The following is a 56,394-nucleotide window of genomic DNA, read 5'->3' as shown; positions in this document are numbered from 1 at the left end:
CCCTTTATGTGCGCTAAAATCGCTGCCAATCAACCCGCGACAAACGCGGCCCCTATTTGACGAGCAGTAGACCGATGGAAACAGACGTGCTTGGCACGGCGCAGCAGATGGATTTCTCGCTGCTTGCCCTTTTTGCCCATGCCTCCCTAACCGTAAAACTCGTGGTAATCGTGCTGATGCTGTCCAGCTTCTGGTCCTGGGCGATCATCATCCGCAAGTTCATTTCGTTCCGCGCGGCACGCCGCGAGGCCGAGACTTTCGATCAGGCCTTCTGGTCGGGCGAGCCGCTCGATGAGCTGTTCGAGCAGATCGGCACCCGTCCCGATGGCGCGAGCGAGAAGATCTTTGCCGCAGGTATGCTGGAATGGCGCCGCAGCCACCGGCAGGATGGCAACCTGATCGCGGGTGCGCAATCGCGTATCGAGCGCTCGATGGATGTCGCGATCACCAAGGAAAGCGAGAGGCTCAATCACGGGCTGCAATTCCTCGCGACTGTCGGGTCGACCGCGCCCTTCGTCGGTCTCTTCGGGACCGTCTGGGGGATCAAGGTGGCGTTCGAGGAGATCGCGATCTCGCAGAACACCTCGCTGGCCGTCGTGGCCCCGGGGATTTCAGAAGCACTTGTGGCCACCGCCATCGGTCTGCTGGCCGCAATCCCCGCCGTGATCTTCTACAACAAGCTCTCGGGCGATGCCGACCGCATCGTTGGCGGCTACGAGGCCTTCTCGGACGAGTTCTCCACCATCCTCTCGCGCCAGCTGGACGCCTGATCCATGGGCGGTGGCGTAGCAAAGAACTCCAACCGGAGAGGGCGTCGCGGACGCGGGAAGCATCAGGCCATGGCCGAGATCAACATCACGCCGATGGTCGATGTGATGATGGTGCTTCTGGTCATCTTCATGGTGGCTGCGCCGATGATGACCGTCGGTGTGCCGCTGGAGCTGCCCAAGACCTCTGCCAAGGCGGTGCCGACCGAGCAGGAAGAGCCGCTTACGGTGTCGCTGCAGCTGGATGGCACGGTGTCGCTGATGAATTCGAGCGTGCCAGAGGACGAGCTGGTGGGCCGTCTGGAGGCGATCGCCAAGGAGCGCGAGAGCAACAAGATCTATCTGCGCGCCGATGGTGGTATCAATTATTCCCGTGTGGTCGAAGTGATGGGCGCGCTCAATGGCGCGGGCTTCAACAACATCACTCTGGTGACCGAATCCGGTGGTCCGTCGCTGACGGGACCGGCGAAACAGTAAGCGCAAGGCACGCAACTACATGCGGACGGAACGGGCATATAAGATCGGCATCTGGGTGTCGGGGATTATCCATGTAGGGATCATCCTCTGGGCTGTGCTGGGCGATCTGCTGTTTACACGCGATCCGGTCGATCCGATCCAGATGACCTCTGTATCGGTGATCTCGGATGCCGATTTCCAGGCCATGCAGGCCGCCGCCCCCAAGGCGGGCGAGGTGCAGGAAACCGCGCCGGAGGCGATCGCGGCCCCCGAGGAGGATGTCTCTCCGGCCGAAGACACGCCCGCGCCCGAGGAGGCGCCCGATCCGGCACCGCAGGAGGCCTTGGCCGAGCCCGAGCCCACGCCCGAGGCGAAGCCCGATCTATCGGATGTGCAGGAGCCCGCCGAGCCTACCGAGGTCACGGAAGTTCCGCCCTCGATGATGCCCGAGGTCGAGGAGCCGCAGGACACCGCGACGCCCGAGTTCAGCCCGCGCCCCATTGCCAAGCCCGCGCGCCGCGTCGCGCCCGATCCGATGCCCACGCCCGAGCCGGAGGCACAGGTGGCCGAGGTGCCGAAAGAGGCCACTCAAGAGGCCGAGGCCCCCGAGCCCGAGACACCCAAGGAAGAGGCACAGCAGGCGCAGGCGCCCGAGGAATCGGGCACCGAGATCGAGACCGAAGCGTCGAAGCCGGTGGAAGAGGCCAAGACCTCGGCTCCGCCCTCGAGCCCCAAGCCGCGCACCAAGCCTACCCCGCCCAAGAAGGAAGAGCCCAAACCCGAGCCGGTGAAGACCGCAGCATCGGAAAAGGCATCGGATAAACCTGCTGATAAGCCGGCAGGGAAAACGCCCGAGAAGAAAGCGGATACGCCTGCCAAGAAGCCCGCCGAGAAGAAACCGGCAGCGGCCAAACCCGCGGCACCTGCGCCCAATACCGAGAAGGCCGTGCAGGATGCGCTGGCACAGGCTCTGGGGGGCGAGGGCACCGGGGGCACCGGCAATGCGCCGATGGGGCCGCCGATGACCAGCGGCGAGAAAGACGCGCTGATCGTGGATGTGAAGCAATGCTGGAACGTGGGCGCGCTGTCGTCCGAGGCGCTGCGCACCACGGTGACCGTCTCGGTGCAGATGCAGCCCGACGGCATGCCGATCGCCAGCTCGATCAAGCTGGTGGGCTCGCAGGGGGGAAGCGATGCTGCGGCAAAACAGGCCTATGAGGCCGCGCGCCGCGCCATCATCCGCTGTGGTTCGGACGGCTTCCCGCTGCCTGCGGAGAAATATGGCCAGTGGAAGACCATCGAGATGGACTTCAACCCCTCCAAGATGAGGATGCGCTGATGCCGGAAATCCCGTTTTCGGCAAATAATCGCGAGACCGCGTGCGGATGTGATGCGCCTGTCGCGCATTCCGCGCTACAACCGACAAAACCTGCCCGTCCGCATGGGACGGGCGCGGACCAGACAAGGAGTGTTTCGATGCTGCGTATGATGATGGCCGGACTGGCTGCCGCAGGTGTGATGTCGGCGGGGCTGGTTGCCACTCCGGCCATGGCGCAGGATGGCGGCCCGCTACATGTCGAGATCACCGATGGCGTGATCGAGCCGCTGCCCTATGCGATGCCCACCTTTATCGCCGAGACGCCGGATGCCGCGAAAGTGGCGCAGGATATTTCCAGCGTGATCAATTCCGATCTCTCGGGCACCGGCCTCTTCCGCCAGATCCCGCAGGATGCCTATATCCAGCGTTTCTCGAGCTTCGGCACGCCGGTCAGCTATCCCGACTGGACGGGAATCAAGGCGCAGGCGCTGGTGGTGGGCGCGGTCTCCATGCAGGGCGGCAAGGCCGTGGTGAAATTCCGTCTGTTCGATACCTATTCCGGCGCCGAGATGGGCGAGGGCCAGCAACTGGCCGCCACGCCGCAAAGCTGGCGCCGTCTGGCGCATAAGGTTGCCGATACGATCTATTCGCGCATCACGGGCGAGGGCGGCTATTTCGACAGCCGCGTGGCCTTCGTCTCCGAAACCGGCCCCAAAAATGCCCGTCAGAAACGTCTCGCGATCATGGATTATGATGGCGCGAACGTGAATTATCTCACCGATTCCAGCACCATCGTGCTGGCGCCGCGCTTCTCTTCGGACGGGTCCAAGCTGATCTACACCACCTTCGAGACCGGCTTCCCGCGCATCAAGATGATGAATGTCGGCAATGTCAGCTCGCAGCTCCTGCCCGAGACCCCCGGCACGATGACCTTCTCGCCGCGCTTCTCGCCCGATGGCAGCTCGATCCTCTATTCGATGGAACAGAACGGCAATACCGACCTCTTCCGCATGAGCACCGGTGGCGGCGCGCCCCAGCGCCTGACCAATAGCCCTGCGATCGAGACAGCCCCCTCCTACAGCCCTGACGGCTCGCAGATCGTGTTCGAATCCGACCGTTCGGGCACCCAGCAGCTCTATGTGATGAGCGCGAATGGCGGCGAGCCCACGCGGATCTCCTTCGGCGAGGGACGCTATTCGACGCCGGTCTGGTCGCCGCGCGGTGATATGATCGCCTTCACCAAACAGCATGCGGGCCGTTTCCACATCGGCGTGATGCGCACCGACGGTTCCGAGGAGCGCCTGCTGACGGCCTCGTTCCTCGACGAGGGTCCGACCTGGTCGCCCAATGGCCGCGTGATCATGTTCACCCGCGAGAGCCCCGGTGCGAGTGGCAGCGCGAGCCTGTGGTCGGTGGATATCTCGGGCCGAAACCTCAAGAAAGTGCCGACCCCGAGTGCTGCCTCCGACGTGACGTGGTCACCGCTCCTGCAGTGACATTCCCAAGCGAGCCAAATACTGTTACCGTGCTCATGACGAGCTTCTGACATAATGGAAAAACCTATGAAAACCGCAATCAAAGCCGCCCTGCTGCTGAGCGCATTGGGCCTTGCCGCGTGTAACAATCCCGACCGCTTCGGCGACGGGTCGGGCGTCACCGATCCGGGCGGCGCTTACGGCAGCGGCTATGGCGACGGCTCGGTAAGCCAGGGCAATATCTCGGACCCGAACTCGCCCGCCTATTTCCAGAAGACCATCGGCGATATGGTCCATTTCGTGGTTGACCAGTCCACCCTGACGCCCGAAGCGACCCAGATCCTGACGCAGCAGGCACAATGGCTGACCTCGCATCCGAACTATACCGCTGTGATCGAAGGCCATGCCGACGAGCAGGGCACGCGCGAATACAACCTCGCCCTCGGTGCCCGTCGTGCAAGCTCGGTGCAATCCTTCCTGATCAGCCAAGGCGTGAGCGGCAACCGTCTGCGCACCGTCTCCTATGGTAAAGAGCGCCCGATCGCGGTCTGCTCGGCTCCCGAATGCTACGCCCAGAACCGTCGCGCCGTGACGGTGATCGCGCAAGGCGCAGGTTCCTGATGATGCGCGCGCTGAAGGGGGTAGTCTGCGGTCTGGCACTGATGGCGGGTCTGCCCGCCTTCGCGCAGGACCAGCAGTCTCTGGCCGATATCCGTTCGGAACTGGCGCAGCTCTCGACGCAGGTGCAAAGCCTGCGTCAGGAGTTGGTCTCGTCCGGTTCGCAGGGTCTGCAGGCGGCGGGCGGTGCCTCGGCGCTGCAACGTATGGATACAATGGAAGCGTCGCTCTCGCGCCTGACCTCACAGACCGAGGAACTCCAGAACAAGATCAACCGCGTTGTCAGCGATGGCACCAACCGGATCGGCGATCTGGAATTCCGTGTTTGCGAGATGGAGCAGGGCTGCGATATCGGATCTCTTGGCACGACCAAGCCGCTGGGCGGCGAGGCCGCAACCGCAGCACCGGCACCGGCGCCGGCGGCATCGAACGGATCGGGGCAATCGAGCGCCGATCTCGCGATGAACGAACAGTCGGACTTCGATCGGGCCAAGGGGGTGCTCGATCAGGGTGACTTTCCTCGCGCCGCGAAAGAGCTTGCGGCCTTTGCCCAATCCTATACGGGCGGCCCGCTGAGCGACGACGCGCTCTATTATCAGGGTGAGGCGCTGCAGAAATCCGGCGATATGGCAGGGGCGGCGCGCGCGTGGCTCAATGCCTTCTCGACCTATCCCGATGGCGACAAGGCACCGGAAAGCCTGACCAAACTGGGTTGGGCGCTGGGGCAACTCGGCCAGCGTAACGAGGCCTGCACGGCCTTGGGACAGGTGGGCACCCGCTATCCGCAGGCAACGGCCGTCTCGGAGGCACAATCCGAAATGTCGAAGCTCGGCTGTATGTGAGGCGCCCTTGTCGGACCATGAGAATACCCAGACTGCCGCGCCGTGTCGCGGCAGTTTGTCTTTGAGCTCCCCGATGCTCGAGCGATTCATTGGCCGTCTGGTCGGGCAGCGCGTGGCGCTGGCCGTGTCGGGCGGCGGGGATTCCATGGCGATGCTGTATCTGCTGGCGGGACGGCTGGATCTTTCGGTCGTGACCGTCGATCACGGGCTTCGCCCCGAAGCGGCTGACGAGGCGCGCATGGTGGGGCAGGTGGCACAAAGCCTTGGCCTTACCCATCATACGCTGCACTGGAACGCGCCTGCGGGCGGCAACCTGATGGATCAGGCGCGCCGTGCGCGGATCGGGTTGATGGGCGAATGGGCACGGGCGCAGGGCATTGGCCATATCGCGATGGCCCATACAGCCGATGACGAGCTGGAAACTTTCATCATGCGCCTTGCGCGGGCCTCGGGGCTGCAGGGCCTGTCGGGAATGCGGCATGCGTGGTGCGAGGCGGGGGTCATGTGGCACCGTCCCATGCTGGATCTCGGGCGGGGGGCGTTACGCGATTATCTGCGCAACCGAGGGGGACACTGGGCCGATGATCCGTCCAATGACAATCCCAAATACGAGCGCGTGCGCATCAGGAAGGCCGCCCCGCAACTCGCCGCACTGGGCCTGACGCCCGAGGTGATCTCTGCGAGTGTGGCCCATCTGGCCCGCGCCGAAGAGGCGCTTTCGCAGGCGCTGGTGGGGATGGTTGCGCGTCATGTGATGGTGGATCGTGGCGATGTGCTGGTGTCGCTCGAGGGGCTCGAGACCGAGCTTCAGGGAGAATTCCGGCGCAGGCTCTGGGCCGTGATTCTCGGCTGGATCAATGGCGGGGAGTATGCGCCGCGCGGCACCAAGCTGGAGGCCTTCTGCCACGATATTGGGCAAACCCGGACGCTGGCCGGTGTCCGCCGCAGCCATGACGGTGATTTTATCCGCTTTACCCGCGAGTTGGCGTCTGTTCAGGCATTGGTGGTGCAGGGGGGTGAGGTGTGGGACCGATGGCGTCTACGGGGCTCGCAGGACGGGATCGGCCTGCAGGGCCTGAGTATAGGCGCCCTTGGCGAGGCGGGGCTGGCCCTGTGCCCGGACTGGCGCGAGACAGGGCTGCCGCGCGCCTCGCTTATGGCCAGCCCCGCGGTCTGGGCAGGTGAAACGCTTGTTGCCGCCCCCTTGGCAGGGCTGCCGAATGGCTGGATCGCAGAAATTGCCGTCCCGTTTGCGCCCTCAATGCTATTCACCCGTTGAACCCTGAGCCTAAATCCCTATTTTCATTCCAACGGTTCCCCGCTCTACACTTTGGGGGGCCAAAATGAATTGGAGGTTTTTCCTTGGGTAATGCGCGCAATCTTGCCTTTTGGGCCGTGCTGTTCGTGCTGATCCTCGCCCTGTTCAACCTGTTTGGGGATGGACAGAACGCGATGAATTCGCAGCAAGTCGATTATTCCGAGTTTATTCAGGCGGTCGACAAGGGCAATGTCAGCAATGTCCAGATCGATGGGGAGGATGTGCGCTACCAGCTGAAAGACGGCACTGCGACCTATTCCACCGTCAAGCCGCTGACCGACCCGATCGCCGAGCGGCTGATCTCGTCGGGCGTGCAGGTGAAAGTGGTCAAGCAGGCACAGTCCGGCTTCATGTCGCTCTTGGGCGTCTGGTTGCCCTTCCTCGTGCTCATCGGGATCTGGATCTTCTTCATGAACCGGATGCAGGGCGGCGGCAAAGGCGGCGCGATGGGCTTCGGCAAATCCAAAGCCAAGCTTCTGACCGAAAAGCAGGGCCGCGTGACCTTTGACGATGTCGCAGGCATCGACGAGGCCAAAGAAGAGCTGGAAGAGATCGTGGAATTCCTGCGCAATCCGCAGAAATTCAGCCGCCTTGGCGGTAAGATCCCGAAAGGCGCATTGCTGGTTGGCCCCCCGGGGACTGGTAAGACGCTTCTGGCGCGCGCGATTGCGGGCGAGGCGGGCGTGCCCTTCTTCACCATCTCGGGCTCCGACTTCGTGGAGATGTTCGTGGGTGTCGGTGCAAGCCGCGTCCGTGACATGTTCGAACAGGCCAAGAAAAACGCGCCCTGTATTGTCTTCATCGACGAGATCGACGCTGTGGGCCGTGCCCGTGGTGTGGGCATCGGCGGCGGCAATGACGAGCGCGAACAGACCCTCAACCAGCTACTGGTCGAGATGGATGGTTTCGAGGCCAATGAGGGCATCATCATCGTTGCCGCGACCAACCGCCGCGATGTGCTGGACCCCGCTTTGCTGCGTCCGGGCCGTTTCGACCGTCAGATCCATGTGCCGAACCCCGATATCAAGGGCCGCGAGAAGATCCTGACCGTCCATGCCCGCAAGGTTCCCGTTGGTCCCGATGTCGATCTGCGCACCATCGCGCGCGGCACGCCGGGCTTCTCGGGGGCGGACCTCATGAACCTCGTCAACGAGGCGGCGCTGATGGCGGCACGCGTTGGCCGCCGGTTCGTGACGATGGAGGATTTCGAGCAGGCCAAAGATAAGGTCATGCTCGGTGTCGAGCGCCGCTCGATGATCCTGACGCCCGAGCAGAAGGAAATGACTGCCTATCACGAAGCCGGTCACGCCATTGTCGGCCTTGCGCTGCCCAAATGCGATCCGGTCTACAAGGCCACGATCATTCCGCGCGGTCAGGCGCTGGGTATGGTGGTGAGCCTCCCCGAGATGGACAAGCTGAACTACCACAAGGACGAGGCCAAGCAGAAGATCGCCATGACCATGGCGGGCAAGGCGGCCGAGATCAAGAAATGGGGTCCCGACCATGTGTCGAACGGTCCGGCGGGCGATATCCAGCAGGCATCGGCCATTGCGCGCGCGATGGTGATGCGTTGGGGCATGTCCGATAAGGTCGGCAATATCGACTATGCCGAGGCGCATGAGGGCTATTCCGGCAATACCGCTGGCTTCTCGGTTTCGGCGGCGACCAAGCAGCTGATCGAGGAAGAGGTCCGTGAGCTGATCGAGGAGGGCTACCGCGAGGCGGTGCGCATTATCGACGAGCAGGAAGTCGAGTGGGAACGCCTTGCGCAGGGCCTGCTGGAATACGAGACCCTGACCGGCGCAGAGATCAAGAAAGTCATCAAGGGCGAGGCTCTGGGTGGCGGTGATGACGACACCCCCACCGGTGGTCTGCCGACGGTGACCTCGGTGCCCAAAGCCAAAACCGAGGAGGTGAAGCCCGAGGGCACGCCCGACGGGACAGAGCCGACCGCTTAAGCAAGCTACAATCCGGTAGATGGGCCGCCCTTCGGGGCGGCCTTTTCCATGCGACGCAACGACTGTGCTTGACCTTTGCGACAACTCTCCCAAGCATGTGTCCCAGAAGGCATTTCGCGATCGGACAGGGAAACTCATGCCGGCATTGAGACGGACCGGATATCAGGCAGAGATCGTCTGGTTGGGCATCGTGCCACAGGGCCAGATGCAATCGGTGGCGGTGGACCGGATGGAACTGGATTTCGAGGGGCCGCTCGGCGAGGCGCATCGTGGATATACGCGCGCCTCCTGCTCGCGGGTCACCGGGCAGTTTGCCAAGGGCACCGAGATCGCCAATACCCGCCAGTTGAGCATCCTGTCAGCGGAGGAGATGGCCGAGACCGCTTTCGTCATGCGCATCCCCGAGCTGAAGCCCGAATGGGTGGGGGCCTCCATCGTGCTGCGTGGCCTGCCGGATTTCACGCATATCCCGCCCTCCTCGCGGCTGCAGAGCGAGGAGGGGGTCTCGCTGGTTGTGGATCTCGAGAACCTGCCCTGTGTCCAGCCTGGGATAGAGATCGCCAAGACCTATCCCGACAAGGGAAAAGCCTATAAGCCCGCAGCCCTCGGGCGGCGCGGGGTCACCGCATGGGTCGAACGCCCAGGCGGATTGAGACTGGGCCAGCTTGTCGATCTGTGGGTGCCTACGCAACGGGTCTGGCGGCAGGGCGAGGGCGAGGGCTGAACCGGATGCCTGTAAATGGCCGGCTTAGGTCGCATCCAGAACAGGGCCTTCTCCAGATCGCGCATAGTTTCTTCCCGACACGTCCGGCAAGCCGGTTTCGGGGGCTTATGGCCTCAAACCCTTGTCTTGGGATTAGGGGTCTGCGATAGGAGGCTGACCTGTTCTTTTGTGTGGAGATGCCGATGCTCGATCCGAAAACTGTCGCTTCGATGCGGGAGCTACGCGTCGAGATCGACCGGCTGGACCGGCAGATTGTCGAGCAGCTGACCTACCGGCTGAGCCTGATCGACCGTGCGATCGATCTGAAACCCTCGGAAGGGCTGCCCGCGCGGATCGAGGAACGGGTCGAGGATGTGGTCGCCAAGGTCAAGGCGCATGCCGTGCAGACCGGCGGAGACGTGGAACTATTCGAGCAGCTCTATCGCATCATGATCGAGGCATCGATCCTGCGCGAGGAGCGGGTTCTTGGCACAGGAGACGTGAAATGAGTGCGACGATCATTGATGGTAAGGCTTTCGCGGCCACGGTGCGCGAGAAAGTCGCCGCACAGGTAGCCAAGCTGAAGGAAGATCACGGGATCACCCCCGGTCTGGCCGTGGTTCTGGTGGGCGAGGACCCGGCATCGGAAGTCTATGTGCGCAACAAGGGCAAGCAGACCGTCGAGGTCGGCATGAATTCCTACGAGCACAAGCTTGATGCCGCCACTTCGGAAGCCGAGCTTCTGGCCCTGATCGCCAAGCTCAATGCCGATCCGGCCGTGCATGGTATTCTGGTGCAGCTCCCTCTGCCCAAACATCTCAACGAGGATCTGGTGATCAACTCGATCGATCCGGCCAAGGATGTCGACGGCTTCCATATCTCCAATGTCGGCCTTCTGGCCACTGGGCAGAAATCCATGGTGCCCTGCACGCCGCTCGGCTGCCTGATGATGCTGCGCGACCATCACGGCTCGCTCTCGGGGCTGAATGCGGTGGTCGTCGGGCGTTCCAATATCGTGGGCAAGCCGATGGCCCAGCTGTTGCTGCGTGACAGCTGCACGGTGACGGTGGCGCATTCGCGCACCAAGGATATCGAATCTGTCTGCCGCTCTGCTGATATTCTGGTGGCGGCCGTTGGCCGTCCCGAGATGATCAAGGGGGATTGGGTGAAACCCGGTGCGACAGTGATCGATGTGGGTATCAACCGCATTCCCGCGCCCGAAAAGGGCGAGGGCAAGAACCGCTTGGTGGGCGATGTCGATTTCGCTTCCGCCGCTCAGGTGGCCGGTGCCATCACGCCGGTGCCCGGTGGTGTCGGTCCGATGACCATCGCCTGCCTGCTGGCCAATACCTTGACCGCCTGTGCGCGGGCCAATGGTCTGGCAGAGCCTGAAGGGTTGACTGCGTAATCCGCCCACACGCGGGGATTGAATGATAAGGGCAGGCGTCGGAAAAGTCTCCGGCGCCTGTCTCGTTTTTGCGACGCTTCCCGCTCATGGACGCATTTTCTTTCATTCTGCGATATGGTTGAGGAGGTAAGCTGGGTTAAAGCTTATTATATCCTCCATAACGGAGAGTAAGACTATTCGTATGAGGTAAGACGGGATGTGGCAGGCCTATCTCCGATCGCTGAGCGTGCCGACGCTGCTGCTGACATGGGTTGCAGCTTCGGCATTTGGTGTGCTTGGTGGGCCGTTCGGCACCTTTGAATGGCTGACGGTTGGCGAGAGGCTCGTCTACTGGCCGTCGCTCTGGGCGCTGGGAATCACGATCGGCTGTGCGTTGCGACTGCTCTACGAGGAGGTTCTGCAGATCCGTAACTTCTGGAGCTATGCGTTGCTGGAAGCCAGTAGTCTCGGGCTGTTGATGGCGTTCCCATATCACAGTTTGCTGCATTATCTCGCCGAGATCGATCACGCGCATCTGCCCTCGCTTCTGCAACTCGGCGCCTACAATTTCGTAATGACGTTCTTCTGCGTCAGTCTGCGGCGGCTTTTCTACCCTGAAAGCAAAGGGTCAGCGACAGGAGAGGACGAAGTCCGCCCTGTCTCCGACTGGCAGTCTGCCGCGCCGCAAGCGGATGCTGCATCCTATGCCTCGCCTGCCGATCCGGAACCCGCCTTCTCGCCAGACGCCACCTGCGAGCCAGAGCCTGATGCCCTGACCACGCCACGCCTGCTGCAGCGTCTGCCCAAGGCCCGGCAGGGCGATATCTGGCATCTGCAGAGCCGCGATCATTATGTCCATGTCACGACGTCGAAAGGCTCGCATCAGGTGCTGATCCGGCTGGCGGATGCGATGGCAGAGCTGGAAGGGGTGCAGGGGTTGCAGGTCCACCGCTCGCATTGGGTGGCCGAAGAGGCCGTAGCGGAAGGGCGCAAGCTGAATTCCAAGGCCGAGCTGACGCTTCGCAACGGGGCGGTGATCCCTGTCTCGCGCACCTATCTATCCGATGCAGAGGATGCGGGCTTTTTCGATCTGGATGAAGGGCCGCAGGGCTACCGGCTCAGTTAGTGCAGGATCTCCTCGTCGCGCACGAACATATTGGCCCATGCGCGGTCGATCAGCTCGGGCGTCATTTGCGGCGGGATACCCTCGAATTTGCAGATCTCGATCATCTGGTCGATCAGGAAGATCGGCTGGTAATTGGCATAGACGTTGTGGATGGTGGGGTATTTCACCTTCAGCAGATGCACCAATGCGGCCTCGCTGAGCGGGATCTGGCGTTTGTTGGCCACCAGTTTGAAGATCTTGAGAAAGTCGCGCTGGTTCGGGCCGTCGATCTTGATCTTGAAGAAGATCCGGCGCAGCGCGGCCTTGTCGAAGATCGCATTGGGGTGGAAGTTGGTCGAGAAGATCGCGAGCGTGTCGAAAGGCACCTCGAATTTCTCGCCCGATTGCAGCGCGAGGATGTCGCGGCTTTCTTCCAGCGGCACGATCCAGCGGTTCACCAGCTTCTGCGGCGGCTCGGCCTGACGGCCAAGGTCGTCCACGATGAACACCCCGCCCGAGGCTTTCAGCTGCAGGGGCGCGGTATAGGTGCGGGCCGTGGGGTTGAACTTGAGGTCCAGCATATCCAGCGTCAGTTCGCCCCCCGTGATCACGGTCGGACGCTCGCAGAGCACATAGCGGCGGTCGAAGCGGTGTCCGGCGCGGCGCAGGGCGGTGGGGTCCTCCGCGGGGAGCGGTGCCTCGCTATGGATGATCGGGTCGAAGACGGTGATGATCTGGCCCGAATATTCAATGGCGCGCGGCACATAGATCTGGTCGCCAAGCGCATCGCGGATGCCGTTGGAGATCGAGGATTTCCCGTTGCCCGGCGGGCCATACATCAGGATCGAACGGCCCGAGCCCACGGCGGGGCCAAGCTGGTCGATCAGGTCGGGTGGCAGGACCAGATGGCCCATCGCCGCGAGCAGCGCATCGCGGGTCAGCTGGATATTGCGGATCGACTGGCGCTTGACCTGCTCGCGATACATCGCCAGCGGCACGGGCAGCGCACCATAATATTCCGATTGCGCCAGCGCATCGAGCGCGCGCGCGCGCCCCGCATCCGAGAGCTGGAAGGCCATCTCGTTGCCGGAATTGGCATGGAGCGTGCCCATCGCCTCCACAAGGCGCTGGTCGCGGGCCATGTCGATCAGCTCCTGCAGCAGGGTGGTCGGCAGGCAGAGCAGTTCGGCCAGCGAGCTCAGCGTGGTCTGGTTGGTGCGGAACATCGTTTTCAACAGGATGTCGCGCATCATCACAAGGCTCAGGCCCGTCTCGGACAGGCTGCGTGGCATATGAGGGGCGGTAATTGTGCGGGCCATCATATTCATACGACACGACCTTCCTGAAACGGGATTTCCGATAGGGATTAACGGACTGTTAGCCCTGCTTATGATCGGAAAGTGCCGCCGCAATGTGGCCGAATTCGGGAAAAAGGCGGGCGCTGTCTGGCCTTATACTGCCAAGACGCAAGCAAGCGCCAGATAGGCCCAGAGCGCGAGGGCGAGACCGACACCGGCGGGTGTGCGCTTGGCCCCCCAGCTTTTCCAGTCGGGGGTGGCGCGGGTCAGGGCAGGGATGCGCTTGAGGATCTGGTGCAGTCCCAGCCCCGCGATCAGCCCGACCGACAGGCAGATCAGCGCCAGAGAGATCTGCCCTTCGGCCTGCGAGACGAAGAGCGCGGCCACGGAGACGAATTTGATATCGCCCGCGCCGAACCCCGCATAGGCGAAAAGCACGAAGCCTATGGCAAAGACCACCACAAAATTGAGCCAGCGCCATGCCCAGACATCCAGCGGCAAGGCCAATAGCCCCAGCACGACGAAAATTCCCGCCATCGTATAGACCGCTACATTGCGGATTTTCATGTCGCGCAGATCGGTAAGGGTGATCCAGATACAGATCGGCGTCAGCGCCAGCAGAAAGGCCAGCGCGGTGACGAAAGGCCCCGGAGCGAGCATGTCAGGATTTCACCTTATTGGCGTCGAGCGCTGCCAGCGCGCGGGCGGCTTCCTCGAAATATTGCGGATTGGTATCTACCGCCTCCTGCAAAAGCGAGCGCCCCGTGTTCACATCACCCTGCTTGATCGCCGAAAGGGCCGCCGTATAGAGCAGCTGCGCCCGCTCGGTCTGGGTCATGTCGATGACCGGCATATCGTATTTGCGCTGCGCGGCCCGCGCCAGAACGAGGTTATTCTTGGTGGTGAAGCTCGAGGGATTATACGTCAGCGCCTCGGCGAAGAGCTTCTCGGCCGCTTTCCCATCCCCGCGGGTGAGCTTGGAGAAGCCCCAGTTGTTGAGCACCCCTGCGGGGCGGGTCGTCAGGCTCACGGCAGTATCGTAGAAACTGTCGGCCTTTTTCCACTCTTTCTGGCTATCGGCCACCATCGCCTCGAGGCGGTATCGGTCATAGGTCTCGTAGGTGGGCGGGACGGTGGCGAGCGTCGCCTTGGCCGCCGCCCAGTCATTGCTGCGGATCTGCGCATCGGCCAGCCCCACACGGTCGGCATCACCGGCCCCCGGCATGGCCAGAACCTCCTGCCAGACCGTGATTGCGCGCTCGTGGCTCTTGGCGCGCACCAGCGATTTGGCAAGGCCGCGCTTAAGGTCGATCCGGTCGGGGCTTTCGGTGCTGGCGCGCTCGAAATATTTCACGGCCTCTTTCGGGTCGCTGACCGTAAGCATGATGTCCGAGAGATTGGTCTCGTCGATCGCATTGACGGCTTTCATGGCCTTGGCTTCCTGGGCACTGTCGCGCGCACCGCAGGCGGCAAGCGTCAGGGCGCTGCCCAGAAGGGCACAGATCAGGATGGTCTGGCGCATGGTCCGCGTCCTCTTGCTCGGCCTCAATGCTGGGTCAGCAGCAGGTATTCACCGCGCCCGCGTCGCACCAGCTTGAATGTCTGTTCTTTTGCCGGATCATAGACAGGTTTGTCGATCTTTGCGAGCGCGTGCATCAGGTTTTCACGGATTGCGTCAGATTCGCCATTATCGAGCCCGTAGGCGATACGGAAGGTGCGCGCGGCCTCGGCCACCTTGCCTTCCTCCATCAGGACCACGCCCAGATTATTCCATGCGGGCACGAATGTGCCGTCCTCCTCGGTGGCGCGGCGCAGGATCTGTTCGGCCTGACCGAGCCGTCCGAGCTTGAGATTGGCCGAGCCTATCGCCGAGAGCGTATCGACATTGACGCCCTGTTCGGCCATGGCGCGGTAATAGGCCTTGAGCGCCAGATCGTATTCGCCCGCGGCCATCAGCCGGTGGCCCACGATCAGCCCGTCCACGCCCTCGCCGTCGGCATAGCCCGGAGCAAAGGGGGAATCGGTTTTCGCGCCAAAGGGCATACAGCCCCCGAGCGCGGCAGATAGGCAGAGAAGGGCGAGGAAACGTCCTGTGGCGCGCATCGGTCCGGTCTGGTTTTACATGTTACCGAAGCTGACTACCATATCGTAGACCGAAGGCCCAACAAGGATGATGAGAAGTGGCGGCACTGTGAAGGCCATAGTGCCCAAAGTCATCTTGGTCGGGATCTTGTTGGCGGCTTCCTCGGCGCGCATGATGCGTTTGTCGCGCATATCGGCGGCATAGATACGCAGGGCCTCCGCGATCGAGGTGCCGAAGGTCTGCGACTGGATCATCACGGTGGCAAAGCTCTGAATGTCACTGACGCCGGAACGCTCGCCGAAATTGCGCATGACTGTGGCCTTGTCCTTGCCTGCCTTGATTTCGTAGGCGATCAGGGCGAATTCCTCGGAGATGGCGGGGCAGGATTGCGCCAGTTCGCGCGCCACGCGGATAATTCCCTGATTGAGCGACTGACCGGCCTCCACGCAGACCAGAAGCATGTCGAGCGCATCGGGAAAACCGTTCTGCAATTCTTCGGTGCGGGCGGCGACGCGGCTGTTGACCCATTGTTTGGGGCCAAAATAGCCCACAACGCCCGGGCCCATGATGATACCGATCATGACGGCCGGTTCGACCGGATCGGGGCTGGTGAGGGTCATGTAGACGATGATCAGCGCGCCGAGAGCCAGCCCGCCGATGGCCATTGCGGCCTGCGTCGCGTGGAAGGTCCGCACGGCATTGGGGCCGCGATAGCCCGCGCTTTGCAGCCATTTCTTGGCCGCCGACATTTCCTTCTCGTCCTGCGGCTCGAGGAAGCCTGCGAAACGGTCGAGCTTGGTCGTGCCGCTGTCGCGCAGCTTGCCCGGAGCCATTGCGGCCCCTGCCTGTTGCGGGCGGCGGCGCTGGCTGGCGATCTTGTCCAGCGGATCGGCGCGTTTTTTCAGCAAGAAGGGCAGGGTCGCCGCGATCAGCAGCGCCGCCGCGCCCAGAAGGGCGATCATCGGGCCCATCGGGCCGAGGGTCTGGAGCAGATATTGATTGAGCGGGCCCATGTGATCTCTCTAAGCGACAGAAGGAATTAGACTTTGATATTGGTCATGATCTTCATGAACAGGTAGTTCATCCCCAGCAGGACGAAGACCGAGATCGCCAGCGGCAGGAACAGGGGTGAGTCCTTGCATTTGTCGTAATATCCGGGTTGCAGGATCAACACGCCGGCCAGCATCACCAGCGGGAAGCCCGACAGGAACATGCCCGACCATTTTGGCTCGGCGGTGATGGCCTTCACACGGCGGAACAGCCGGAAGCGGGCACGGATCACCTTGGACAGCCCGTCGAGCACTTCGGCGAGGTTGCCGCCCGATTGTTGCTGGATCGACACCGCCACGGCAAGGAAGCGCAGATCCTGCATATCCAGACGCTGGGCCATATCGCGCAGCGCATCCGCAACGGGGCGGCCATAGGCAGCCTCGTCCGCGATCATGCCGAATTCGGTGCCCAGCGGATCGGGGATCTCCTTGGCCACAGCCTGGATGGCGGAGGAGAGCGGATGGCCCACGCGCAGGCTGCGCACCATCAGTTCGATCGCGTCGGAAAGCTGCTCTTCGGCCAGGGCCATACGCTTGTTGGCCTTCTGCGAGACCCAGAAATAGACCGCACCGAACCCCATCAAAACCGATAGCAGGAGACGCGTGGGCAGATCGATGGCAAGACCGACCGACAGACCGACGAAGACAATCACGCTCATCGCGCCCATCACCCCCATGAGGGCTTTGGGGCTGAAGGCGATATTGGCCTTCTGTGCCTTGGTGGCGAGGAGCGAGTAGAAGGGGATGTTCCGTCCCTTCTCGTGCTGGGTCACTTCCTTGCGGAGCTGTTCCAGCACCTCATCGCGCCGCCCGCCCTTCTCGAGCATGTCGATGCGGCGGTTCACGCGGCGCGAGAGCGAGATCGACTTTCCGAAGACCAGAAGATAGAGCCCCTCGACCAGCAGTAGCACGGCGACGAAGATGACCGCATAGATGGCAACGGTAGAAATCGCGCCCATGTTCAGCCCTCCACCGGCTCGTAGATCGAGGCGGGCAGATCATAGCCCCATTGGCGGAAGCGGTCGGCATAATGCGAGCGTACGCCAGTGGCGGTGAAGCGCCCGATGATCTTGCCTTCCGGCGTCAGCCCGAGGCGTTCATAGCGGAACAGTTCCTGCATCGAGATCACATCGCCCTCCATGCCGGTGATCTCGGAAATCGAGGTCATCCGGCGCGAGCCGTCCTGCAGACGCGAGGCCTGCACCACAAGGTTCACAGCCGAGGCGATCTGTGCACGCATCGCCTTGATCGGCATCTCGATGCCGGCCATGGCGATCATGTTCTCCAGACGCGACATCGCATCGCGCGCGGAGTTCGCGTGGATGGTGGTCATCGAGCCGTCATGGCCCGTATTCATCGCCTGCAGCATGTCGATGACCTCCTCGCCGCGGGTCTCGCCCACGATGATCCGGTCGGGGCGCATCCTGAGCGCGTTCTTCAGACAGTCGCGCGGCGTGACCGCACCGCGGCCTTCCACGTTGGGCGGGCGGCTTTCCATCCGGCCCACATGGGTCTGTTGTAGCTGGAGTTCGGCCGTATCCTCGATCGTCAGGATACGTTCCGAGTTGTCGATGAACGAAGACAGCGCGTTGAGGGTCGTGGTTTTCCCCGAGCCCGTGCCCCCCGAGACGATGACATTGAGGCGCGTGGAGACGGCGGCTTGCAGATAGGCGGCCATTTCCTCGGTGAAGGCGCCGAATTGCACCAGGTCGTCGATGCCGAGCTTGTCTTTCTTGAACTTCCGGATCGAGACGAGCGAGCCGTCTACCGCCACCGGCGGCACCATCGCGTTGAAGCGCGAGCCATCGGCCAGACGGGCATCGACATAGGGGTTCGATTCATCGACGCGGCGGCCCACGGCCGAGACGATCTTGTCGATGATACGCATCAGATGGCGCTCGTCCTTGAAGACGGTATCGGTGAGTTGCAGCTTGCCACCGCGTTCCACGAACACCTGTTGTGGGCCGTTGACCAGAATATCCGAGACCGTCTCGTCTTTCAGGAGCGGCTCCAGCGGGCCAAGCCCCATGACCTCGTCATAGAGCTCATTGATCAGGCCGGTGCGCTCGGTAGCCGTCAGCGCGATACCCGCATCCTGCACCACCTCCGAGCCAATGGAGGCGATCTCGCTGCGCAGATCGGATTCACGGGCGGTTTCCAGCGCCGCGAGGTTGAGATCCTCCAGCAGGCGGGTGTGGATTTCGGTTTTCAGCTCGCCCAGTTTCTGACGGCGGCGGCGGTCCTTGTCCTGCGGCTCGGCCTGTGCGGGGGCCGCGGGCGCGATCCGGCGCGTGATAAGGGGGGCTTTTTCCACCTTCGGCTCGGGGGCGACAATGTCGTCGAGGACGGGGGCAGGGGCGGGCGGCGTGGCCGGCTTCTTGTAACGCGAGAACATCTTGGTCCTTTCTGGTCCAGCCGGACTCAGCCCTGTGCCGCTTTGGCCGCATGATCGAGATCGTAGACGGTGCGCGCGAGTTTCTGGAACTCGCGGCGCAGCGGCGATTTGGCGGCCGCTTCGGCCATCGGCTGGCCGTGATCATTGGCCTGCGTCACCGCGCGTCCGCCATCGGGCAGCTGCAGCTCGATGGTGATATCGAGGCTCTCTGCCAGACGTTTCACGCGCGACTTGCCGGTAAGGTCGGTGAATTTCGGTGCACGGTTCAGGACATAGCGGAGCTTCTCGATCGGCAGTTCCTCGGCCTGCAACGCGCGGATCATCCGCAGCAGATTCTGGGCCGAGCGCATATCCAGCTCGAGCATCGCGAAATAGAGATCGGAGGCCGAAAGCACGGTCTCGGTCCATTGCACCACGGTCGAGGGCATGTCGATGACGACGAAATCGAACTGGCTCTGCGCGGTTTTGATCAGCCGCGAGATATCCTCGGTCGTGGGCAGGTCGAGCGGCAGCATATCGGCGGGGGCCGTGAAGACATGCAGCTTGTCCTGATAGACCTGCAGGGCCTGATGCAGCAGGTCGCTATCGAGTTGCGCGCTATGGCTGAGCGTATCGAAGATGATCTCGCGGCGCGGCAGGTCCAGATAGGTCGAGACGGTGCCATATTGCAGATCGAGGTCGATCAGGCAGACGCGGGGCGCTTCGGGGATCGCGCCTTTCTTCTTGCCGGTCGCGCCGGGATTGCAGGCGAGCTCCCATGCCAGGTTGACGGCAAAGGTGGAGGCACCGACGCCGCCCGCCATTCCGTGCACCGCCAGAATGGCGCCATTGCGGTCGGTGCTGCTCTTGCGCGCGGGGGCCGGGGCGGCAGGGGCCACCTCGTCTTCCTCGTTACCCAACCGCTGGATTGCCTCGTGCAGCGCCCCTTCGGGAAGCGGATAGGGCACGAAATCATCCGCGCCGAGCCGGAGCAACTGGTGCAGCGCGATCGGCGACAGCTCCTCCGCGATCAGGATGATCCGCAGCCCTTTGTCCTTGGCGGTCGTGATGATGCGGGTGATCCGGTCCAGATGGACCTCGTCATCGCCATCCAGCGCGATGGCGAGAAATTCGAGGTTTTCGGCATCGGGCTGGTTCAGGAACAAGAGGGTGTCATCGAAGCCGAGGTCCCCCCAGCTCTCGCCCAGTTCGGCCTCCATATCCTCGATCAGAAGGTTGAAATTGGACACATCACGCGACACGGTGCAGGCGACCAGCGGTGCCGGTTCCGGGCTCAGGATAGGTGCTGCACTCATCTGCGTGTCGTCCCTTCTGCTTCGGTCATATTCTTGACCTTAGGTTACCCCGCGCCGACTCGGCGGCCGGGGTCGCGCTTTCGTTCAAGATCATGCCGAATTCTGGCAAGAATGCGGCCATACTGTTTCAATTGTGGGGATATAGGCGACGATCAGGAAAACGGGCGAAGCTTGTTTCCAAGCCCCGCCCGCTGAAAGAGTTTTGTAACTATGCTTGTTAACTGCCGCTGTCGGCTGTTCCCACAGAGGTGGTCTGGCCGCCGGTCAATGTGGTCACGGATCTTGCACTCGTGACATAGTCCCTGAAGACGATTTCTGCGTATTTTCCGTTCAGCACCATAGGGTTGCTCGCGACAAAGCCGGAGACTTCGGTCACGGTGCGGCGGTTTTGCATATTGGGGCCGCTGGTCTGGACCACAGGCTGTGTCTCGCCATAGCTGACCATTGCCTCGAGCCGCGAACGCGAGATGCCCTGCGCGGTCAGGAAGTCCACCGCCGCGCGTGCCCGACGCAGGCCGAGCGCCTTGTTATAGGCATTCGAGCCGACCAGATCCGTATGGCCATAGACGCGGAAGCGGACTTCCGGGAACTGGCGGATGAAGCCCGCTTGACGAGCCAGGATCGCGCGGGCCTCAGGTGTCAGCACTGCCGAGTTGAAGGCGAAGTTGATCGTGGTCGGCACGCTGGCGCTGAATTTCCGGTTCAGGTTGATCGCGAAATCCTGCGGATTGGTCATCACCTGCAGATTATGGGCGGTTGCATTGCCATAGCCGTCGGTCTGTAGATCCGCACCGATTTCCTGTGTGCAGGCGGCCAGTGCCAGAGTCGCACCGCAAATCGCGAGTTTCATTGCAAAATGGTGCATCCGTTATTCCATCATATAGCCGTAAGAGCCTGAATAGTCCTGCTTGGCCACTTCGGCCGCGGCCCCCGACACGGGGCGGCCCGTGGTGCGACCGAAGAGGAACATATCCTTTTCCGACGGCAGTTTGACGCGGTCGGTCGGCAGTGCATAGGCCGTGCCTTTGGTGGGCGTGACCAGATGCGGCGTCACGATGATGACAAGCTCGGACTGTTTGCGCTCGTATTCGCTGGAGCGGAACAGCGCGCCCAGAACCGGCACGTCGCCCAGCCACGGCACCTGACTGTTCAGCCCGTTGAAGTCATCCTGCAGGATACCCGCGATCGAGAAGCTCTCGCCATCGCGCATCTCGACTGTCGTCGAAGTCTCGCGACGCTTGAACGCATTGACCGAGAAACCGCCCGATTCCATCGTGACACTGGTATCGATGGAGGAGACCGCGGCTTTCATTTCCAGATTGATAACGCCATTGTCGATAACGCGCGGGATGAAACTCAGCTCGACGCCGAAGGGCTTGTATTCGATGGCAATGCTATCATCATCAACCACTGGAATAGGGTATTCGCCGCCGGCAAGGAAATGGGCCTCTTGTCCCGAAAGGGCAGTGAGGTTGGGCTCGGCCAAGGTGCGCACGACGCCCTTGCTTTCAAGCGCTTCAAGCAGAACGCTCATCTCGAAATTGCCGCGGCTCAGGCTCAGACCGAACTGGCCGCCTTCGCCGCTGCTGGTCGAGTTGCTGAGCCCCGTCGTGGTACTGCCGCTATTGCTGGTGAGCCCCAAGCCGATGGAGGCGTTGAGGTTCTTGGCAACAGACCGCTGCATCTCGGCAAAGCGGACCTGCAGCATGACCTGCTGGGTGCCGCCGACGGACATCAGGTTCGAGACGCGGTCCGGTGCGTAGCGATTGGCCAGATCGAGGGCGCGGTCGAGTTTGCCGGTCGAGGAGACGGTCCCCGACAGCACGATGCCGTCATTGGCGGTGCGCACCTCGATATTCTCGCCGGGCAGGATCTGTTTCAGACGTTCCTTGAACTCGGCGATATCGGGGGTGACCTGCACCTCGACATTCGAGATCAGTTTGCCATCCGCGCCAAGGATCGTCATCGTGGTGCGGCCGGGCAGCTTGCCGAGCACATAGATGGTCCGGTCGGACAGGGTGGTGATATCGGCAATGCCCGGATTGGCGATCGACAATTCGGTAAAGGGCTGGTCGCTTTCTACAACCACCGCACGGTTCATCGGAACGGCAAGCGGCGCCGAGGATGCCCCCGACATCACGCGCAGGGTTTCGGCTTGGGCGGCAGAATATGCACCAAAGCTACAGGACAGCGCCAGAAGGCCTGCCGAGAATAAAGTCTTTAGGTTCATTGTGATCCTGCCTCTCCGACCACAGGGAATGTCTCACGGCTCTGGCGTCCGTTTGGCGATCATTAACTGCTTTTGAGGCGAGCATGACCCAAAGACAGGCATTTGGCAATAATTCGCTCGGGCTAAACGTGACGGCCTGTGCCGCAGGGGACACAGGCGGATGTTTCTCTATACTCAGTTCGTGCAAGGAATAGGCGTTTCGATGACTTCGGTGCCTTTGCGCGTCTTGATGGTGCAGACCTTGGGGGCAGGCGCGGCAGCGATTTCGGGCGTGCCCAGCAGCTGATCGCGATCCAGCTCGATCGTGCCCAGATCGCTCGTATCGAGGACATTGCCGACGAGCGAGAGCATGATCTTGCCCGTGCTTTGCGCCAAGGTCAGTGCGGCGACCTGTTCGGGGCTGATCTCGGCGGTCACGTTACGCGCGACAACCGTTTCCTCCGAGCGGTCCGCATCGGCATTCTGATCGATGGCGATCAGTTTCACATTGCTCTCGATCAGCTTTGCGACATCGCGGCCATTGACCTGACCATACCAGTAGACATCCACATGATCGCCCGGACGCAGGAAGCCCGAAACGCCGGAGCTGGCATTTACACCGATGGTGAAGGCTCGCATGCCGGGTTCGAGACGGGCGGTAATACCCGCATCCACGCCCGGTTCGGTGATCTTGGTGGCGATCAGCGGTTCGTTTGCCTCATAGGAGCGCAGCGCCGCGCGCGGGCGTGTCTCGCCCTCGATGAACGCGGCCTTCTTGGCGGCATCCTGTGCGCTCCCGTCGCCCTGCGGGCCGGAAATGGCGGTAAAGGCGCCTTCGGGGAGTTTACCCTTCTGCACCTTGATGACCTCGAGATCGGATTGGGTAAACCGCTCGCCATATTTGAGCGGATGCTTGACGACGACCATATCGGCCATCTGGGTCATGGATTGCCGCTCTTTCAGCAGGTAGTCACGCTGGGCCTGAAATTCGGCAATCTTGCCTTGGGTCATATACACAGCCATGCCGGCCAGTGCGACGCCCAGAATGAAGACGAGTCCAAAGATGAGGCGCATTGTGGTTCCCTTTCTGAGAGGACTTTGCGGCGTAAAACTCTATTTTAGGGTTAAAAATCGTCCTGAATCTCGACGGATTCGAGGTAGTCGGCGATTTTGGTCGAAGCGGTATAGGTGCTTTGGCCCACGACCTTCGCCACAGCGAGTGCAACGACTGCAACCACGGCCGTCAAGACGACCCATTCAGCCGTCAATGCACCGGTTTCGCGTTGTGTAAGCTCTTTAAATCGGCGGAAGATTCTCATCTTTACTCTGCTTTTCTGCTGGCTCTCACGGTTGCGGACCGCTTCACAAGAAAGAGCCGCCCGTTGGGGCGGCCCTGTATCGCATCGGGGGAGCTGGCTTATCAGCCCTTGATGTCAGCTTCGGTCAGAGCGGACGCATCGATGTCGATCGCGTTGGCCGAGGTGTAGATTTTTTTGCCAACCAGGGTCACGATCGCAACGCCGATACCCACGATCGCAGCGGTCAGCACAACCCAGTCAACGGTCACAGCGCCGTCTTCTTCGTTGCGGATTTTTTTGGTCATACGAAACAGTTTCATGGCAGCTCTCCAAGTTTGATTTGGTGTCTCTTTCCGCAGTGCTGGGTCATTCACCCTAACCCCTCTACGCTGCGGCATGAGGTGAATTTGTCGTTGGTTCGTGGCGAGATTGGGGCGGGTTGCGGGCGTTTCATGGACCAAGGGCAGAATCTTTATCTTTTGTTGAGAATTTCGTCTGTCGGGTCTCGTAGCGGGAGAATTGACTGGCCCAAGTCCTGCCTCGGCGGCGAATTTGCGGAAGGAAACAGGTCCGATTCTCCCGATTCTGGCGGGAAATCCGCGGGAAACGGGCAACGCTTTACGGGGAATCGTATCCGTTAAGCCTTGATGTGCCGAGAAATACTGGCCCCGTGGAACGGATTCGGGGTTAATAGGCGGGGAGGGGATGCCCCATACATGTAGGATGATCCAATGGATGTAAGACAGGCGGCGTTTCGGGGCATCGGTGCCGCTTTGATCGTAGGGGCCGCGCAACTGGCTTCTGCGCAATCGGTGATCACCACGCCCACGGTGCGCACGATGTCGATGCAGAGCCAGACGCCTACGGTCAATCGCTATTCGCCCAAGACGGTGCGCCCGCCCGCGCCGGGCACGAAGCGGCTGATCACCATCCAGATCAATCCCGAGGAGCAGAAGGCGGCGCTGGCGGCACGGTCTGCCACGCCCTTTACGCCTGTGATGCCCCAGACGGCTGCGGCGCCGCCTGCCAATTCGGCCTATAAGTGGTATTGGAACCTGATCTCGCCCACATTGGGCGACAGGGCGGGGCGGTTCGAGCAGGCGATTGCGGCACTCAGCCAGGGGCCCAAAGGGCAGAGCGTGCGTGCCCCCCGTCTGGCCGACCTGAAGCGGATCGCGGATGTGCATGGCTCGCAGATCCTTGCCGCAACAATCGGCACGCAGGTCTCGCCCGCGCTGGTGCTGGCGATGATCTCGACGGAATCGGCGGGGCGCCATGATGCGATCTCGCATGCGGGGGCGGTGGGACTGATGCAGTTGATCCCCGCGACGGCGGAGCGGTTCGACGTGGCCGATAGCAAGGATCCATCGCAGAATATCAAGGGCGGGGTGGCCTATCTGGACTGGCTGATGACCGAATTCGACCGCGATCCGCTGATGGTGATTGCGGCCTATAACGCGGGCGAGAATGCGGTAAAGCGCAATAACGGTGTGCCTCCCTTCAGCGAGACGCGGGATTATGTGCCCAAGGTGCTGGCGGCCTGGTCGGTGGCGCGCGGGTTGTGCCTGACGCCGCCCGAGCTGGTCACTGATGGCTGTGTCTTCGCCGATCGCGGCTGAGTTTCGCCTCGCGACAAACAGACCCAAAGGCAAAAAGAGACCCCGGGACAAAGAGAAAAGGCACCCGCCTGCCAGCGGATGCCTTTTTATCTTCTGACGGATCGGGCGGCAGGGCCGCCGGTGATCGTCTGGATGAGGGCCTGTATGATGAACCCATAGCCAATGGCGTCCCCCGGGTGTGATTGGGTGATGCGGAGGGCGATATGTGGAATGGGTCCTGCTTGCCTCGGTCGTTCTGCTCTTTTTATATGGCGTTCTTGGCTTCACCCGCTGCCACAGGATCAAGCGCTGCGCCGATAAAGGCAAGTTGAAGGCCAATTGGGGCAAGAATAAGGCGCTGTTTCCAGATTTGGACGAAATCGGGGGAAATCATGCGAATTGTTCAGGATAAATCCGAGGATCGATGAAAAAAGGGCGGAAAATCCGCCCTTTAGAAGATTCTCAGCCCGATGGCTCAATCGACCAATGTGGCCTCGGTTGCGGCGCGCAACTCGTCCTCGCTGATGCCTTCGGCCAGTTCCACGATCTTCAGCCCGCCTTCGACCACATCCAGAACGCCCAGATTCGTGATGATCCGGTCCACGACGCCGGTGCCGGTCAGCGGCAGGGTGCAGGCCTTGAGCACCTTCGATTCGCCGGCCTTGTTCTGGTGATCCATCACCACGACGACCTTTTTCACGCCCGCGACCAGATCCATCGCGCCGCCCATGCCCTTCACCAGCTTGCCGGGGATCATCCAGTTGGCCAGATCGCCGTTTTCGGCCACTTCCATCGCGCCGAGGATCGCCGCCGCGATCTTGCCACCGCGGATCATGCCGAAACTGGTGGCACTGTCGAAATAGACGGTGTTGGGCAGTTCGGTGATGGTCTGCTTGCCGGCATTGATCAGATCGGGGTCTTCCTCGCCCTCATAGGGGAAGGGGCCCATGCCCAGCATGCCGTTTTCCGATTGCAGCGTTACATTTACGCCTTCGGGGATGAAGTTCGGCACGAGCGTCGGGATGCCGATCCCGAGATTCACATAGGTGCCGTCTTCCAGCTCCTTTGCCGCGCGGGCGGCCATCTGGTTGCGGTCCCAGCCCTTTTGAACGTCAGACATGGATCAGGCCTCCTTCGGGCGGGTGGTGACTTTTTCGATACGCTTCTCATGCTGACCCTGGATCAGGCGGTGCACATAGATACCGGGCAGGTGGATGGCATCGGGGTCGAGACTGCCCACGGGGACGATCTCCTCGACTTCCATCACGCAGACCTTGCCGCACATTGCTGCCGGCGGGTTGAAGTTGCGCGCGGTCTTGCGGAAGATCGCATTGCCGGTCGCGTCGGCCTTCCATGCCTTGACGATGGCCAGATCGGCAAAGATGCCCTCTTCGAGGATATAATCCTCGCCCTTGAACTGTTTCACTTCCTTGCCTTCGGCCACCTGCGTGCCCACGCCGGTTTTGGTATAGAAGCCCGGAATGCCCGCACCGCCTGCGCGCATCCGCTCGGCCAGCGTGCCCTGCGGGTTGAATTCCAGCTCCAGTTCGCCCGAGAGATATTGCCGCATGAATTCGGCATTCTCGCCGACATAGGAGGACATCATCTTCTTGATCTGGCGCGTTTCCAGAAGCTTGCCCAAGCCGAACCCGTCCACGCCCGCATTGTTGGAGGCGACCGTCAGATCCTTCGTGCCGCTGGCAACGATGGCATCGATCAGAAGTTCGGGAATGCCGCAAAGGCCAAATCCGCCCGCCGCAATCAGCATGCCGTCCGACAGAAGCCCATCGAGAGCCTCTGCTGCGGAGCCGTAAATTTTCTGCATAAATACTCCTCCAATTGTTTATGCCAATAAGGCGCTATCGCTCTGGGCAAGTCAATGCTGCGCTGCGGCAGGTGGCGGGCCGGCACGGAAAACGGGCGGCCCGCTTCGGATCATCCGCCCAAGAAAAAAGGCAGGCTGCCTGCGCACCTGCCTTTCCGTCTTACTCTTCTGCGCCCGGCCCATCCTCGGTATCGGGTGTCTTGGCCGTGGCTTTCTTCGGGGCGGCCTTCTTGGCGGTCGTCTTTTTCGCCGGAGCCTTTTTGGCTGCAGGCTTTTTGGCCGCGGTTTTCTTGGCAGCCGGTTTTTTGGCCGGTGCTTTTTTCTTGGGGGATTTGGCCGCCTTTTCGGCCAGCCACTCCACCGCCTGTTCCATCGTTACCTGCTCGGGTTCGACCTCTTTGGGAATGGTCGCATTGACCTTTTCCCATTTCACATAAGGCCCGTAGCGCCCCGGCATCACGGAGACCGCGCCGCCATCGGGGTGGTCCCCCAGCTCCTTCAGCGGCTTTGCTGCCGCGCCACGGCCACCACGGGCCGCCTTCTGCGCCAGAAGCTCGACGGCGTGGTTCATACCAACGGTGAACACATCCTCCACCGAGGGCAGGTTCGCATAGGTCTTGAGGTGCTTCACATAGGGCCCGAAACGCCCGATGGCCGATTCGATCATCTCGCCATCTTCCGGATGCGGCCCGATCTCGCGCGGCAGGTTCAGAAGCAGCATCGCCTTGTCGAGATCGAGATCTTCCAGCGACCAGGTCTTGGGGATCGAGGCGCGCGGCGGTTTTGGAACATCCTCGGTGACTTCGCCCTTCTGCACATAGGGGCCAAAGCGGCCCACCCGCAGAGTGACCTGCATCCCTTCATCATAGCCCAGCAGTTTGCCATCCAGCGCCTGCGCCGCATCATCGCCATCGGGGGCCGAAAGCGGGCGGGTATAGCGGCATTCGGGGTAATTGCCGCAACCGATAAAGGCACCACCCGAGCGGGCGGTCTTCAGATGCAGCTGGCCATTGCCACAGACGGGGCAGATCCGCGGATTCGAGCCGTCCTCACGGGGCGGATAGATATGGGGGGCCAGCACCTCGTCGATCTTGTCGAGCACCTCGGTGATGCGCAACTCCGAGGTCTCGGCCAGTGCCGCCGAGAAATCCCGCCAGAACCGCGAGAGCACTTCCTTGTAGTCGCGGCTGCCCGCCGAGACGTCATCGAGCTGGTCCTCCAGCCCTGCGGTGAAGTCGTATTCTACATAGCGCCGGAAGTAGTTCTCGAGGAAGACCGTCACCAGACGGCCCTTGTCCTCGGGGAACAGCCGGTTCTTGTCCTTGCGGACATAGCCACGGTCCTGAATGGTCGTGACGATCGAGGCATAGGTTGAAGGCCGCCCGATGCCCAGCTCCTCCATCCGCTTGACCAGCGTCGCTTCGGTGTAACGGGCAGGCGGCTGGGTATGGTGCTGTGCGCCGAGGATCGCGGCATTCTCGCTCATCACAGCGGCGGGGCAGCGGCGGATACCGGCCTTCTCGTCCTCGATTAGCGCGTCTTCGCCCTGCGCCTTGCCGAAAGCATCCTCATAGGCAGGGGCGAGTTTCAGCGCCTCGCCCTGCATTACCTGCGGCAGGCGGTTGCTGTCCTCGTCATCATCATCGTCACGGCCCTGGTCGTAGACTTTCAAGAAGCCGTCGAAGGTCACCACGGAGCCTGTCGCGCGCAGTTCGACCTGTTCGTCCTTGGAGCCAATCAGCACGGTCGTGCGCTCGAAACGCGCGGCTTCCATCTGGCTGGCAATCGTGCGCTTCCAGATCAGATCATAGATCTTGCGCTGGTCATCGGCTGAAACCTTCAGCTTGTCGGGCGAGACAAACATATCCGTCGGGCGGATACATTCGTGGGCCTCCTGCGCGTTCTTGGCCTTGTTTTTGTACATACGCGGCGATTTGGGGACGTATTTCTCGCCGAATTTGGCTTTGATCGCGTCGCGCGCCTGCATCACGGCCTCGGGCGCCATGTCGATGCCATCGGTCCGCATATAGGTGATATAGCCCGCCTCGTAGAGACGCTGTGCCGCCGACATGGTGGCCTTGGCGCCCATGCCGAATTTGCGCGAAGCTTCCTGTTGCAGGGTCGAGGTCATGAAGGGCGCATAGGGGTTGCGGGTCGCGGGCTTGGCCTCGACCGAATTGACCATCAGCGCGCGCGAGGACACCGCCTGCACGGCCATTTCGGCATCGGTCTGGTTGGCCAAGTCGTATTTATCGAGCTTCTTGCCGCCCATCATCGTCAGGCGGGCCTCGAAGGTCTGGCCGCGCGGGGTCTCCATCTGGGCCACCACCGACCAGTATTCCCGCGGATTGAACGCCTCGATCTCCATCTCGCGCTCGACGATGAGCCGCAGGCAGACCGATTGCACACGCCCCGCCGATTTCGCACCGGGCAGCTTGCGCCACAGCACCGGCGAAAGGTTGAAGCCCACAAGATAATCGAGTGCGCGGCGTGCCAGATAGGCCTCGACCAGCGCGGTATCGACCTGACGGGGGGATTTCATCGCCTCGAGGATCGCGGTTTTGGTGATCGCGTTGAAGGTCACTCGGCTGACATTCTTGCCCTTGAGCTTCTTCTCAAGCGCCTGCTCGAGGTGCCATGAAATCGCTTCCCCCTCGCGATCGGGGTCGGTCGCGAGGATCAGGGTGTCATCGTCTTTGAGCGCATCGGTGATCGCCTTGATGTGCTTTTTCGAATCGGAGGCGACCTCCCATTTCATATCGAAATCATGTTCGGGGTCGACGGAACCATCTTTCGGCGGCAGGTCGCGAACGTGCCCGAAGGATGCGAGGACGGTATAATCGGAACCAAGATATTTGTTAATTGTCTTGGCCTTGGCTGGTGATTCGACGACGACAACCGCCATATGGACCTCGCTTTGGGCATGTTCTTGAGTTGGGCGGAAGATTGGGATTTCTTCGGGCAATGTCAATGTAGGGCCTGATTTTCCTGTGTCGCAGGGCTGGCTCAGGCCAGACTGATCCGGCTTCCGGCGTGGCGCAGGACCAGCCCGTCCAGCTCGAGTTCGGTCAGGATCTGCGCGAAACTTGCCGCATCGATCCGCAAATCACGGATCACATGCTCCTCCAGAACCGGACTGGGGCCCAACAGCTCCAGCAGCGCCTGCACCGGATCTTCGGGCGCCGCGGGCGGAGCCTCGGGGGCAGGGACGGGCGTGGTCTGCACAGGTCCCAGTGCCTCGGCAATATCGGCGAAATCGCGGATCAATGTGGCGCCATCGCGGATCAGCAGGTTGCAGCCTCCCACACGCCCGTCCATCGGATGGCCGGGCACGGCCATGACCTCTCGCCCCTGATCGAGCGCATTGCGGGCGGTCAGCAGGCTTCCCGATTTCGTGGCAGCCTCTATGACAATCGTCGCCCGCGCGAGACCGGAAATGATGCGGTTGCGTTGCGGGAAATGGCGGGCCTGCGGCGGCATCCCGACAGGGTTTTCCGAAAGTCGCAGCCCCTGCGCGGCAAGATCCGCATGCAGCGCTTTGTTCTCTTTGGGATAGACGACATCGATCCCGCCGCCCTGCACACCGATCGTGCCGGTGGTGAGCGCCGCCCTATGCGCCTCGGCATCGATCCCGCGGGCCAGTCCCGAGACCACCACATAGCCTGCCTCGCCCGCCTCGCGGGCCAGACCTTCCGCCATCCGCCGCCCGAGCGACGAGGCGCTGCGGGCGCCGACAAAGGCTAGTGCAGGGCGTTTGAGTAACCCGAGATCGCCCATTGCCCACAGGACAGGAGGCGCATCCGGCAGATCGCAGAGCGCCTGCGGGTAATCGGGCGCGCCGAAACAAAGGAGGCGCGCGTCCGCCTTCCGGCCCGCGTTCAGTTCCGCCAGAGCGGCGGCCTCGCTACAAGGAGAATAATCGGTCACACCGGCAGAACGGGCAATCTCGGGCAGGGCCTCAAAGGCCGCCGCGACCGATCCGTGTTCGGCAATGACCCGGTGAAAGGTCGTGGCCCCGATACGACGCGAGCGAAAGAGGCGGAGCACCAGCAGTTCATTTTCTTCCGTGGTGGGTGGGGTGAAGGGGGTGGGGTAAGAAAACAAGCCTGTTTTCATCCAGTCCTCCGCCTCTATCGCAAGACCAGATTGCTGCGTTAAGATTAACGAAAGGTTACCGAATCCGGCATCGCTGGAATTTTGCTAAAAATTTATTTGATCTTTCGATAGAAAAGCCGCCCAGAGAGGCGGCTATCCTGTTGTCATACCAAGGAAATGAGTGCCCCAAGGTCAGGATGCAGCCGAGCCGCCAACCGTCAGCCCGCCGATCATCAGACTGGGTTGGCCGACGCCTACGGGCACCCATTGACCTTGCTTGCCGCAATTCCCGACACCCGGATCGAGCGCCATATCATTGCCGATGGCGCGAATCTTCTGCATCGCGGTCGGGCCGTCACCGACCAGCGTGGCCCCTTTTACCGGCGCGCCCACAACACCGTTCTTCACACGGTAGGCTTCGGTGCAGTTGAACACGAACTTGCCATTGGTGATGTCCACCTGACCGCCGCCAAAGCCCACGGCATAGATTCCGTCTTTCAGATCGGCCAGAATGGAGGCCGGATCGGTATCGCCGCCCATCATATAGGTATTGGTCATGCGCGGCATGGGGCAATGGGCAAAGCTCTCGCGGCGGCCATTGCCGGTGGGCATGACCCCCATCAGGCGCGCATTCTGGCGGTCCTGCATATAGCCCACCAGAATACCGTCCTCGATCAGCACATTCCTGCCCGAAGGCGTGCCCTCGTCGTCGATGGTGATCGAGCCGCGACGGTCGGGGATGGTGCCATCATCCAGAACGGTCACGCCCTTGGCGGCCACCTGTTGCCCCATCAGACCGGCAAAGGCCGAGGATTTCTTGCGGTTGAAATCGCCCTCCAGCCCGTGGCCCACGGCCTCGTGCAAGAGGACACCCGGCCAACCCGGACCCAGCACAACATCCATCTGCCCCGCAGGCGCAGCCTCGGCGCGCAGATTGACCAGCGCGATGCGCAGCGCCTCGCGCACGGCGGGCTGCCATGTGTCGGGTGTGATCAGCCCTGCCAGACCGTAGCGGCCACCGCCGCCATGATTACCCGACTCGCGGCGACCGTTTTCTTCCACGATCACCGAGACATTGATCCGCGCCATCGGACGGATATCCGACACCAGCCCGCCTTCGGGGCGCAGGATGAAGACCTCCTGCAGGGAGGCCGCCATCGAGGCCGAGACCTGCACCACGCGCGGATCGAGATCACGGGCGAAGGCATCGATCTCCTTGAGGATGTCGATCTTGGCGGCAAAGGTCGCGTCCGTCATCGGATCGCTATCGGTGTAAAGCCGCAGATTGGTGCCCTGCGGCGGGGGCGCCATCGTGCCGCCACCGGAGCCAACGGCCAGACGTGCGGTCTCGGCGGCGCGTTTGAGCGCGCTTTCGGTCAGCTCGGTCGAATGGGCATAGCCCGAGACCTCGCCGCGCACAGCGCGCAGGCCGAAGCCCTCCGAGGCGTCGTAACTTGCATTTTTCACACGGCCATCGTCGAAGACGAGCGCCTCGGAACGACGGCGTTCCAGAAACAGCTCGCCATCATCGGCGCCCGCCGTCGCCTCTCGCAAGACGGCAAGCGCGCGCTCTTCATCCAGCTGGGTTTCGAACGGGGCAAAGCGGGTCTCGCTCATGCGGTATCCTTTCCTATTCGCGCGGCACGGGCGCGCGCGGGTCTGCCTATGGATATGTCGCGTCCGGCCCACCGTTACAAGTTTTGAAGACAGGATGCTGGGCCGCACGCGCTCATCAGCAGCAAATTTGAACGCTCACACTATGTAAAGATGTGGCGTAATATCAATAATAGGTGTATCCGGCCCCTGCGCGATTTCGCTTTCAGAGGCGGATTGGGCTTGGCTTTTGCCGCATCGGGGCACCTCGTAGCTCTCGGCTCTTGTCGGAAACGTGACAGGTCGGGATGCCGTGGGCAGGAGCTGGACAGGTTTTGTGCCGCGCAGCCGCGCGACAGATGGCAAAGACGAACCGGAAGGCACGGATGAGCGATATCGGCTATGTAAAACCGCAAGGACAGGACGCGCAGTTCAACGATTTCGTGGCTCTCTTGAAGCCGCGCGTGATGTCGCTGGTAGTGTTCACCGCCTTTGTGGGACTTGTGGTAGCTCCTGTGCCTGTGCATCCGCTGGTTGGCTTTATCTCCATTCTTTTCATTGCCTTGGGTGGTGGTGCCTCGGGCGCGCTGAATATGTGGTATGATGCCGATATCGACCGCATCATGAAGCGCACGCAAAGCCGCCCGATCCCTGCTGGCCGCGTCAGCGAGACCGAGGCTCTGGGCTTTGGCCTAGCGCTTTCGGTGATCTCCTGCGTGATGCTGGCGCTTGCGTCGAATATCTTCGCGGGGCTGTTTCTTGCCTTCACCATCTTTTTCTACGTCATCGTCTATACGATGTGGCTCAAACGCTCGACGCCGCAGAATATCGTGATCGGTGGCGCGGCGGGGGCCTTCCCCCCGATGATCGGCTGGGCTGTCGCGACGGGCAGCGTATCGGTCGAATCAGTGGCGATGTTCCTCCTGATCTTCCTGTGGACGCCCCCGCATTTCTGGGCGCTCGCGCTCTTCATGAAGAGCGATTATTCGGCGGCCAAAGTGCCGATGCTGACGGTGACCCATGGCCGCAAGACCACGCGTCGCCATATCCTTGCCTATGCGCTGATCCTCGCGCCGGTGGCCATCGGGCTGGGCGTGACTTCGATCGGCGGGCCGGTCTATCTGGCCACGGCGCTGGTGCTGAACGCGATCTTCATCCATGGCGGCTGGGTCATCTGGCGCCGCGCCGAAGAGACCGCAGAGGCCGAGGGCTACCGTTTCGAGAAGCGCTATTTCTACTTCTCGCTCCTCTATCTGGCGCTGCATTTCGGGGCACTGCTGGTCGAGAAGGCGCTGCATCTGTGGCCCGCCTATGCGCAATTCGTGCAAGGGTTCACCTGGTCATGAGTGGTCGGCTGTATCCCATGCATCTGGCCCGCGCCTCGCGCAACAAGGGGCTGGGCCTGACGCTTGCCGTGTTCTGTCTCTTGGTCTTCGGGCTGACCATCGTGAAGCTTTCGGCCCAGACAGGAGCCGCCACCGGAGCCGCCACCGAGGCCGCGGCCCCCACAACCATCACCCAGACGCGCTGATCCGCGGGCTTTTCTGCCGCAGATTGCGTTGATTTTTCCATGATATATGCAGTCAGGGATGACAGCGCCCGTGCATTGGCGTATCAGACCCCGACGAACCGAAGGACTGACCATGCGTTATATTTCGACCCGGGGACAGGCCCCGGCTCTGAGCTTTGGCGAAGCAATGTTGACGGGTCTGGCCCGTGACGGCGGGCTCTATGTGCCCGAGACGGTGCCGCAATTCACCGCGGACGAGATTGCCGCGATGGCCGGTCTGTCCTATGAGGAGGTCGCCTTCCGCGTGATGAAGCCCTTCACCGCCGAGACCTTCTCGGATGAAGAGCTGAAAGGCGCGATCACCCGTGCCTATGCCGGGTTCGGTCATGTCGCGCGCGCGCCGCTCAAGCAGCTGGCGCCGAACCATTTCCTGCTGGAGCTGTTCCACGGCCCGACGCTCGCGTTCAAGGATTTCGCGATGCAGGTCATCGGCCAGCTGTTCCAGATCGAGCTGGCGAAACAGAACCGCAAGGTCACGATCGTCGGTGCCACCTCCGGTGATACCGGCTCGGCGGCCATCGAGGCCTTCCGTGGGCTCGATAATGTCGATGTCTTCATCCTCTTCCCGCATGGCCGCGTGTCGGAAGTGCAGCGCCGCCAGATGACCACGCCGATCGAAGGCAATGTCCATGCGCTGGCGCTCGAGGGCGATTTCGACGATTGCCAGGCCAAGCTGAAGGATATGTTCAACGATTTCACCTTCCGTGATGAAGTCGGTCTGGCCGGTGTGAATTCGATCAACTTCGCCCGCGTTCTGGCGCAGATCGTCTATTACTTCACCTCGGCCGTGGCTGTGGGCGCGCCGCATCGCAAAGTGTCCTTCACTGTGCCGACCGGTAATTTCGGGGATATTTTCGCGGGCTTCCTTGCCAAGGAAATGGGCCTGCCGATCGAGCGTCTGGTGATCGCCACCAACCAGAACGACATTCTCGACCGCTGCATCAGGGCGGGTGATTACACCAAACGCGGTGTGAAACCCTCGATGAGCCCCTCGATGGATATCGAGGTGTCCTCCAACTTCGAGCGCGCGCTGTTCTGGGCCTATGGCCGCGATGGCGCCGCAGTTTCCGCACTGATGGACGAGCTGAAAAATCAGGGCTCCTTCACCGTGTCGAAAAACGCGATGGGGGCATTGCTCGAGCATTACGACAGCGGTGCCGTCGGCGAGGGCCGCACCCTCGAGATCATCGCCAAGACGCTCAAGACGACCGGCGAGCTGCTCTGCCCGCATTCCGCCGTGGGCGTGGGTGTGGCGATGGATGCGATCGAGCGCGATCCGGCAACGCCGATGATCACGCTGGCCACCGCGCATCCGGCGAAATTCCCCGCCGCCGTCAACGAGGCGTCGGGCGTGCATCCCGATCTGCCGCCGCGTATGGCGGACCTCTTCGACCGCGAAGAGCGTGTGACCCGTGTGCCCAATGACCTGGACGCGCTGGAAACCCTGATCCGTAAAGAGCGCCGCGCATGATCCAGTTCTCGACCCTTCCCAACGGCCTGCGCGTCGTGACCGAGCGGATGCCCTCGATGGCCTCTGCCGCCATCGGCATCTGGGTCAATGCGGGCGGGCGTCACGAGCGCCCCGAACAGAACGGTATCGCACATTTCCTCGAACATATGGCGTTCAAGGGCACCAAGACGCGCTCTGCCTTGCAGATTGCTGAAGCGATCGAGGATGTGGGCGGCTATATCAATGCCTATACCTCGCGCGAGGTAACCGCCTATTACGCGCGTGTCTTAGGCAATGACGTGCCGCTGGCGCTCGATGTCATTGGCGATATCCTGATGAACCCGGTCTTTGACCAGCGCGAGATCGAGGTCGAGCGCGGTGTGATCCTGCAGGAGATCGGGCAGGCGCTCGATACGCCCGACGATATCATCTTCGACTGGCTGCAGGAGGCGGCCTATCCCGATCAGGCGATCGGTCGCACGATCCTCGGTCCGGCGGAAAAGGTCGCAGGCTTTGGCCAGAGCGATCTGGCAGGCTTTGTTTCCGAGCATTACGGCCCCGGTCAGATGATCCTGTCGGCGGCGGGGGATGTGGATCATGACGCCATCGTCAAACAGGCCGAGATGATCTTCGGCCATATGATCCCGCGCAAGGATGCGCTGATCCAGCCTGCGAGCTGGAAGGGTGCCGAATACCGCAAGTCGAAAGACCTCGAGCAGGCGCATTTCGCACTGGCATTCGAGGGTCCGAGCTACCGCTCGACCGATCTTTATGCGGCGCAGGTCTATGCTACGGCGCTGGGGGGCGGGATGTCTTCGCGGCTGTTCCAGAAGATCCGCGAGGAGAAGGGCCTGTGCTACACGATCTTCTCCCAGGCCGGTGCCTATGAGGACACGGGCATGATGACGATCTATGCGGGCACCTCCGCCGAGGAGCTCGAGCAGCTGTCCACCCTGACGGTGGACGAGCTGAAGCGCGCCGCCGAGGATATGTCCGAGGTCGAGGTCGCCCGTGCGCGGGCCCAGATCAAGGCGGGTATGCTGATGGGGCTCGAGAGCCCGTCAAGCCGCGCCGAGCGGATGGCCCGTAATCTGTCGGTCTGGGGCCGTGTGCCCGATCTCGAGGAGACGGCGGACCGTATCGATGGTGTTACCGTCGAGGCCGTGCGCGCCTATGCGGCCAAGCTGATCGCCGAGCCCAATTCGGCGCTCGCCCTTTATGGTCCGGTTGATCGTGCTCCCGATCTGGAGGAATTGCGACGGAGGCTTGCTGCCTGATGCTGACGCGTCGCCGTAAACCGAAGGTGGAAACCGATCGGCTGACGCTTCGCCTGCCGCAACATTCCGACTATCGCGACTGGGCGAGCCTGCGCGAGGAGAGCCGCGACTTCCTGACCCAATGGGAGCCGCTCTGGTCCAACGACCATCTCTCGCGTAAGGCCTTTGCCAATCGGGTCTACTGGTCCGCACGGGCCGAGGCCGCAGGCACTGCCTTGCCCTTCTTCCTCATACGGCGCGGCGACGAGCGCGTGGTGGGGGCTATCACCCTCGACAATATCCGCCGTGGCCCCGCGCAATCGGGAACCATCGGCTATTGGGTGGGCGAGCGCTATGCCCGTCAGGGCTTCATGCGCGAAGCCATTGAAGGGGTTGTGGATTACGCCTTCGCCATCCTCGATCTCAGTCGTATCGAGGCAGCCTGCCTGCCTGAAAACGCGGCATCGCGCGGCGTGTTGGAAAAATCCGGCTTCAAATATGAAGGTGTGGCGCAGGCCTATTTGCAAATCAACGGCCGCTGGCGCAACCATGTGCTCTATTCCAACCTGCGTCCCGACCGCCGTGGCCGGACGGATGTGGGTTAAGTCCAGATTATAAAGGAAATTCCATGCGCGCTGCCGACGATATCTTCCGCGAAGAGCTTTCCGAGCTCCTACCGGATCTGGCGCTCTCGGAGGCGGAGCCGCGCTATCTGGAAGAGCCGCGCGGACGCTGGTTCGGGCAGGGGGGGCTTCTGGCAAAGCCCGCAAGCACCGAAGAGGTGTCGCAGATCCTCAAGCTTTGTCACGCGCAGAGCGTGCCGGTGGTGCCCTATGGCGGTGGCACGGGACTGGTGTCTGGGCAGATCATGCCCGGCGAGATCCGCCCGCTGATCCTCAGCCTCGAAAAAATGACCAGTATCCGCGATGCCGATGCCCATACGATGATCGTCGAGGCGGGACTGACCCTGGCGCAAGTGCAGGAGGCGGCCGAGGCGCGCGGGCGGCTCTTCCCGCTATCGCTGGCCTCTCAGGGCACGGCGCGGATCGGCGGCTGCCTGGCGACCAATGCGGGCGGGGTGAATGTGCTGCGCTATGGCAATACGCGCGAGCTGTGTCTGGGCGTCGAGGCGGTGCTGGCCGATGGCACGATCGTCTCGGGGCTCAAGCGTCTGCGCAAGGACAATACCGGCTATGACATCAAGGATCTGATGATCGGCTCCGAAGGCAGCCTTGGTGTGATCACGGCGGCCAGTCTGCGGCTCTTCCCGCGCCCCTCCGAGGTCGGCACGGCGTTCTTCGTGGTTAAGGGCCCCGAGGCGGCGCTGGAGCTGTTGGAGATCGCCGAGGCACGGATGGTGGGCTGTGTATCGGCCTTCGAGCTGATCGCCCGTCAGGGGCTGGAATTTCTGGCGCAGGTCGGCCCCGAGGTGCATATGCCCTTTGCCGAGGCGCCGGACTGGATGGTGCTGTGCGAGATCGGCCTGCCCGCAGGGATGGATGCCGAGGAGGCTTTGGCGGGGCTATTCGAGGCTGCAGGCGCTCTGGTGAGCGATGGTGTCATCGCGCAATCGGGCCAGCAACGGGCTGATATGTGGGCGCTGCGAGAGAATATCCCCGAGGCGAACAAGCGCATCGGCTCGATTTCCAGCCACGATGTCTCGGTGCCGTTGCCCTCGCTTCCGGCCTTCATCAAGGCGGCGGGCGAGGCGCTGGCCGAACTGGGCGATATCCGCGTGAACTGCTTCGGCCATGTGGGCGATGGGAACCTGCATTACAACGCCTTCCCTGCGGCGGGTAAAACCCGCGCCGATTATGACCATCTCAAGGGCGCGGTGAAGGATTGCGTTTATGCGGTGGTCGACAGTTTCGGCGGATCGGTCTCGGCCGAGCATGGGATCGGACGCATCAAGACCGGCGATCTGGAGCGCTATGGCGATGCGGGCAAGCTGGCGGTGATGCGCGCGGTCAAAGCGGCGCTCGACCCCAACGGGATCATGAACCCGGGCGCGGTGCTGGTGGCGGGTGAATGAAAAAGCGCCTCGCCCAATGGGTGGTGGCGAGGCGCTCTGCAAGTGGTTCACGTGTTTGCAAGCAGCAGAACCAGTCTGCGCGATATGTGTAGCACGCTAAAACCTGACAAAAGGTTAGCAGCCTTAACCCTGCGCGATCAAAGCCCTTCGAATTCGCACAAAACCTGCACCTGTTGCCCCATCGCTTCCAGCTTGCGGCGTCCGCCCAGTTCGGGCAGATCCACGATGAAGGAGCAGCCCACGATCTGGCCGCCCAGCTTCTCGATGAGCTGTATCCCCGCACCGCAGGTGCCACCCGTTGCCAGAAGGTCATCGACGATCAGCACCCGCTCTCCGGGCTGGATGGCGTCTTCATGCATCTCCATGATCGCCTCGCCATATTCCAGCTTGTAGGCCTGGCTGATGGTCTGGCCCGGCAGCTTGCCCTTCTTGCGGATCGGGACAAACCCTTTCGACAGCTGGTGGGCAATCGCCCCGCCAAGGATGAACCCGCGCGCCTCAAGCCCTACAACCTTGTCGATCGGCTGGCCTGCCCAAGGGTGCAGGAGCTGGTCGATCGCCATGCGGAAGCCGCGCGGGTCGGCGAAGAGGGTGGTGACATCGCGGAACAGGATCCCCTCATGCGGGAAATCGGCGATGGTGCGGATGTAATCCTTGACGGTTTTCATGGGTGTCTCCGTGCGGGCGGGGAGGGGGTCACAGGACGCGACCAGCCACGCAGTTCAGTTTCTCTTTCATCTCGGGATCGCGGCACTCGGGCGCCGTCATGATCGCCCCGTCCAATGCACGGTTACATCCCGAAGCGCAATCGCTTTGCGGCCCTTTGAGGCGCTTGGGCAGCGCCGCGATGACCGAGCGCGCCAGTTGCGCATTGGCCTTGGCGGTGGCCACTACCTGCGCCACATCGACCGCGTCATGATCGGGGTGCCAGCAGTCGTAATCGGTGATCATCGCGATACAGGCGTAGCAGATCTCGGCCTCGCGGGCGAGTTTGGCCTCGGGCATGCCGGTCATCCCGATCACATCCGCGCCCCAGCTCCGGTAGAGGCGGCTCTCGGCCAGAGTGGAAAATTGCGGACCCTCCATCGCCACATAGGTGCCGCCCCTATGCATGGTGCCACCTGCCTCGTGGCCCGCCTCCAGACAGACCTCCGAAAGCCGTGCGCAGGTCGGGTGGGAAAACGGCACATGGCCCACAAGCCCCGTCCCGAAAAAGCTTTTCTCGCGGGCGAAGGTGCGGTCGATATACTGGTTCACCACCAGAAAATCGCCCGGCGCATAGTCTTCTTTCAGCGACCCCACCGCCGAGACCGCCACCAGATCGGTCACACCCATGGTCTTCATCGCCGCGATATTGGCGCGGTAATTCACCGTGGTGGGCATATGCACATGGCCGCGCCCGTGGCGGGGCAGGAAAACCATCCGCACCCCGTCCAGCTCGCCTGTCAGCAGCTCGTCCGACGGGCTGCCGAAAGGTGTCTCGACCGCCTGCCATTTGCGGTTTTCCAGCCCCGCAATGTCATAAAGCCCCGAGCCGCCGATGATCCCGATTACCTTGTCCATCATGTTTTCCTTACTTCAAACGCGGGCGCAGCAGTTCCCATGTATCGGTCACGGTGGCATAATCCCCGCGATAGCCCAGCCGGCTGACCCAGCCTGGCGGACGGTAGATCCCGTCTGTCAGGCAATCCTCTCGCAGATGTACGCCCACCACCTCGGCATGGACAAGCACATCTGCCATACCCAGTAACGGCATCTCGCCCACAAACCGGCATTCCAACGCGGCGGGCGCCTGCGCCACACGCGGGCAGTCGATCTCGCTGCACTCGGCCTTCTCGATGCCGCAGGCCGCGAACTCGTCCACCCCCGCCGGATAGGGCGCGGTGCTGGCATTCATCACCTCGACCAGCGCGGGCTCTACCAGATTGACGCAGAACACCCCGCTCTCGCGGATCTGGGCGAGGCTGTCTTTGGTGCCGTCGCGATCCTCTTTCGCACCCAGCGAGGAAAACACGACCTGCGGGGGCGTATAGGCGGCGGCATTGAAGAAGGAATAGGGCGCCAGATTGTCGCCCAGCTTGCCGCGTGTCGAGATCCAGCCAATGGGGCGGGGCGAGACGATGGCGCTGAACGGATCATGCGGCAGGCCGTGTCCCTGAGCAGGACGATAGAACATTTCGATGCCTCCTATGGTTTGAACCTGACACTGCCGCGTGCTAGGCGGAATGGAAAGCCCCAGCCTTGGTGTTCGGGGATCAGATCGCATGGGGCGTGGCCGATGTATCAGCTCGACGAAGAAAACGAGGCCGACTGGTGGGAAGTCGAGGCGCTCTATGACCTGTGCTTCGCGCCCGGCCGGACCGCGCTTTCCTCCTACCGGCTGCGCGATAACGTGCCCAAAGTCAGCCAGCTCTGCCTTACATTGCGGCAGGACGGCATTCTGGCCGCGGTGATCCGCTACTGGCCGATCCTGGTCTCGGGGCATCGCTGCCTGCTTCTGGGGCCTGTGGCCGTCCACCCCACCCGTCAGGGCGAAGGCCTGGGCGGAATGCTCATGCATGAAAGCCTCAACGAGGCGCGACGCATCGGCTGGGAGCGGGTGCTGCTGGTCGGGGACGAGCCCTATTACCGCCGCTTCGGGTTCTGGAAGATCGATGACGTGATCATGCCGCCGCCCACCAACCCCGACCGTGTGCTTGCGCTGGAACTGGTGCCCGGCGCATGGGAAGGCGTGACCGGCGAGGTCGAGAAATTCACGACCCCTTCCCCGGGCGCCTGACCGGCCTCTTGCACTCGCGCCTGCCCGCTCCATATCTGAACGGAAAGGGAGTATGCCCATGTCTCAGACCACCGCCGAAATCTTCGAACCCCTGACCGATCACAACGTGATGCGCGAGCTGGACGGGCTGGCGCGGCGCTACCGTTCGGCCTCCGGGCCGGGCATGCAGCTCCTGTCCTATCTCGGCGGCTCTGCCGAGACACTTCTGAATAAACTCCCGAGCCCCGTGCGTGGTGGTCTGGAGGGAATCACGGCCAGGGCGCTCCAGACGGCTCTGGCTGCGGCAGGCCGCTCGCGCGGTGTCGTCGAGGACAAGCCGGACTGGCTCAACAGGGCATTGACGACGGCGATGGGGGCGGCGGGAGGCTTTGCGGGCCTGCCCGGCGCGGCCGCAGAACTGCCGTTGACCATCACCATGCTCCTGCGCTCCATTCAGGGGATCGCGGCCGAACACGGCTTCGATCCGGCCTCTGATGAGGTGAAGACCGAATGCCTGCGCATCTTCGCCTCCGCCGGTCCGCTCGAAGGGGATGACGGCACCGATGTCGGTCTGATCGCCACGCGTGTGACATTGACAGGCTCGTCCATGCAGGGACTGATCGCCAAGGTCGCCCCGCGCCTGTCGGCAGTTCTGGGCCAGAAACTCGCGGCCCAGGCGGCGCCGCTTCTGGGTGCTGTGGCGGGCGCTGCGGTCAACTATACCTTCACCAGCTACTATCAGGATGTGGCGCGGGTGCATTTCGGCCTCAAGCGCCTCGCCCGCGATGCGCAGATCGACGAAGGCCTCCTGCGCGAGGAACTGGTCGCGCGGATCAGCCGCAAACGCTGAACCTTTCCAGCGTCCCTAAATATCCCGGGGTGAAGCGGGGCCGTCAGGCCCCGAGAGGGGCAGAGCCCCTTCCTGCCTTACAGATGGGCCAGATAGGTCGTGACCGCATTGCGCACAGAGCTATGCCCCTCATTGCGCACACGCTGTACGATCTGGCGCAGCTCGGCCAGATCGGCGCGGCGGATCAGGTGTTTGATCGGCCCGATCGAGGCAGGCCGCATCGAGAGCGTCCTGAGCCCCAGCGCCGCGAAGGTCAGCGCCTCTACAGGGCGGCCCGCATCCTCGCCGCAGAAACTCAACACTGTATTGGTGGCCTCGCAGCGCACGATGATCCGCTCGAGGAAGGTCAGGAAGCTGACATCCAGCGTGTCATAGCGCCGCCGCACACGCTCGTTTTCTCGATCCGCCGCAAAGAAGAACTGCTTGAGATCATTGCCGCCGATCGAGATGAAATCGCAGGTCTGGTAGAAACTGTCTGGCGCAAAGCCCAGCGACGGCGTCTCCAGCATGGCGCCGATCTTCAGGCATTCGGGGACGGGGCGGCCAAGGGCTGCCTCGCGGTCGCGCTGGCGCAACAGCGCATCGCGTCCGGCATAGAACTCTGACGGGCAGGCGATGAAGGGGAACATCACCTCCAAAGGGCGCGTGCCGGCGGCGCGGATCAGCGCCTGCAGCTGCATCCGCAAGACGCCGGGCTTGTCGAGCCCCACACGGATCGCGCGCCAGCCCATCGCGGGGTTGGGCTCGTCCTGCGGTTTCATATAGGGCAGGACCTTGTCCGAGCCGATATCGAGCGTGCGGAATTTGACCGGCTTGCCTTGAGCTGCATCCATCACGCGGTTATAGAGCTGGGCCAGCTCGTCGCGGCGTGGCACCCGCGAGCGGGTCAGGAATTGTAGCTCGGTGCGGAACAGGCCCACACCCTCGGCGCCGCTATTTTGCAGCGAGGGCAGATCGGCCAGAAGCCCCGCATTCATCACCAGATTGATCCGTGTGCCCTGCCGGTCCTCGGCGGGCAGATCGCGCAGATCGGCATAGCGTTTCTGGGCCTCGGCCTGCATCGCGATCTTGTCGCGGAACGCATTGGCCACAGGGTCTTCGGGGCGCAGATGCACCACGCCCTGATCGCCATCCACCAGAATCGGGTCGCCATTGAGTGCCTCGGTGGTGATCCGCTTGGCATGGATCACCAGAGGGATGGCCAGCGCCCGCGCCACGACGGCCGCGTGACTGCCGACCGAGCCTTCCTCCAGCACCACGCCTTTCAGCCCGCGTCCGTAATCAAGGAGTTCCGCAGGGCCGATATTCTTGGCAACCAGAACGGGGTTCTCGGGCAGCTCGGCGCCGGTATGGGTGCCTTGCCCCGTCAAGAGGCGCAGGAGCCGGTTCGAGAGATCATCAAGATCCGAGAGGCGCTCGCGCAGATAGGGATCAGCCGCCTGTTCGAGCCGCGAACGGTTCTGCGACTGTTCCTTCTCGACCGCGGCCTCGGCCGAAAGGCCAAGCGCGATATCCTCGGTCATCCGCCGCATCCAGCCGCGCGAATTGGCCAGCATCCGGTAGGTCTCGAGCACCTGCCGGTGGTCCATATCCATATCGCCGGAGCCGGAGATCATGTCATTGACCTGCGCCTGAAGCGCGCCCACAGCATCTTCGAGCCGCTGTTTCTCGTGATCGGGATCGTCGCCCACGGGATTGGTGACCACCACGCGCGGTTCATGCAGCCAGACGCGGCCCTCGCAGGCGCCTTCCTGACCGGAGGAGCCGCGGAACATCACCGGAAAACGATGGCTGTGCCCGATCCCCTCGCCATCGCCCACAAAGGCGCCCAGCTCGGTCATCTCGGCCAACACCATGGCGACGACCTCGAGGCCATAGACCTCGTCATCCTTGTAATCGCGCGCCTCTTTCGACTGCACAACGAGCACGCCCAGTTTCTCGCCCACTCGCTGGATCGGCACGCCGAGGAAGCTCGAATATATCTCCTCGCCGGTCTCGGGCATATAGCGGAAACCGGGGGCAGAGGGGGCGTCATGGGTGTTGATCGGGTTGCCGACACGGGCGACGCGGCCCACGAGGCCCTCGCCCAGACGCATCCGTGTCTGGTGCACAGCTTCGGGTTTCAGGCCTTCGGTGGCACAGAGTTCCAGCGTCTCGGGGTCGCGGAACAGGTAGATCGAACACACCTCGGTGCCCATGGAATGGGCGATCAGCGAGGTGATCCGGTCCAACCTGTCCTGACCGTTGCCAGGCTCGGCCAGGACGTCGCGCAAACGGCGCAACAGGTTCCGACTGTCGCTATCACTGCGTTCCGCCATGAGAAAAGGCCGATCCTTTGGTTCGATAGTTACGCCCGAAACAGGGTAGAAAGGCGTTAGCCTTTCTGGTCCAGTTCAAACGCATCATGGAGTGCCTGAACGGCCAATTCCATATATTTCCGGTCGATCAGGACGGAAATCTTGATTTCCGAAGTGGAGATGACCTTGATGTTGATGTTTTCGGCGGAAAGCGCCTGGAACATCTTGGCGGCGACGCCTGCATGGCTGCGCATGCCGATACCCACGACCGACACCTTGGCAACCTCGGTATCGATGATCAGCTGGTCGTAGTTGATCTTGCCTGCGGATTTGGCCTCTTCCATCGCCTTCTGGGCGCGGGCGACCTGATTGATCGGCAGCGAGAAGGTCATATCGGTGACAGCACCGGCATAGGTGTCGTCATAGTCCTTTTCCGAGATGTTCTGCACGATCATATCGACATTCACACCGGCATCGGCCAGCGGGCCGAAGATGGCCTGCGCCACGCCCGGACGGTCGTGAATGGTGAACAGCGTGATTTTTGCCTCGTCGCGCGAGAAGGCGACACCAGAGACGACTTTCGATTCCATGATTTCTTCCTCGCCGCAGACCAGGGTTCCGGAGTTTTCGTCGGTATCCTCGAAGGAGGACAGCACCCGTAGGCGCACATTAAAACGCATTGCCAGCTCGACCGAGCGGGTTTGCAGGACTTTCGCGCCCAGCGAGGCCAGTTCCAGCATCTCCTCGAAGGCGATCTTGTCGAGCTTGCGGGCCTTGCCCGAGACGCGGGGGTCGGTGGTGTAGATGCCGTCGACATCGGTATAGATGTCGCAACGCTCGGCATCGAAGGCGGCGGCAAAGGCCACGGCGGTGGTATCCGAGCCACCACGACCCAGCGTGGTGATGCGGCCTTCTTCCGACAGGCCTTGGAAACCGGCCACGACAGCGACCTTCATACCTTCGGCGAATTTCGCGTCGATATTGTCGCGCGGAATCGACTTGAAGCGCGCGGCGCTATGGGCCGAGGTCGTGTTGATCGGCACCTGCCAGCCTTGCCAGCTGCGCGCGGGCACGCCCATTTCCTGCAGGCGCAGCGCCATCAGACCGGCGGTGATATTCTCACCCGAGGCCACGACGGCGTCATATTCGCGCGCGTCGTAGAGGGGCGCGGTCTTCTCGACCCAGCCCACAAGCTCGTTGGTCTTGCCGGACATAGCCGACACGATTACGATGACGTCATAGCCCCGCTCAACTTCGCGCTGGACCTTAGCGGCCGCATTGGCAATGCGGTCGAGATCGGCCACCGAAGTGCCACCGAATTTCATGACGAGAAGCGGCATATCTTCCCCCTCGCTTCGCTGCCCGGTCCCTGTGCCGGGAGTTCGGGTTCCGGTTAAAGCAAGCGCTACCCCTGCGCAAGAGTGGCGATATGGTGATCCATCGCTTCTGTCATAAGAATGTCGTTGTGGGGCGGTAGCGAGGGCGCGGCGGCCTTGATAGACCGGTGCCGTCGGATCCTTGGCATGTGTCCTGTCTCGGGAGGAGGAGCCTATGAGCTTGCACGAACGCGAGATGGAAGAGCGCAAGGCGCAGGCGACGGGGCTGTCTACGGCGCTGACGGGGCTGCGGATGGCGATGGACGAGCGCGCGCAGGGGCAGATGGACCTGTGGGATGACTGGATCAAACGTCCCGAATTCTACCCCTCGGCCCGCAATCTGGCGGATTACCTCTCGCTTGCGCCGGGCGAGCTGGCCCCGTTCGAGGCACCTTTCGCCTCTTTCGGGATTTCCTCGCTCAACCGTGCCGAACCGCATCTGCGGGCCTCGATCGATGCGGTTCTGGCGTCTCTGGCGCTGATTTCCGGTCAGGCCGTGGCTGATTATCCGCCGGTCGAGGTCTTTGCTGCGGGGCCTGCACGGCTTGCCGCGCGGCGCGGGCAGATGTTTGGCGCCCGTCGGCACGCGCCACATGCACGGATCATGGCGAGCCTCGGGATCAACTGCATCACCACCCCGCCGGAGGGCGGCGAGCCGCGCACTGCCGAGAGCTATCTGCGACACCTGATCGGGGCAGGCGCCGATGCGCTGCGCATCGATCTGTCCTCGGGCGGGCCGGAGGACTGGAGCGGGCTGGCACAGATGGCCCGCGAGGTCGCGCAGGATCTGGGTCGGCGGGTGCCGGTGCAGATCGACATTGCCGGGCCGCACTGCCGGGTGGCGCGGATGATCGGCGGCCATGGCCGGTTGCGCATCGGCGACCGGTTCGAGGTCGTCGAAAAACTGGTCAAGGGCGATGTTCCCCGCATCACGCTCAGCCAGCCCGCCCATTGGGAGGCGCTGACAGAGGGGTGTGTGATTCGGATCAACGGGGGCAAGTTGCAGGGAGAGGTCGTCCGTAGCGGTCCCGACAGGGTGCGGGTAGAGGTGACCGCGACACCTCCACGGGGCGCACGGCTCAAACCGGGGATGCCGGTCAGTCTTGCCGGCGCCGAGCCGGAGTTACCACCGCTCGGGCCGGAGGATCTGCCCGCGCTGGAGGTGGCCCTGCGCCATGCCGATAATCTCAGCGTCTCGTTGCAGACCCCGAAGGCGGTGCAGGCGTTCTTCGCGGAGCTGGAACGGCTCCAGCCGGAGGGGCCGCGGCCGGTGATCATTCTGCGCATCGAGACAGCGCAGGCATGGCACAACCTTCCCGATCTGATCGTGGCCACCGGCGGGCGCTGCGGGGTGGGGGTGATGATCTCGCGCCCCGAGTTGGCACTCGAGCTGGGCTATGCGCGGTTGAGCGAGGTGCAGGACACGATCTTCTGGCTGTGCCGTGCGGCAGAGGTGCCGGTGCTCTGGGCGCCCGGCCTCATGGAGCGGCTGGTGCAGGAGGGGCGTCAGAGCCGTGCCGAGTGGAACGAGGCGGCGCTGAGCCATCCGGCCGATTGCGTTATGCTTGAGCACGGGCCGCATACAATTCGCGCGATCGGGGAAATGTCGGAGGTCCTGCTGCGGGCCGAGCGGTTCATGACAAGGACCAGCGCGCGGCTTGGAGGCTTCGTCCGCTGGTCTGCATAGCGGGCTGGGGCTAGTTGGTTTTGCGGCGCGGCGCGAAGGGCAGGGGCATGATGCCGATCCCGTCTTCCAGCAGCGCGCGGGCCTCGTCGGGCTTGGCCTCGCCATGGATCGCCCGCTCGGGAGCATCGCCCTCATGCATGGCACGGGCCTCCCGCACGAAATCATCGCCGACATAATCCGAGTTTTTCTCGATATGCTCGCGCAGCTTGGCCATGGCCGCTTCCATCTCGCTGGCCGGAGCGCTCAGCGAGGGGGCTTTTTGCGCTGGGGCGGCGGCCATTTTGCGGGGAGATTGCACCGACGGGGCCATCAGGGACTTCGACACATCGGCAGAGCCGCAGACCGCGCAGGTGACCAGTCCCTTGGCGCATTGCGTGTCAAAGGCCTCTCCGGAGGCGAACCAGCCGTCGAATTGATGTCCATCTGCGCATTTCAGCGTGTAGCGGATCATGGATCTACCCTAAAACACCCCGCCCGCGCCCTGTGGCCGATGCTGATCCGGCACGGAGCGGAGCTTCCCGATTGAACGGCCCCGATCGAGGGCCTGCACTTTCGTGCTCGGGTTTACTTAAGCATGATTGCAGTAAACGCAAGATTTATAGCTGCGGCAACCGGTCAGGGAGCTGGTCGGGCAATTCCCGCAGCAGGCGCGCCAGATCGCGTTCCATGACCGATGTCGCGGCTTTGGAGATGTCCATCCATTTGCGGCGGCGCTGGCCTTTTTCGGGGAATTTTGCCTCCAAACGGATCACGCGGACCACATGCAGATCGACATTGCAACGGCGGGTTATGCCGTCCTCGAAGAGCTTCTGGTAGGTGTAATGGCCGACGGGGCCATCCTCGCAAAGCCGGCCCACAACGCCCGCCTCTTCCCATGCCTCGCACAGCGCGGTCTCGCCTGCGGCACAGTCTTTCATCAGCCAGCCTTTGGGGAGGATCCAGCGGCCGCTATCGCGCGAGGTGATCATCAGCACCTGCAGCCGTCCGGCCTTCATGCGCAGGCAAAGGGCTGCTTCCTGCGCCGATTTGCCAAGGGCAGTGCGTTCGAGAAGATTGAGCTTGCGGTCGAGTTTCATTGGGTCTGCGGGCTGCCTGTTGGGAGGGGGCGGTGTTTGCGCCTTTTCCACAAATCTAGCGCATTCCGGTGACCCGCCAATGACATATAGATGAATTTATACATCTGGAGGTGGTATTAAGGGGGCAAGCTGCGCGAGAAAGCCGCTTAAATAGGCAGGATCGGTCTCGGGGAGACCCGAACGGGCAGCGTCCGACATCGCACGGAAGTCGGGCTGGGTGAGGGTGGCCATTGCTTGTGCCAACGCATCTGCATCGGGCAGAAGGCGGGCGCCGCCGCAGGCATCGAGCCGCTCATAGGCTTCGCGCGCATTCTCGAAATGCTGACCGTGGAACAGGGCGCAGCCATAGACCAGCGGCTCGAACGGGGTATGGCCGCCTTTGGGAACGAAGGAAGCTCCGGTGAAACAGGCCGCGGATCGGCCATACCAATGGCCCATCTCGCCCAGCGTATCGGCCAGATAGACCGGCCCTGAGGGCGGCTCACCCTGCGAGCGGCGCGCGAGGGTAAAGCCACGGGCGGTAATCATGCGGGTGATTTCTGCAGCGCGGCGCGGGTGGCGCGGCGCAAGGATCAGACGCAGCTCGGGGCGGGATGCACGGGCTGTGGAAAAGGCCTCGAGGATCAGTTCTTCCTCGCCCTCATGGGTCGAGGCCGCAAGCCATGTGTTTTGGCGGGTCCAGTCTGCGGGCCAGGGGGCGAGCGGTGGCAGGTTCTGGGGGACGACAGCCGTTTTGAGGTTAATCCGGGGGAGGAGGTGGGTCGCAAGGACTCCCAAGCGCAGGAAGCGTGCCTCGGAAGCGGCCTCCTGTGCAGAGACGGCCGTTAGCCCTGCAAGGACGTTGCCGGGGGAGAGGCGCTGCCAGAACCGCGCCGAGCCCTCCGACAGCCGCGCTCCGAGCATCAGGCAGGGATGGTTCGCCTCTTGCATGAGGGCGAAACGGTTGGGCCAGATCTCGTTTTCGATGACGATGAGAGCCGAGGGGCGGTGATGGCGCAGGAAGCGGCGCAGCACCCAGCGCGCGTCCAGAGGGGCCAGAACGATCCGTGTGCCTGGCGGCAGGCTGCCGGCCTCGCGCCAGTTTCGTGCGAGATCCTGTCCGGTAGCAGAGTTGGTGGTGACGAGCAGGCTATGGCCCTGCGTCACGAGCCAGTCGAGCACCGGACGGGCCGAGGTGAGTTCGCCATTGGAGGCCGCATGCAGCCAGACCGGTCGGGCTGTATGGGGGAGGGGCTGGCTCGGGCCGGATGGCAGGCCACCCAGCCGCTCCGCCAGCCCCGTGCGGCTTTGCCGCCCGCGCGCCCAGCCCCAGAGGAGATGGGCAAGCAGCAAGGGTAGGGCAAGGGACAGGAGCAGGCGGTAACGCAGCAAAGGCAGATCCTCGATCAGGCAGGGGGTGCGCGGCATCCAAAACCTGCCACGACCGCAGATGCAAGCCAAGATGACGCGACCTTGGGGCCAAAGGTTACCGGACGCAGGGTTATAGCGGCAACGACATCGCCCCATGCGCAGCGGGCTTGCCAAGCGCCCGATCCGTTGCGAAGCTTTCCTTGGGGAAGGAAGCGCATCCGAATGGGTGCCTCTGCTATTTTACAGGGATTAACAGGGAGGAGTATTATGGACAATTTCGATTATGTGATCATCGGGGCGGGTTCGGCGGGCTGCGTGCTGGCCAACCGCCTGAGCGCGGATCCGCGCAACCGTGTTCTGCTTCTGGAGGCGGGTGGCAAGGATAACTACCATTGGGTGCATATTCCGGTGGGTTATCTGTACTGCATCGGGAATCCGCGCACCGATTGGGGCTATAAGACCGCGCCGGATGCAGGGCTGAACGGGCGCGAACTTCTCTATCCGCGTGGGCGCATCCTTGGCGGGTGCTCGTCGATCAACGGGATGATCTATATGCGCGGGCAGGCGGCCGATTATGACGGCTGGCGCCAGATGGGATGCACAGGCTGGGGCTGGGATGATGTCCTGCCTTTATTCATGGCGCAGGAGGATTTCTATCGCGGGGCCTCGGATCTGCATGGCGCGGGAGGGCCTCTGCGGGTGGAAAAGGCCCGTGTGCGCTGGGATGTTCTGGATGCGTTCCTAGAGGCGGCGGAGCAGGCGGGCTTTCCGCGAAGTGATGATTTCAACACCGGCACCAATGAAGGCGGCGGGTATTTCCATGTGACCCAGCGTAGTGGCTGGCGTTGGTCTGCCGCGCGGGCGTTTCTCAACCCCGTAAAATCGCGCCCCAATCTGGAGATCCGCACCGGTGCACAGGTCGAGAGGCTGCGCCTCGAGGGGCGTCGGGTCACAGGCGTGGTCTATCATCGGCAGGGCCAGAGCCATGAGGTATCCGCCCATGAGGTGATCCTGTCCGCAGGGGCGGTAGGGTCCGTTCAGGTGCTTGAACTCTCGGGGATCGGCAAGGCCGAGACACTGGCGGGAATGGGTGTCACCCCCCGCATTGAAAGCGCGAATGTGGGGGAGAACCTGCAGGACCATCTGCAGTTGCGGCTGGTCTATAAGGTGCAAGGCGTCAAAAGTCTGAACACGATGGCCTCGACCCTTTGGGGCAAAGCCATGATCGGGGCGGAATATGCGCTCAAGCGCTCGGGGCCGATGGCGATGGCGCCCAGTCAGGTGGGGGTGTTCACGCGATCCTCGCCCGAGAAAGCGACGCCCGATCTGGAATATCACGTCCAGCCGGTGAGCCTTGATAAATTCGGGGATGCGGTGCATCCCTTCCCCGGCATGACGGCCAGCGTGTGTAACCTGCGCCCCGAAAGCCGTGGTTCGATCCATATACGTTCGGGCGATTTCCGCGAGCATCCGGTGATTGCGCCGAACTATCTCTCGACCGAAGGGGACCGGCTGGTTGCGGCACGGGCGATCCGTCAGGTGCGCCATGTGGCAAGCCAGCCCGCCTTTGCTCGTTTCAACCCCGAGGAATACAAACCCGGGATGCGCTATCAGAGCGACGAGGAGCTGATCGGGGCTGCGGGGGATATCGGAACGACGATCTTCCATCCCGTCGGCACCTGCCGAATGGGGATTGATGACGAATCGGTAGTCGATACGCGGCTACGCGTGCGCGGGGTCGAGGGGCTGCGCATTGCCGATGCCTCGATCATGCCGTCCATTCCCTCGGGCAATACCAATGCACCGACCATGATGATCGCCGAGAAAGCCGCGCGCATGATCCTTGAGGATGCACGCGCGGGCAGTATGGCGGCCGAGTGATTACTTCTCGGTCTTCTTGGCTGCGGCCTTCATGCGGGCCAGCAGGGCGGCTTTATCCGCCTTGCCACCGAAGGGGTTCTTGTCGCTGCCCTTGGCGTTATGTTCGGCGTGGCGCGGCGCATTCTTGTCAGAGGGCGCATTGCCGGATTTGCTGTAATCCATGATCTGGTCTCCTTGGCTTCTATCTCCCTGCCAGAGCGCGGCATATCCGGCAAGTCTGTTCTTGGGGCGATCCGCCCGCGCTGGGCCAAATCGGGCGTTGCCCGGATAAATGGAAAACGGCTACCGGGATCTCTCCCGATAGCCGTTCGTGTTGCCCTATGCCCGAAGGCCGGGGCGCTTGGTCCGCTTAGCGACCGGTGCCGATATAGGGAGTCGCGATCGGTGCGACCGAGGTGCGCGAGGTCCCGTTGAGAACGTAATCGGCGTTCTGGATGTTGTTGTCGCGGCGCGCGCTGTCGACGGTGACCAGCTCGGCCAGCGTGTAGTCGGAAGCGTTCACACCCAGCTGTGCGGCCAGCTGTGCTTTGCCGTGGCTGCCTGCCGAGGCATCCGCACGGTTCTCGTGGTTTAGGAAGTAGTTGGCTTTCTCGACATCGCCATCACGACGGGCCTCGTTGATGTTGTTCAGCTCGGCGGTGGTGAATTCGGCGCCGTTCACGTTCAGCAGGGCTGCGAGCTGTGCGTCATTGCTTTGAGCCGAAGCGATACCTGCGGTTGCTGCAACGATCAGGGCGGCGGTGGTCAGAATGGTTTTCATATCTCTATCTCCAGTGATGTGCCGGGTCAGTGCCATCCGGCGTGTTCTTGATGAGTGATATCTAGCAATGTGCACCTCAATAGGTAATTCCCCAAAACTATCCTTTTGGTGTGCGTAAAAAAACACAAACGCCCCTTGAAACTGAACTATTAAGTTCAAAAGGCCCCGATGACTGATCATCGGGGCCTTACTAGAGTGGTTTGCCTTATGGCTCAGCCTGCGGCTATCTTCCGTTCGCGGGCCTTGCGCCATGCCTGATCGGAGGGCGAGATGAAGGTGTAGAACATCGGCACCACGAAGAGGGTGAAGAGCGTGCCGATGATCAGACCGGAGAACATCACGACCCCCATCGCCTGACGGGCCGCAGCCCCTGCGCCCTCGGCGATCACCAGGGGGATCACCGCAAGCGCCATGGCGGCGGTGGTCATCAGGATCGGGCGCAGGCGGGTGCGAGCGGCGGCGATGATCGCCTCGCGTCGCATCAACCCGTGCTCCTCGCGCTGCTGGTTGGCAAACTCGACCATCAGGATCCCGTGCTTGGTGATCAGGCCCACAAGGGTGATCAGGCCGACCTGGGAGTAGATGTTGAGCGTGCCGAGCCCGATATTGAGCGGCAGGAGCGCCCCGAAGATCGTCAGCGGAACCGTCATCAGGATGATGAAGGGGTCGCGGAAGCTCTCGAATTGCGCGGCCAGCACCAGATAGATCACCAGAATGGCCGCCGCAAAGGCGATGACGATGGTGTTGCCCTGCGTGACCTCCAGCCGCGACTGGCCGGAATAATCGATGAAGAATCCGTCGGGGATGGTCTCGTTGGCGATTTTCTGGATTTCTGCCAGACCTTCACCGGTGGAAACCGTGGGCAGGGGGAGGGCGGTGATGGTGGAAGAGTTGAGCTGGTTGAACTGCTCGATGGCCGCAGAACGCACGCCGCCTTCGATCTTCACCAGCGCCGAGAGCGGCACCATTTCGCCGGTCGAGGCGCGCACGAAGTAATTGCCCAGCTCCTCGGGGTTCTGGCGGAAGTTGCGCGGCACTTGCGTGATGATGTCATAGCTGTTCGAATCGCGGTCGAACTGCGCGACAGAGCCACCGCCCACCAGAAGGCCCAGCGTTTGCCCGATCTGGCTGATCGGCACATTGAGCGAGGCGGCGCGGTCACGGTCGATGGTCACCTGCACCTCGGGCGCATCATAGCTGAGCGAGTTCTGCACGATGATGAACTTGCCCGACTGCATGGCCTTCTGGGTGATCTCCGCCGAGACTTCGGCCACGCGGGACGAGCTGTTGACCGACTGGATGATGACCGAGATCGGCAGGCCACCACCGGCCCCCGGCAGGGTGGGCGGCGCGAAGGCGAAGCCCTGAAGGCCCGGCGATCTGTTCAGCCCTGCCTGAATATCCTGCTGGACCTCGGCCTGCGAACGGTCGCGATCGGCCCAGTCCTTGAGCTGCCAGATCTCGATCCCCTGACCGTCATCGCCGCCGAAGCCCGCGATCGAGAAGCTCTGCCGCACCTCGGGGATGTCCTTTGTGTTCTCGTCCACCTGCTTGATATAGGCCGAGGTATAGCGGTCGGTCGCGTATTTGGGGCCCTTCATGATGGCAAAGAGCGCGCCCTGATCCTCTTCGGGGGCCAGTTCGGTGGAGGTTTTGGTGAACATGAAGCCGGTGGTGCCTACGAGCACCAAGACGATCAGCAGCGTGACCCAGCGCATGTTCAGCGATCCGGTCACGCGGCGCTCGTAGAAGCCCGCGAGCTTTTCGAAGATGCGGTCCACAAAGCCCTGGAAACCGCCTGCATGCCCCGATTTGAGGATCCGCCCCGACATCATCGGCGTGATGGTCAGCGCGATAATGCCCGACAGGATCACCGATCCGGCCAAAGTGAAGGCAAACTCGGTGAAGAGCGCCCCCGTGAGGCCGCCGGTAAAGGCCAGCGGTGCGAGAACGGCGGCCAGCGTGATGGTCATCGCGATGACCGGACCGGTGATCTCCTTCATTCCTTTGACGGCGGCGGGGATCGGTTTCATACCGTCCTCGATGTGGCGGTGGATGTTTTCCACCACCACGATGGCGTCATCCACCACCAGACCGATGGCCAGAACCATCGCCAGCAATGTCAGCAGGTTGATCGAGTATCCCAGCGCCAGAAGCACCGCCATCACCCCCACGAGCGAGAGCGGGATCGTGATGATGGGCATCAGAACCGAGCGCACCGAGCCGAGGAACAGCAAGATCACCAGCACCACGATGATCACGGCTTCGGCGATCGTGTGGAACACCTCCTCGATGGAGGCCGAGATGGTCTCGGTGGAGTCGTAGACGTTCTGAATTTCCATGCCCTCGGGCAGGGAGGCATTGATCGAGGGCAGCGCATCGATCACCGCCTGCGCGGTGTCGAGCGGGTTGGCCGCAGGCGTCGGCATCACGCCGATAAAGGTGCCCGACTGGCCATTGAAGCTGACAATCTCGCCCGCCTCGTCCGAAGCCAGCTCGACCCGTGCCACATCGCGCAGCCGGATGACGCTATCACCCTCGCCACGGATCGGCAGTGCGCCGAACGCCTCGGGTGAGGACAGCGTAGATTTGAGTGTGATCGACTGGGTATAGAAATCGTTCTCGGTCGCACCGGGGGCCGACAGGAAGTTCGAGGCCTGAATGGCCTGCAGCACTTCTGCCGCGGTCACGCCGCGTGCCGCGAGTTTTTTCGGGTCGATCCAGACGCGCATCGCATAGGTCGAGCCGCCGATGATCTGGATCTCGGCCACGCCCTGAATGGTGGACATACGGGGGCGGATGACTCGGTCGAGATATTCGGTCAGCTGTTCCTGCGTCATATTGGGATTGGTCGCGGCCAGATACATCAGCGCGAAGGTCATCCCCGTGCCCTTGACGATCTGCGGGTCTTCCGCGCCATCGGGCAGATCGGAGCGCACCTGCTGGACCTTGGCCAGCACTTCGGTCAGCGCCACATCGGGATTGGCACCGAGTTTCATATTGACCGAGACGGTGGAGACCGAAGGCCGCGACGAGGAGGTGACGAAGTCGATATTCTCGGTGGTGGCCACCGCCGCCGAGATCGGCGCGGTGATAAAGCCCTGAATGAGATCGGGCGCCGCCCCCGGATAGGTGGTGGTGATGGTCACCACGGTCTCGTCGACCTCGGGATATTCACGGACCGGCAGGTTGAAGAAGGCCTGCGCCCCGATCAACAGCATGAAGGCGCCGATGACCATCGACAGCACGGGCCGCCGGATGAAGATTTCGGTGAAATGCATGATCCGTCGTCCTTATTTCGAGGCGTCGGGCGCGATATCGCTACCCGGATCGGCGGGCAGGGTGATGGAATTGTCGATGGTGACG

The 56,394-nt window shown here is 62.5% G+C and carries 54 protein-coding genes (1 of these 54 running past the window's edge); 24 read left to right on the top strand and 30 right to left on the bottom strand.

Translation table 11 applies throughout. From position 1 onward, the window contains the following. Positions 1 to 74: 74 nt before the first annotated feature. The 12 genes from tolQ (at position 75) to VSX56_RS08200 (ending at position 11,968) form a co-directional block, all read left to right on the top strand. Complete coding sequence (gene tolQ, locus VSX56_RS08255) at positions 75 to 770, top strand: protein TolQ (RefSeq protein WP_339114244.1); 696 nt, start codon at positions 75 to 77, stop codon at positions 768 to 770. Positions 771 to 773: 3 nt separating this feature from the next. Next, the gene (locus VSX56_RS08250; RefSeq protein ID WP_339114245.1) at positions 774 to 1,244 is read left to right on the top strand and encodes an ExbD/TolR family protein; all 471 of its coding nucleotides are present in this window, start codon (positions 774 to 776) and stop codon (positions 1,242 to 1,244) included. 19 nt (positions 1,245 to 1,263) lie between these two features. Further along, a complete protein-coding gene (locus VSX56_RS08245) occupies positions 1,264 to 2,562 on the top strand; it encodes a cell envelope biogenesis protein TolA (protein WP_350936304.1) in 1,299 nt (432 codons plus the stop codon). Between the two features lie 146 nt (positions 2,563 to 2,708). Continuing rightward, entirely contained in the window at positions 2,709 to 4,037 is a 1,329-nt protein-coding gene (gene tolB / locus VSX56_RS08240) for a Tol-Pal system beta propeller repeat protein TolB (protein WP_339114463.1), read from the top strand. 66 nt (positions 4,038 to 4,103) lie between these two features. Further along, entirely contained in the window at positions 4,104 to 4,637 is a 534-nt protein-coding gene (gene pal / locus VSX56_RS08235) for a peptidoglycan-associated lipoprotein Pal (protein WP_339114247.1), read from the top strand. Positions 4,638 to 4,639: 2 nt separating this feature from the next. Next, positions 4,640 to 5,476 carry a tol-pal system protein YbgF gene (gene ybgF, locus VSX56_RS08230; RefSeq protein ID WP_339114464.1) on the top strand — a complete coding sequence of 279 codons (837 nt, stop codon included), beginning with the start codon at positions 4,640 to 4,642 and terminating at the stop codon, positions 5,474 to 5,476. 73 nt (positions 5,477 to 5,549) lie between these two features. Continuing rightward, positions 5,550 to 6,755 carry a tRNA lysidine(34) synthetase TilS gene (gene tilS, locus VSX56_RS08225; protein ID WP_350936302.1) on the top strand — a complete coding sequence of 402 codons (1,206 nt, stop codon included), beginning with the start codon at positions 5,550 to 5,552 and terminating at the stop codon, positions 6,753 to 6,755. 83 nt (positions 6,756 to 6,838) lie between these two features. Next, the gene (gene ftsH / locus VSX56_RS08220) at positions 6,839 to 8,752 is read left to right on the top strand and encodes an ATP-dependent zinc metalloprotease FtsH (protein ID WP_339114249.1); all 1,914 of its coding nucleotides are present in this window, start codon (positions 6,839 to 6,841) and stop codon (positions 8,750 to 8,752) included. Positions 8,753 to 8,888: 136 nt separating this feature from the next. Further along, complete coding sequence (locus VSX56_RS08215) at positions 8,889 to 9,476, top strand: MOSC domain-containing protein (protein ID WP_339114250.1); 588 nt, start codon at positions 8,889 to 8,891, stop codon at positions 9,474 to 9,476. A 182-nt stretch (positions 9,477 to 9,658) separates the two neighbouring features. Then, positions 9,659 to 9,964, top strand: a complete 306-nt coding sequence (locus VSX56_RS08210) for a chorismate mutase (RefSeq protein ID WP_339114251.1) — start codon at positions 9,659 to 9,661, stop codon at positions 9,962 to 9,964. Beyond that, positions 9,961 to 10,863, top strand: coding sequence for a bifunctional methylenetetrahydrofolate dehydrogenase/methenyltetrahydrofolate cyclohydrolase FolD (folD, locus tag VSX56_RS08205; protein ID WP_339114252.1), 903 nt, complete (start codon positions 9,961 to 9,963; stop codon positions 10,861 to 10,863). The genes VSX56_RS08210 and folD overlap by 4 nt, the downstream gene beginning before the upstream one ends. A gap of 196 nt (positions 10,864 to 11,059) precedes the next feature. Then, the gene (locus VSX56_RS08200; protein ID WP_339114253.1) at positions 11,060 to 11,968 is read left to right on the top strand and encodes a LytTR family DNA-binding domain-containing protein; all 909 of its coding nucleotides are present in this window, start codon (positions 11,060 to 11,062) and stop codon (positions 11,966 to 11,968) included. Here the strand turns inward: VSX56_RS08200 and VSX56_RS08195 are convergent. From VSX56_RS08195 to VSX56_RS08135, 13 genes are all read right to left on the bottom strand, one after another. Next, positions 11,965 to 13,275 (bottom strand): DUF8689 domain-containing protein, encoded by a 1,311-nt coding sequence (locus tag VSX56_RS08195; RefSeq protein WP_339114254.1) that lies wholly within the window; start codon positions 13,273 to 13,275, stop codon positions 11,965 to 11,967. The genes VSX56_RS08200 and VSX56_RS08195 overlap by 4 nt on opposite strands. A 123-nt stretch (positions 13,276 to 13,398) precedes the next feature. Further along, on the bottom strand, positions 13,399 to 13,905 hold the full coding sequence (locus VSX56_RS08190; protein WP_350936297.1) for a prepilin peptidase: 507 nt from the start codon (positions 13,903 to 13,905) through the stop codon (positions 13,399 to 13,401). Position 13,906: 1 nt separating this feature from the next. Continuing rightward, positions 13,907 to 14,767 (bottom strand): tetratricopeptide repeat protein, encoded by an 861-nt coding sequence (locus tag VSX56_RS08185; RefSeq protein WP_350936294.1) that lies wholly within the window; start codon positions 14,765 to 14,767, stop codon positions 13,907 to 13,909. A 23-nt stretch (positions 14,768 to 14,790) separates the two neighbouring features. Next, entirely contained in the window at positions 14,791 to 15,348 is a 558-nt protein-coding gene (locus VSX56_RS08180; RefSeq protein WP_406870824.1) for a tetratricopeptide repeat protein, read from the bottom strand. Positions 15,349 to 15,363: 15 nt separating this feature from the next. After that, positions 15,364 to 16,341, bottom strand: a complete 978-nt coding sequence (locus VSX56_RS08175) for a type II secretion system F family protein (protein ID WP_339114257.1) — start codon at positions 16,339 to 16,341, stop codon at positions 15,364 to 15,366. 26 nt (positions 16,342 to 16,367) lie between these two features. After that, entirely contained in the window at positions 16,368 to 17,336 is a 969-nt protein-coding gene (locus VSX56_RS08170; protein ID WP_350936292.1) for a type II secretion system F family protein, read from the bottom strand. Positions 17,337 to 17,338: 2 nt separating this feature from the next. Next, positions 17,339 to 18,772 (bottom strand): TadA family conjugal transfer-associated ATPase, encoded by a 1,434-nt coding sequence (locus VSX56_RS08165; protein WP_350936290.1) that lies wholly within the window; start codon positions 18,770 to 18,772, stop codon positions 17,339 to 17,341. Between the two features lie 26 nt (positions 18,773 to 18,798). Next, positions 18,799 to 20,067 carry a CpaE/TadZ family protein gene (locus VSX56_RS08160; protein ID WP_350936288.1) on the bottom strand — a complete coding sequence of 423 codons (1,269 nt, stop codon included), beginning with the start codon at positions 20,065 to 20,067 and terminating at the stop codon, positions 18,799 to 18,801. 217 nt (positions 20,068 to 20,284) lie between these two features. Continuing rightward, positions 20,285 to 20,932 carry an OmpA family protein gene (locus VSX56_RS08155; RefSeq protein ID WP_339114261.1) on the bottom strand — a complete coding sequence of 216 codons (648 nt, stop codon included), beginning with the start codon at positions 20,930 to 20,932 and terminating at the stop codon, positions 20,285 to 20,287. Positions 20,933 to 20,935: 3 nt separating this feature from the next. Next, positions 20,936 to 22,297 carry a type II and III secretion system protein family protein gene (locus VSX56_RS08150; protein WP_339114262.1) on the bottom strand — a complete coding sequence of 454 codons (1,362 nt, stop codon included), beginning with the start codon at positions 22,295 to 22,297 and terminating at the stop codon, positions 20,936 to 20,938. Between the two features lie 174 nt (positions 22,298 to 22,471). After that, positions 22,472 to 23,350, bottom strand: a complete 879-nt coding sequence (gene cpaB / locus VSX56_RS08145; protein ID WP_350936285.1) for a Flp pilus assembly protein CpaB — start codon at positions 23,348 to 23,350, stop codon at positions 22,472 to 22,474. A 50-nt stretch (positions 23,351 to 23,400) separates the two neighbouring features. Next, a complete protein-coding gene (locus VSX56_RS08140) occupies positions 23,401 to 23,595 on the bottom strand; it encodes a pilus assembly protein (protein ID WP_350936283.1) in 195 nt (64 codons plus the stop codon). Between the two features lie 101 nt (positions 23,596 to 23,696). Then, positions 23,697 to 23,894 carry a pilus assembly protein gene (locus VSX56_RS08135; protein WP_350936280.1) on the bottom strand — a complete coding sequence of 66 codons (198 nt, stop codon included), beginning with the start codon at positions 23,892 to 23,894 and terminating at the stop codon, positions 23,697 to 23,699. 411 nt (positions 23,895 to 24,305) lie between these two features. On the opposite strand from VSX56_RS08135, the gene VSX56_RS08130 reads away from it, so the two are divergent. After that, positions 24,306 to 25,193: a lytic transglycosylase domain-containing protein gene (locus tag VSX56_RS08130; protein WP_406870820.1), complete on the top strand. Its 888-nt coding sequence runs from the start codon at positions 24,306 to 24,308 to the stop codon at positions 25,191 to 25,193. Between the two features lie 205 nt (positions 25,194 to 25,398). Next, complete coding sequence (locus tag VSX56_RS08125; RefSeq protein WP_350936278.1) at positions 25,399 to 25,584, top strand: hypothetical protein; 186 nt, start codon at positions 25,399 to 25,401, stop codon at positions 25,582 to 25,584. A 63-nt stretch (positions 25,585 to 25,647) separates the two neighbouring features. Here the strand turns inward: VSX56_RS08125 and VSX56_RS08120 are convergent, their stop codons facing one another. The 5 genes from VSX56_RS08120 to tldD form a co-directional block, all read right to left on the bottom strand. Then, positions 25,648 to 26,292, bottom strand: coding sequence for a CoA transferase subunit B (locus VSX56_RS08120; protein ID WP_339114265.1), 645 nt, complete (start codon positions 26,290 to 26,292; stop codon positions 25,648 to 25,650). A 3-nt stretch (positions 26,293 to 26,295) separates the two neighbouring features. Further along, positions 26,296 to 26,997, bottom strand: coding sequence for a CoA transferase subunit A (locus VSX56_RS08115; protein ID WP_339114266.1), 702 nt, complete (start codon positions 26,995 to 26,997; stop codon positions 26,296 to 26,298). Between the two features lie 160 nt (positions 26,998 to 27,157). Next, the gene (gene topA, locus VSX56_RS08110) at positions 27,158 to 29,902 is read right to left on the bottom strand and encodes a type I DNA topoisomerase (protein ID WP_350936275.1); all 2,745 of its coding nucleotides are present in this window, start codon (positions 29,900 to 29,902) and stop codon (positions 27,158 to 27,160) included. Between the two features lie 101 nt (positions 29,903 to 30,003). After that, positions 30,004 to 31,113, bottom strand: coding sequence for a DNA-processing protein DprA (gene dprA, locus VSX56_RS08105; RefSeq protein ID WP_350936272.1), 1,110 nt, complete (start codon positions 31,111 to 31,113; stop codon positions 30,004 to 30,006). A 171-nt stretch (positions 31,114 to 31,284) separates the two neighbouring features. Continuing rightward, positions 31,285 to 32,709: a metalloprotease TldD gene (gene tldD, locus VSX56_RS08100; RefSeq protein WP_350936270.1), complete on the bottom strand. Its 1,425-nt coding sequence runs from the start codon at positions 32,707 to 32,709 to the stop codon at positions 31,285 to 31,287. A 362-nt stretch (positions 32,710 to 33,071) separates the two neighbouring features. On the opposite strand from tldD, the gene cyoE reads away from it, so the two are divergent. The 6 genes from cyoE (at position 33,072) to VSX56_RS08070 (ending at position 38,993) form a co-directional block, all read left to right on the top strand. Then, positions 33,072 to 34,031 carry a heme o synthase gene (cyoE, locus tag VSX56_RS08095; protein WP_350936533.1) on the top strand — a complete coding sequence of 320 codons (960 nt, stop codon included), beginning with the start codon at positions 33,072 to 33,074 and terminating at the stop codon, positions 34,029 to 34,031. Beyond that, positions 34,028 to 34,216 (top strand): cytochrome c oxidase system small membrane protein, encoded by a 189-nt coding sequence (locus tag VSX56_RS08090; protein WP_350936268.1) that lies wholly within the window; start codon positions 34,028 to 34,030, stop codon positions 34,214 to 34,216. Before cyoE ends, VSX56_RS08090 begins: the two co-directional genes overlap by 4 nt. A 112-nt stretch (positions 34,217 to 34,328) precedes the next feature. Next, the gene (thrC, locus tag VSX56_RS08085; RefSeq protein ID WP_350936265.1) at positions 34,329 to 35,726 is read left to right on the top strand and encodes a threonine synthase; all 1,398 of its coding nucleotides are present in this window, start codon (positions 34,329 to 34,331) and stop codon (positions 35,724 to 35,726) included. Then, positions 35,723 to 36,982: a M16 family metallopeptidase gene (locus VSX56_RS08080; RefSeq protein WP_350936263.1), complete on the top strand. Its 1,260-nt coding sequence runs from the start codon at positions 35,723 to 35,725 to the stop codon at positions 36,980 to 36,982. The genes thrC and VSX56_RS08080 overlap by 4 nt, the downstream gene beginning before the upstream one ends. Next, positions 36,982 to 37,566 carry a GNAT family N-acetyltransferase gene (locus VSX56_RS08075; protein ID WP_339114274.1) on the top strand — a complete coding sequence of 195 codons (585 nt, stop codon included), beginning with the start codon at positions 36,982 to 36,984 and terminating at the stop codon, positions 37,564 to 37,566. Before VSX56_RS08080 ends, VSX56_RS08075 begins: the two co-directional genes overlap by 1 nt. A gap of 23 nt (positions 37,567 to 37,589) precedes the next feature. After that, positions 37,590 to 38,993 (top strand): FAD-binding oxidoreductase, encoded by a 1,404-nt coding sequence (locus VSX56_RS08070; protein WP_350936260.1) that lies wholly within the window; start codon positions 37,590 to 37,592, stop codon positions 38,991 to 38,993. A gap of 137 nt (positions 38,994 to 39,130) precedes the next feature. Here VSX56_RS08070 and VSX56_RS08065 read toward each other — a convergent pair whose 3' ends face one another. From VSX56_RS08065 to VSX56_RS08055, 3 genes are read right to left on the bottom strand one after another with little or no spacing between them, the layout of a single operon-like run. Further along, a complete protein-coding gene (locus VSX56_RS08065; protein ID WP_339114276.1) occupies positions 39,131 to 39,661 on the bottom strand; it encodes an adenine phosphoribosyltransferase in 531 nt (176 codons plus the stop codon). A 28-nt stretch (positions 39,662 to 39,689) separates the two neighbouring features. Beyond that, the gene (locus VSX56_RS08060; protein ID WP_350936258.1) at positions 39,690 to 40,556 is read right to left on the bottom strand and encodes an S-methyl-5'-thioadenosine phosphorylase; all 867 of its coding nucleotides are present in this window, start codon (positions 40,554 to 40,556) and stop codon (positions 39,690 to 39,692) included. A 10-nt stretch (positions 40,557 to 40,566) separates the two neighbouring features. Beyond that, entirely contained in the window at positions 40,567 to 41,169 is a 603-nt protein-coding gene (locus VSX56_RS08055) for a flavin reductase family protein (RefSeq protein ID WP_339114277.1), read from the bottom strand. Positions 41,170 to 41,271: 102 nt separating this feature from the next. Between VSX56_RS08055 and VSX56_RS08050 the strand changes: the two genes are divergently transcribed. Continuing rightward, entirely contained in the window at positions 41,272 to 41,772 is a 501-nt protein-coding gene (locus VSX56_RS08050) for a GNAT family N-acetyltransferase (protein WP_339114278.1), read from the top strand. Between the two features lie 58 nt (positions 41,773 to 41,830). Then, on the top strand, positions 41,831 to 42,601 hold the full coding sequence (locus tag VSX56_RS08045; RefSeq protein ID WP_350936255.1) for an EcsC family protein: 771 nt from the start codon (positions 41,831 to 41,833) through the stop codon (positions 42,599 to 42,601). Positions 42,602 to 42,678: 77 nt separating this feature from the next. Here VSX56_RS08045 and ptsP read toward each other — a convergent pair whose 3' ends face one another. Continuing rightward, on the bottom strand, positions 42,679 to 44,919 hold the full coding sequence (ptsP, locus tag VSX56_RS08040) for a phosphoenolpyruvate--protein phosphotransferase (RefSeq protein ID WP_350936253.1): 2,241 nt from the start codon (positions 44,917 to 44,919) through the stop codon (positions 42,679 to 42,681). A gap of 56 nt (positions 44,920 to 44,975) precedes the next feature. Beyond that, positions 44,976 to 46,238 (bottom strand): aspartate kinase, encoded by a 1,263-nt coding sequence (locus tag VSX56_RS08035; RefSeq protein ID WP_339114281.1) that lies wholly within the window; start codon positions 46,236 to 46,238, stop codon positions 44,976 to 44,978. A 211-nt stretch (positions 46,239 to 46,449) separates the two neighbouring features. On the opposite strand from VSX56_RS08035, the gene VSX56_RS08030 reads away from it, so the two are divergent. Continuing rightward, positions 46,450 to 47,961, top strand: coding sequence for a pyruvate kinase (locus VSX56_RS08030; protein ID WP_350936251.1), 1,512 nt, complete (start codon positions 46,450 to 46,452; stop codon positions 47,959 to 47,961). Between the two features lie 10 nt (positions 47,962 to 47,971). Here VSX56_RS08030 and VSX56_RS08025 read toward each other — a convergent pair whose 3' ends face one another. From VSX56_RS08025 to VSX56_RS08015, 3 genes are all read right to left on the bottom strand, one after another. Continuing rightward, positions 47,972 to 48,412 (bottom strand): DUF1178 family protein, encoded by a 441-nt coding sequence (locus VSX56_RS08025; protein WP_339114283.1) that lies wholly within the window; start codon positions 48,410 to 48,412, stop codon positions 47,972 to 47,974. A gap of 145 nt (positions 48,413 to 48,557) precedes the next feature. Beyond that, complete coding sequence (locus VSX56_RS08020; protein ID WP_350936248.1) at positions 48,558 to 49,037, bottom strand: NUDIX hydrolase; 480 nt, start codon at positions 49,035 to 49,037, stop codon at positions 48,558 to 48,560. A gap of 96 nt (positions 49,038 to 49,133) precedes the next feature. Next, complete coding sequence (locus VSX56_RS08015; protein WP_350936246.1) at positions 49,134 to 50,444, bottom strand: 3-deoxy-D-manno-octulosonic acid transferase; 1,311 nt, start codon at positions 50,442 to 50,444, stop codon at positions 49,134 to 49,136. 210 nt (positions 50,445 to 50,654) lie between these two features. On the opposite strand from VSX56_RS08015, the gene VSX56_RS08010 reads away from it, so the two are divergent. Beyond that, the gene (locus VSX56_RS08010) at positions 50,655 to 52,268 is read left to right on the top strand and encodes a GMC family oxidoreductase (protein WP_339114286.1); all 1,614 of its coding nucleotides are present in this window, start codon (positions 50,655 to 50,657) and stop codon (positions 52,266 to 52,268) included. On the opposite strand, the gene VSX56_RS08005 is transcribed toward VSX56_RS08010, so the two are convergent. The 4 genes from VSX56_RS08005 to VSX56_RS07990 all read right to left on the bottom strand — a co-directional run. Beyond that, entirely contained in the window at positions 52,269 to 52,430 is a 162-nt protein-coding gene (locus VSX56_RS08005; RefSeq protein ID WP_339114287.1) for a hypothetical protein, read from the bottom strand. 187 nt (positions 52,431 to 52,617) lie between these two features. Next, entirely contained in the window at positions 52,618 to 53,028 is a 411-nt protein-coding gene (locus VSX56_RS08000) for a hypothetical protein (protein WP_350936243.1), read from the bottom strand. Between the two features lie 212 nt (positions 53,029 to 53,240). Further along, on the bottom strand, positions 53,241 to 56,309 hold the full coding sequence (locus tag VSX56_RS07995; RefSeq protein ID WP_339114289.1) for an efflux RND transporter permease subunit: 3,069 nt from the start codon (positions 56,307 to 56,309) through the stop codon (positions 53,241 to 53,243). Positions 56,310 to 56,321: 12 nt separating this feature from the next. Beyond that, positions 56,322 to 56,394 carry the end of an efflux RND transporter periplasmic adaptor subunit gene (locus VSX56_RS07990; RefSeq protein ID WP_350936240.1) on the bottom strand. Its footprint extends 1,067 nt past the window's final position, so 73 of the gene's 1,140 nt are visible here — the last part of the coding sequence; the start codon falls outside the window, past its right edge; its stop codon occupies positions 56,322 to 56,324.

Origin of the sequence: Thioclava kandeliae, assembly GCF_040297545.1 — a bacterium.
Taxonomy (GTDB): domain Bacteria; phylum Pseudomonadota; class Alphaproteobacteria; order Rhodobacterales; family Rhodobacteraceae; genus Thioclava; species Thioclava kandeliae.
The sequence above is the reverse complement of the archived record's forward strand: the minus strand, read 5'-3'. Positions and strand labels throughout refer to the sequence as shown.

Bases quoted from the DNA above. Each gene is read 5' to 3' on its own strand.
- VSX56_RS08065 (WP_339114276.1), bottom strand. From the start codon at position 39,661: ATGAAAACCGTCAAGGATTACATCCGCACCATCGCCGATTTCCCGCAT.
- VSX56_RS08015 (WP_350936246.1), bottom strand. From the start codon at position 50,444: ATGCCGCGCACCCCCTGCCTGATCGAGGATCTGCCTTTGCTGCGTTAC.
- folD (WP_339114252.1), top strand. From the start codon at position 9,961: ATGAGTGCGACGATCATTGATGGTAAGGCTTTCGCGGCCACGGTGCGC.
- VSX56_RS08155 (WP_339114261.1), bottom strand. From the start codon at position 20,932: ATGCACCATTTTGCAATGAAACTCGCGATTTGCGGTGCGACTCTGGCA.
- VSX56_RS08030 (WP_350936251.1), top strand. From the start codon at position 46,450: ATGAGCTTGCACGAACGCGAGATGGAAGAGCGCAAGGCGCAGGCGACG.
- VSX56_RS08090 (WP_350936268.1), top strand. From the start codon at position 34,028: ATGAGTGGTCGGCTGTATCCCATGCATCTGGCCCGCGCCTCGCGCAAC.
- VSX56_RS08190 (WP_350936297.1), bottom strand. From the start codon at position 13,905: ATGCTCGCTCCGGGGCCTTTCGTCACCGCGCTGGCCTTTCTGCTGGCG.
- VSX56_RS08070 (WP_350936260.1), top strand. From the start codon at position 37,590: ATGCGCGCTGCCGACGATATCTTCCGCGAAGAGCTTTCCGAGCTCCTA.
- VSX56_RS08060 (WP_350936258.1), bottom strand. From the start codon at position 40,556: ATGGACAAGGTAATCGGGATCATCGGCGGCTCGGGGCTTTATGACATT.
- VSX56_RS08210 (WP_339114251.1), top strand. From the start codon at position 9,659: ATGCTCGATCCGAAAACTGTCGCTTCGATGCGGGAGCTACGCGTCGAG.
- VSX56_RS08160 (WP_350936288.1), bottom strand. From the start codon at position 20,067: ATGAGTGCAGCACCTATCCTGAGCCCGGAACCGGCACCGCTGGTCGCC.
- tldD (WP_350936270.1), bottom strand. From the start codon at position 32,709: ATGAGCGAGACCCGCTTTGCCCCGTTCGAAACCCAGCTGGATGAAGAG.
- VSX56_RS08180 (WP_406870824.1), bottom strand. From the start codon at position 15,348: ATGCGCGCCACAGGACGTTTCCTCGCCCTTCTCTGCCTATCTGCCGCG.
- tolQ (WP_339114244.1), top strand. From the start codon at position 75: ATGGAAACAGACGTGCTTGGCACGGCGCAGCAGATGGATTTCTCGCTG.
- VSX56_RS08195 (WP_339114254.1), bottom strand. From the start codon at position 13,275: ATGAATATGATGGCCCGCACAATTACCGCCCCTCATATGCCACGCAGC.
- VSX56_RS08050 (WP_339114278.1), top strand. From the start codon at position 41,272: ATGTATCAGCTCGACGAAGAAAACGAGGCCGACTGGTGGGAAGTCGAG.
- ybgF (WP_339114464.1), top strand. From the start codon at position 4,640: ATGCGCGCGCTGAAGGGGGTAGTCTGCGGTCTGGCACTGATGGCGGGT.
- tolB (WP_339114463.1), top strand. From the start codon at position 2,709: ATGATGATGGCCGGACTGGCTGCCGCAGGTGTGATGTCGGCGGGGCTG.
- VSX56_RS08215 (WP_339114250.1), top strand. From the start codon at position 8,889: ATGCCGGCATTGAGACGGACCGGATATCAGGCAGAGATCGTCTGGTTG.
- VSX56_RS07995 (WP_339114289.1), bottom strand. From the start codon at position 56,309: ATGCATTTCACCGAAATCTTCATCCGGCGGCCCGTGCTGTCGATGGTC.
- ptsP (WP_350936253.1), bottom strand. From the start codon at position 44,919: ATGGCGGAACGCAGTGATAGCGACAGTCGGAACCTGTTGCGCCGTTTG.
- VSX56_RS08130 (WP_406870820.1), top strand. From the start codon at position 24,306: ATGGATGTAAGACAGGCGGCGTTTCGGGGCATCGGTGCCGCTTTGATC.
- VSX56_RS08200 (WP_339114253.1), top strand. From the start codon at position 11,060: ATGTGGCAGGCCTATCTCCGATCGCTGAGCGTGCCGACGCTGCTGCTG.
- VSX56_RS08020 (WP_350936248.1), bottom strand. From the start codon at position 49,037: ATGAAACTCGACCGCAAGCTCAATCTTCTCGAACGCACTGCCCTTGGC.
- VSX56_RS08010 (WP_339114286.1), top strand. From the start codon at position 50,655: ATGGACAATTTCGATTATGTGATCATCGGGGCGGGTTCGGCGGGCTGC.
- VSX56_RS08055 (WP_339114277.1), bottom strand. From the start codon at position 41,169: ATGTTCTATCGTCCTGCTCAGGGACACGGCCTGCCGCATGATCCGTTC.
- VSX56_RS08035 (WP_339114281.1), bottom strand. From the start codon at position 46,238: ATGCCGCTTCTCGTCATGAAATTCGGTGGCACTTCGGTGGCCGATCTC.
- VSX56_RS08005 (WP_339114287.1), bottom strand. From the start codon at position 52,430: ATGGATTACAGCAAATCCGGCAATGCGCCCTCTGACAAGAATGCGCCG.
- VSX56_RS08135 (WP_350936280.1), bottom strand. From the start codon at position 23,894: ATGAAACTGTTTCGTATGACCAAAAAAATCCGCAACGAAGAAGACGGC.
- pal (WP_339114247.1), top strand. From the start codon at position 4,104: ATGAAAACCGCAATCAAAGCCGCCCTGCTGCTGAGCGCATTGGGCCTT.
- VSX56_RS08250 (WP_339114245.1), top strand. From the start codon at position 774: ATGGGCGGTGGCGTAGCAAAGAACTCCAACCGGAGAGGGCGTCGCGGA.
- VSX56_RS08170 (WP_350936292.1), bottom strand. From the start codon at position 17,336: ATGGGCGCGATTTCTACCGTTGCCATCTATGCGGTCATCTTCGTCGCC.
- cyoE (WP_350936533.1), top strand. From the start codon at position 33,072: ATGAGCGATATCGGCTATGTAAAACCGCAAGGACAGGACGCGCAGTTC.
- VSX56_RS08150 (WP_339114262.1), bottom strand. From the start codon at position 22,297: ATGAACCTAAAGACTTTATTCTCGGCAGGCCTTCTGGCGCTGTCCTGT.
- thrC (WP_350936265.1), top strand. From the start codon at position 34,329: ATGCGTTATATTTCGACCCGGGGACAGGCCCCGGCTCTGAGCTTTGGC.
- dprA (WP_350936272.1), bottom strand. From the start codon at position 31,113: ATGAAAACAGGCTTGTTTTCTTACCCCACCCCCTTCACCCCACCCACC.
- VSX56_RS08075 (WP_339114274.1), top strand. From the start codon at position 36,982: ATGCTGACGCGTCGCCGTAAACCGAAGGTGGAAACCGATCGGCTGACG.
- VSX56_RS08175 (WP_339114257.1), bottom strand. From the start codon at position 16,341: ATGGGCCCGCTCAATCAATATCTGCTCCAGACCCTCGGCCCGATGGGC.
- VSX56_RS08025 (WP_339114283.1), bottom strand. From the start codon at position 48,412: ATGATCCGCTACACGCTGAAATGCGCAGATGGACATCAATTCGACGGC.
- tilS (WP_350936302.1), top strand. From the start codon at position 5,550: ATGCTCGAGCGATTCATTGGCCGTCTGGTCGGGCAGCGCGTGGCGCTG.
- VSX56_RS08140 (WP_350936283.1), bottom strand. From the start codon at position 23,595: ATGAGAATCTTCCGCCGATTTAAAGAGCTTACACAACGCGAAACCGGT.
- VSX56_RS08000 (WP_350936243.1), bottom strand. From the start codon at position 53,028: ATGAAAACCATTCTGACCACCGCCGCCCTGATCGTTGCAGCAACCGCA.
- VSX56_RS08120 (WP_339114265.1), bottom strand. From the start codon at position 26,292: ATGTCTGACGTTCAAAAGGGCTGGGACCGCAACCAGATGGCCGCCCGC.
- topA (WP_350936275.1), bottom strand. From the start codon at position 29,902: ATGGCGGTTGTCGTCGTCGAATCACCAGCCAAGGCCAAGACAATTAAC.
- VSX56_RS08115 (WP_339114266.1), bottom strand. From the start codon at position 26,997: ATGCAGAAAATTTACGGCTCCGCAGCAGAGGCTCTCGATGGGCTTCTG.
- cpaB (WP_350936285.1), bottom strand. From the start codon at position 23,350: ATGCGCCTCATCTTTGGACTCGTCTTCATTCTGGGCGTCGCACTGGCC.
- VSX56_RS08185 (WP_350936294.1), bottom strand. From the start codon at position 14,767: ATGCGCCAGACCATCCTGATCTGTGCCCTTCTGGGCAGCGCCCTGACG.
- VSX56_RS08080 (WP_350936263.1), top strand. From the start codon at position 35,723: ATGATCCAGTTCTCGACCCTTCCCAACGGCCTGCGCGTCGTGACCGAG.
- VSX56_RS08045 (WP_350936255.1), top strand. From the start codon at position 41,831: ATGTCTCAGACCACCGCCGAAATCTTCGAACCCCTGACCGATCACAAC.
- VSX56_RS08245 (WP_350936304.1), top strand. From the start codon at position 1,264: ATGCGGACGGAACGGGCATATAAGATCGGCATCTGGGTGTCGGGGATT.
- VSX56_RS08165 (WP_350936290.1), bottom strand. From the start codon at position 18,772: ATGTTCTCGCGTTACAAGAAGCCGGCCACGCCGCCCGCCCCTGCCCCC.